Raw genomic sequence first — 57,671 nt, 5'->3', positions numbered from 1 at the left:
TCTTATTAGTATATCTTTGCTGTATTTCACCATCTCCAAAGCGAGTCCTTTATGAGCAATAATCAAGATAACCTCGAGAATAAGTTATCTGATGCCAAGGCGACGGCTAGTGGAATGCTGACTAAAAATAGCCATATTTCAGCGACCAATATGTCTGCTGTAGAAGTGGCTAAGACCAGCTCAGCAAAAGATGTGATGTTATGGCTACTGGCCATTGCAATTTTAATCGGTGCGACTTTAGTTAATCAATATTTACCAGGCTATTGGCAACCTGCCAATGATGTTTGGGTACGTATTGGAATTATTGTCGCCCTTTTTGTATTTGCGCTAGTATGTTTGGCACTGACCCATCAAGGCCGTGCCTTTAAAACGTTATTAAAAGATGCTGCCGTTGAATTACGCCGTGTCACTTGGCCAAGTAAAGATGAAACCTTTCAGTACACATGGCAAGTGATTGTCGTGATAGCCATTGCTGGATTATTTGTTTGGTTATTAGATAACTTTTTTAATTGGTTCGTCGGCTTATTCATTGGTTAAATATAGAGGATAGTGCAGAGCGTTAAAATCGTGTATTGCGAGTCGTTCTAGCTACTCATATTTAATCCAAAACTTATTTATAGCGATTAGGAGCGTGATATGCGTTGGTATATTGTCCAAGCGTTTTCAGGATATGAAAAACAAGTACAACGTTCATTAATCGAGCGCATTAATCGTAGTGACTTTGCTGAGTTTTTCGGCGATGTATTAGTACCTACTGAAGAAGTCGTCGAAATGAAAGACGGCAAAAAACGTAAAAGTGAGCGTAAGTTTTTTCCAGGATATGTATTGATCCAAATGGAAATGAACGATAATACTTGGCACATTGTTAAAGAATGTCCGCGTATTATGGGCTTTATTGGTGGTACACCAGAAACGCCTGCACCGATTACCCAAGTAGAAGCCGACCGCATTTTAAATCGCTTAAATCAAACTGAAGCGACGCCACGTCCGAAAACATTATTCGAGCCGGGTGAAGAGTTGTTAGTAATTGACGGTCCATTCACTGACTTTAAAGGGTTGGTTGAAAAAGTGGATTATGAGAAGTCCAAGTTACAGTTGACAGTAAATGTATTTAATCGACCCACTCAGGTTGAACTTGAGTTTAGTAAAGTTGAAAAACTAGACTAAACAATTATAACCCGGGCAGCTGTTATTACCTTAAAATTTATGATTGTAAGACATTAAGGTAACAGGCGTTATGACCCACTTAGGAGAGAATCATGGCTAAGAAGATTGATGGTTACATCAAACTGCAAGTCCCTGCAGGTAAAGCAAATCCTTCACCACCTATTGGTCCAGCATTGGGTCAAAAAGGCGTGAACATCATGGCATTCTGTAAAGAATTTAACGCTGCGACTTCAGGTCAAGAGCCAGGTCTACCGATCCCAACTGAGATCACGGTATACAGCGATAAATCTTTTACCTTTATCATGAAGTCTCCACCAGCGGCATACTTATTGCGTAAAGCTGCAGGCGTTGCTAAAGGTTCAGGCACACCAAATACCGCTAAAGTCGGTACGGTAAATCGTGCTCAACTTGAAGAAATTGTTAAGACTAAAGATGCAGACTTAACTGCAGCTGATCTTGATGCTGCTGTTCGTACCGTTGCTGGTACTGCCCGTTCAATGGGTATTACCGTGGAGGGTGTATAATAATGTCTAAGCTAACCAAACGTCAAAAAGAAATCAATAGCCGTATCGATAACGATAAGCTATACACGATTGAAGAAGCGGTTCAAATTTTAAATGATTTACCACCTCTTAAATTCAAAGAGTCTATCGATATCGCCGTAAACTTGGGTGTTGATCCACGTAAATCTGACCAAGTCGTTCGTGGCGCAACCAACCTACCTGCGGGTACTGGTAAAACCAAACGCGTTGCTGTATTTGCTCAAGGTGCTGCTGCTGAAGCCGCCAAAGAAGCGGGTGCTGACATCGTTGGTTTTGAAGACCTAGCTGAATCAATTAAAGCGGGCAACATGGACTTCGATGTCGTTATCGCTGCTCCTGATGCTATGCGTGTGGTTGGTCAATTAGGTACTATCCTAGGCCCACGTGGTCTAATGCCTAACCCTAAAGTCGGTACGGTTACGCCTAACGTTGCTGAAGCAGTTCTTAACGCTAAAGCTGGTCAAGCACAGTACCGTGTTGATAAAGCTGGTATTATCCATACTACAGTTGGTCAAGTTGGCTTTACTGCTGAACAAGTTGTGGAAAATGCCCAAGCTTTATTAGCTGATCTACGTCGTGCTAAGCCTGCTACGTCTAAGGGTGTTTACATCAAACGTATCACTTTATCTAGCACTATGGGTCCAGGTATTGCTATTGATGCCGTACCGCATCGCCTTAACAAATAAGACGAGCACTAAAAATTCTTGTTTATTATCATGTCCCTTTATTTAAGAGCAGATAATAAACAAACCCAATTTTAAATATTAGGTCAGCGTAGCACACGCTACGCTGTCTAAGACCGTAGGTAAAGAGCGGTTTATCAAGGTTACTAACAAGTATTAACTTATTAGTAACCTTAACAAGCTGCTGTTGTTAATCGACGACAGATGAAAATCTTAGTTGGCCTACGCAGACGGTGACCCACCCAGTTGTTGATAAAAGCCGATAGGGCAACCTATTACTTGATGTCATTCTGATAACGGTGCCGTAATCAGTCGTTATTAGTAGGCTTGAGTGTTATAAAGCTGCTAATAACGTGTCGTATCAAGTCAGTCTTAGCGAGTCGTTTAAGTTAATACTTAAGGTATTGTAGACTTAAACCATGAGCGGATTGGTAAGATTAAAGGAGTCAACTTATGGCATTAACGCTAGAGCAAAAACAACAAGTTGTGGCTGAAGTGTCTGAAGTTGCTGCTAATGCTTACTCAGCAGTAGCTGCCGAATATCATGGTATTGGTGTTGCAAAGCTTACTAAGCTGCGCGAACAAGCCCGTGAAAAAGGCGTCGTTTTGAAAGTGGTAAAAAATACCCTAGCAAAACGTGCGTTTGAAGGCACTAAGTTTGAGAGCATGTCAGACCGTATGACTGGTCCATTACTTTTGGCTTTCTCTATGGAAGATTTGGGATCTGCCGCTCGAGTCATTTTTGACTTCAGCAAAGATCACAAAGCCCTTGAGACCAAATTGGTATCAGTTGGTGGTGTTGTTTATGGTCCAGAAGATCTAGAGCGCGTATCGAAGCTTCCAACTCGCGACGAAGCAATCTCTATCTTGATGGCTACTATGAATGCACCAGTTACCAAGCTTGTTCAAACTATGAACGCTGTTCCTAGTAAGCTTGTTCGCACGGTAGCAGCAATCAAAGACGCAAAAGAAGCTGCTTAATTGCTTGTTTTAACGTAACTTTGACATCGCCGATTGTACTTTATTGCCAACACTATTTGAAAATTTGGCAAGCAATCCAGGCGATTTTAAAATCAATTAAATTTTATCAGATAACGGAGAGTTCTCATGGCACTATCTAAAGATGACGTGTTAAACGCAATCGCTGAAATGTCAGTAATGGATATCGTTGAATTAATCAGCGCTATGGAAGAAAAATTCGGCGTAACTGCTGCTGTTGCTGCTGCACCTGCTGCTGCTGGTCCTGCTGCTGCTGCTGCTGAAGAAAAAGACGAGTTTGACGTAATTCTTGCCAGCTTTGGCGAGAAGAAAGTTGGTGTAATTAAAGCCGTACGTGAAGCTACTGGTCTTGGCTTGAAAGAAGCGAAAGATTTGGTTGAGAGCGCTCCAGCTCCAATCAAAGAAGGCGCTAACAAAGCTGAAGCTGAAGAGTTGAAAAAGAAACTTGAAGAAGCTGGTGCAACTGTTGAATTAAAATAAGCTTTGCTTATCTTAATGTTGTACAAAAAAAGCTGGTGATGCATTGCATTGCTGGCTTTTTTTTGCTATAATTAATAGCTTGACCTTTTGTGTCTGCCAATATACGTAAGCATTAATACGGTGGATACCCATCAAAAGGACAGACAATATACATGCACGCAACTTGTCAGTTTTTAAGAGTAGTTTAATATAGGCTAAACGTCAGTAGATGTTTGGCATTTTTGCGTCTGCAAGCTTTTCTATTGTTAATAACGTTTATATTGCCTCCAATTTATTTTACTTTTAATATCTTACTTTTAAATAGTCTAGCATGGTTTGACTGTCAGTACCGGATTTGTAGGCAGTAGGTTTCAGCGACGATATTGTTTATCTCTCATATATTTACTATGATTTAAAAACAAAGTGCTTGAAGATAGACCGTTTAATACGGTTAATCATTGAAATTTTAAGTAAAAGTAATCATATCTTAGTATTAATTTTAGAAAGGTATTGGTTTTAGAAATTTAAAAATCTCATCCTAATTTGACAGTTCAGTTTCGACTCAATTAAGTATTGGTTTGTTAAGAAAGCTTATTAATCCTAGTTGTTGTAACAATCGTTTTTATTATTATCGTTTACGTTGCTAAGTTTGCATAGATTAATGCACGCTGGCCACGCTTCTCATTTGTTTTCACGTTTACTGTAAGGACTCTCGATGGCATATTCTTATACTGAAAAAAAGCGTATTCGCAAAAGTTTTGCTGAATTGCCCACTGTGATGGACATTCCCTATTTGTTGTCTATCCAAGTAGATTCCTACGAGCATTTTTTGCAAGAACACAAAAAGCCAAAAGCTCGTGAGAATACCGGTCTGCAAGCTGCGTATTCCTCTATTTTTCCGATCGAAAGTCACTCAGGTAATGCTGAGCTACAGTTCGTTGAATATTATTTAGGTACGCCTGAATTTGATGAGCGTGAATGTATCTTACGTGGTTCCACGTTTGCTGCACCAATGCGCGTTAAAATTCGTCTGATTATTAAAGATAAAGACAGCAAAGATAAAGACAGCAAAGCGGCGATTAAAGATATTCGTGAGCAAAGTGTTTATATGGGTGAAATCCCATTAATGACCAATAACGGTACTTTTATTATTAATGGTACGGAACGGGTTATCGTCTCTCAGCTACATCGTTCACCGGGTGTGTTCTTTGACCACGATAAAGGTAAGTCACATTCAAGTGGTAAAGTGCTGTATAACGCGCGTATTATTCCTTACCGTGGTTCTTGGTTAGACTTTGAGTTTGATGCTAAAGACTTGGTATTTGCTCGTATTGACCGTCGTCGTAAATTACTGGCGTCTATTATTTTGCGTGCGTTAGGTTTAAGTACTGGCGAGATTTTAGATTTGTTCTTTGAAAAAGTAGCCGTTTATAAAGGCGAAGAACAATTTGAGATTGATCTGGTTGCCGATCGTCTGCGTGGCGAAATGGCACAGTTTGACATCGTCACGCCTAATGGTGATGTGGTCGTTGAGCAAGGCAAACGTATTAATGCGCGCCGTATTCGTCAGTTAGAAGAAGCGGGTATGACGAAAATATCTGTACCTGATGAATATTTATACGAGCGTATTTTAGCTGAAGACATCATCGTTAATGGTGAAGTTATCGCTAAAGCGAACACGCTTATTGATCATGAATTATTGGTGAAGTTAAGCGCGTTTGAAGCCAGTGATTCTATCAAAGAAATCAGCATTCTATTTACCAATGATATTGATCAGGGCAGTTATATTGCCGACACGCTACGTGCTGATAGTACCTCAACTCGCGAAGAAGCGTTGGTTGAAATCTATAAAGTCATGCGTCCAGGTGAGCCACCAACGATTGAAACCGCTGAAAAATTATTCGACAGCATGTTCTTTAACGCTGATCGTTATGACTTATCCAATGTCGGTCGTATGAAATTCAACCGTCGTTTAGGGTTAGAATTTGATAATACGGATGATCCTGATATTCAGCGTGAACGTAGTGTGTTGACCAACGCCGATATCGTTAATGTGTTAAAAGAATTGATTGAGATTCGTAACGGTCGCGGCGAAGTCGATGATATTGACCATTTAGGTAACCGTCGTATTCGTTCGGTTGGTGAGATGGCTGAAAACCAATTCCGTGTTGGTCTAGTACGTGTTGAGCGTGCCGTTAAAGAGCGTTTAAGCTCAGCTGAATCTGATAACTTGTCACCACAAGATTTGATTAACTCCAAGCCTGTTGCGGCTGCGGTTAAAGAATTCTTTGGTTCAAGTCAGTTGTCACAGTTTATGGATCAGAACAATCCATTGTCTGAAGTGACGCATAAACGCCGTGTATCTGCGTTAGGACCCGGTGGTCTGACCCGTGAACGTGCAGGCTTTGAAGTACGTGACGTTCATGACACCCATTATGGTCGCGTATGTCCGATTGAAACTCCTGAAGGTCCAAACATTGGTCTGATTAACTCATTGGCTACCTTTGCTAAAACCAACAGCTTTGGCTTCTTAGAGACGCCTTATCGCCGTGTGGTTGATGGTAAAGTAACTGACGTTATTGAATATTTATCAGCGATTGAAGAAGTAGGTACGGTCATTGCACAGGCTGATTCACCAGTAACCGCCGATGGCGCGTTATCTGATGAGATGGTCAGTGTGCGTAGCTATGGTGAATTTGTCCGTATGCCGCCAGAAAAAGTGACGCATATGGATGTGTCGCCAAGTCAGGTAGTATCGGTCGCAGCAGGTCTAATTCCGTTCCTAGAGCATGACGATGCTAACCGTGCCTTGATGGGCTCGAACATGCAACGTCAGGCAGTTCCTACGCTACGTGCTGATAAGCCGTTAGTAGGTACAGGTATGGAACGTCACGTTGCTCGTGACTCTGGTGTTTGTGTCATCGCTAAGCGTGGCGGTGTAATTGAAGATGTTGATGCCTCACGTGTTGTTGTTCGTGTTAACGAAGATGAGATGATTGCTGGTGAAGCCGGTATTGATATCTATAACTTGGTTAAATATACACGCTCTAACCAGAACACTTGTATCAACCAACGTATTATTGTTAACCAAGGCGATGCTATTGCTGTAGGTGATATCTTGGCTGATGGTCCGTCAACGGATCTTGGTGAGTTGGCATTGGGTCAGAACATCCGCATCGCATTTATGCCGTGGAATGGTTACAACTTCGAAGATTCAATCTTGCTCTCTGAAAAAGTCGTGAAAGAAGATCGTTTCACCACTATTCACATCCAAGAATTGACTTGTGTGGCGCGTGATACGAAGCTTGGTACGGAAGAAATTACTGCCGATATTCCAAACGTTGGTGAAGCGGCTCTATCAAGCCTTGATGAAGCGGGTATCGTTTATATCGGTGCCGAAGTAGATGCTGGTGATATCTTAGTGGGTAAAGTGACGCCAAAAGGTGAAACGCAACTGACGCCAGAAGAGAAACTACTGCGGGCTATCTTTGGTGAAAAAGCGGCTGATGTTAAAGACACCTCACTGCGTGTTCCAACATCAAGCAAAGGCACTGTAATTGATGTACAAGTCTTTACCCGTGATGGTGTTGAAAAAGATGCGCGTGCAAGAGCGATTGAAAAATCACAGCTTGATAGCTATCGTAAAGATTTAAAAGAAGAGCTACGTATTTTTGAAGAAGCGGCTCGTGGTCGTATCGCAAGCTTGTTAGATGGTCAAAAAGTAAGCGGTGGTTCTGGTTTAAAAGCCGGTACGGTTATGGCTGCTGCTGACATGAAAGGCATGAGCCTTGAGACGTTACTTGATATTCAGCCTGTTGAAGAAGAGATCTCTGAACGCTTGACCCAAATTGCAGAATATTTGGTTGATAAGCAAAAAGACATCGATAGCAAGTTTGCTGAGAAAAAACGCAAATTGACTGCTGGCGATGACTTGCAACATGGCGTACAAAAAATTGTTAAAGTTTATTTAGCAGTTAAGCGTCGCATTCAGCCTGGTGATAAAATGGCGGGTCGTCATGGTAACAAAGGTGTGGTATCACGCATTATGCCGGTTGAAGATATGCCATATGATGAGCATGGTAACACGGTTGATATCGTCCTGAATCCACTGGGCGTACCATCGCGTATGAACATCGGTCAGGTACTCGAGACTCACTTAGGTATGGCTGCGAAAGGCTTGGGCGAGAAAATTGATGGTATGCTGAAGTCACAAGCAGCAATCAAAGATTTGCGTGATTTCTTAGACCAAATTTATAATAAAGTTGGTGGTGAGCAAGTCGATCTTGATAGCTTGACTGATGACGAGATCCTGGCATTATCAGACAATTTACGTGCAGGCGTACCTATGGGTACGGCAGTATTTGATGGTGCGCATGAGCATCAAGTTAAAGACTTGTTAGAGCTTGCTGGTCTATCAAGAGACGGTCAGCAAACCTTATATGACGGTCGTACCGGTCAGAAGTTTGACCGTAAAGTGACGGTTGGTTACATGTATATGCTCAAACTTAACCATTTGGTTGATGACAAGATGCATGCACGTTCAACCGGTTCTTATTCGCTAGTGACGCAGCAACCGCTTGGTGGTAAAGCGCAATTCGGTGGTCAGCGCTTCGGTGAGATGGAAGTATGGGCCCTAGAAGCTTATGGTGCGACGTACACCTTGCAAGAAATGCTAACGGTGAAATCGGATGACGTTGAAGGTCGTACCCGTATGTACAAAAACATCGTCGATGGTGAGCAATATATGGATCCAGGCATGCCTGAGTCATTTAACGTACTGACCAAAGAAATCAAATCATTGGGTATTAATATTGAGCTAAAACAAAGTAACTAAGTTTAATTAAATCCTATATTCGATTTTATTTTTAAACTTAGTTGTCAACTAAAAGCAGCAGCGATAAGGCATGCTGCTTTTAGTGACTTATCTCAACCCTATTCATTGCCTTCATTCATCTCATTAGCGTTATATTGCGCTGTCAGGTGATTATAAAGATAACGGAGAAGCAACTTGAAAGATTTACTCGATATCATGCAAAGCCCTACCGGCAACGGTAACCGTGAGTTTGATAGCATCCAAATTACCTTAGCCTCACCTGACGTCATTAAGTCATGGTCGCATGGTGAAGTGAAAAAGCCTGAAACCATTAACTATCGCACCTTTAAGCCTGAACGTGACGGTCTGTTCTGCGCCAAGATTTTTGGCCCTGTAAAAGATTTTGAATGTTTATGTGGTAAATACAAGCGTCGTAAGTTCCAAGGCGTTATCTGTGAAAAATGTGGCGTTGAAGTCACTACCGCTAAAGTGCGCCGTGACCGCATGGGTCATATTGACCTAGCCAGTCCTGTTGCGCATATTTGGTTCTTAAAATCATTACCAAGCCGCATCGGTCTGTTATTAGACATGACGCTTCGTGATATCGAACGCGTCCTATATTTTGAAAGCTATATCGTCACTGAGCCGGGTCTGACTTCTTTAGAGAAGTACCAATTGCTTGATGATGAAGATTATTTCAAAGCGTTGGAAGAGTTTGGTGATGAATTTGTCGCCAAGATGGGCGCAGAAGCGATTCAAGACCTATTAAAAGATATCGATTTAGACATCGAGATTGATGATTTGCGTGAAGCGATTCCACAAACAGGTTCTGAGACGAAGCTTAAGAAAATGTCTAAGCGTCTTAAATTATTAGAAGCGTTCCGCGATTCTAATAATAAACCTGAATGGATGGTCATGACCATCTTGCCAGTACTACCACCAGATTTGCGCCCGCTAGTACCACTAGAAGGTGGACGTTTTGCAACGTCAGATTTAAATGACTTGTATCGCCGTGTGATCAACCGTAACAACCGTCTTAAGCGTCTGCTTGAATTAAGCGCGCCTGATATCATCGTACGTAACGAAAAACGTATGTTGCAAGAGTCAGTAGATGCGTTGTTAGACAACGGTCGTCGCGGTCGTGCGATTACGGGTAGTAACAAGCGTCCATTGAAATCTTTGGCTGATATGATCAAAGGTAAGCAAGGTCGTTTCCGTCAGAATTTGCTTGGTAAACGTGTTGATTATTCTGGTCGTTCTGTAATCGTTGTTGGTCCAACGTTACGTTTGCATCAGTGTGGTTTGCCGAAGAAAATGGCACTTGAACTATTCAAGCCATTTACTTATAACAAGCTATTATCACATGGTTTAGCGACGACGATTAAAGCTGCCAAAAAGATGGTAGAGCGTGAAGAGCCACAAGTGTGGGATATGCTAGCGATGGTCATTCGTGAGCATCCAGTACTCTTGAACCGTGCGCCAACCCTTCACCGTTTGGGTCTACAGGCATTTGAGCCAGTACTGATTGAAGGTAAAGCGATTCAGCTACACCCATTGGTTTGTACTGCGTTTAACGCCGACTTTGACGGTGACCAAATGGCAGTTCACGTACCGTTGACCCTAGAAGCACAGCTTGAATCACGTGCCTTGATGATGTCCACCAACAACATCTTGTCACCTGCTAATGGTGAGCCAATTATCGTACCATCGCAAGACGTTGTATTGGGTCTGTATTATATCAGTCGCTCATCAGTGAATGCTAAAGGCGAGGGCATGATTTTTGCCACCGTTAATGAAGCTTTACGTGCGATTGGTTCTAACGACTTACACGTCAATGCCAAAATTAAAGTACGTGTGACTGAAACGCATATTGACGAAGAAGGCAATCATACTAAAGAGACGAGTATCAAAGATACCGTTGCAGGTCGTCTATTAATTTGGAACATCATGCCAGTTGGTATGGCGTTTGAAGAATGTAACCAAGAGATGACCAAGAAAAACATCTCACGTCTTATCAACTCTTGCTATCGTAAGATGGGTGTGAAAGACAGCGTTATGTTCGCTGACCAATTGATGTATCTTGGTTTTGCACAAGCGACGTTATCTGGTGTTTCAATTGGTCTGGATGACATGGTCATTCCGCCATTGAAAAAACAAATCATCGAAGTTGCCGAAGCTGAAGTGCGCGAAATTGAAGATCAATTCGAGCAAGGCTTTGTGACGGCTGGTGAGCGTTATAATAAAGTAGTTGATATCTGGTCACGTACCAATGACAAAGTCGCCAAAGCGATGATGGATAACTTGGCAACGGATAAAGTAATTAATGCGCAAGGCATCGAGGAAGAGCAAAAGTCATTTAACTCTATCTTCATCATGTCAGATTCTGGTGCTCGTGGTAGTGCGGCGCAGATTCGTCAGCTTGCTGGTATGCGTGGCTTGATGGCTAAACCGGATGGCTCAATTATTGAGACCCCGATTAAAGCCAACTTCCGCGAAGGTTTGACCGTACTTCAGTACTTTATCTCGACTCACGGTGCACGTAAAGGTCTTGCGGATACGGCATTGAAAACGGCTAACTCCGGTTATCTGACGCGTCGTTTGGTTGACGTGGCACAAGATTTGGTTATTACAACCGACGACTGTGGCACTGATGTGGGCTTGCTCATGACGCCGCATATTCAAGGTGGCGAGATCATTGAAAAGCTTGGCGATCTTGTATTGGGTCGTGTGACGGCACGTGATGTCACCTACAATGATGATGAATCAAAAATCTTAATTCCAGCGGGTACGTTAATTGACGAGCATTGGGTCGATGTACTTGACGACAATGCGATTGATGATATCTGGGTGCGCTCGGTCATTACTTGTAATGTGGCGCATGGTGTTTGTGCACAGTGTTATGGTCGTGACCTTGCCCGTGGTCATAAAGTCAATATCGGTGAATCTGTTGGTGTTATGGCAGCCCAGTCGATCGGTGAACCTGGTACTCAGTTAACCATGCGTACGTTCCACGTTGGTGGTGCCGCAAGTTCAGCATCAGTGGACAATAGCATTTCTGTACGTAGCGCGGGTCAAGCACATTTTGAGAATATGAAAACCGTTGAGCATATTGATGGTCACTTGGTTATCGTATCGCGCTCAGCTGAAATTGCCTTAACCGATGAGTTAGGTCGTGAGCGTGAACGTTATAAAGTACCTTACGGTTCAAGCGTACTTGTGAAAAATGAAGAACAAGTCGAAGGCGGTCAAACTATCGCTAAATGGGATCCGCACACGCATCCTATCATCACAGAATTCGCTGGTACCGCACGCTTTAGTGAAATCACTGATGGCTTGACGGCTACCGTAAAAGTTGATGATGCGACTGGTATGAGCTCGTTTGAGATTCTTGCGACGCGTGACCGTTCAAGCTCAGCAAAAGACTTACGTCCGGCGATTATCTTGAACACCGACGAAGGTAAAGAAGTGGTTTACTTCTTACCGGCTGAAACCATCATTCGTGTTGGCGATGGTGAAAAAGTAGCAGCAGGTTCGATTCTAGGTCGTGTACCGCAGGCCTCATCAGGTACCAAAGATATTACCGGTGGTCTACCACGCGTAGCCGACTTATTCGAAGCCCGTCGTCCAAAAGATCATGCGATTATGGCAGAGATGAGTGGCGTCGTCAGCTTCGGTAAAGAAACCAAAGGTAAAAACCGCTTTATTATTACTAATGAAGATGGTGAAATACATGAAGAGCTGATTCCGAAATGGCGTCAGATTAACGTCTATGAAAATGAGACCGTAGCACGCGGTGAAGTTATTGCTGATGGTCCACAAAACCCGCACGATATCTTACGCCTTAAAGGTCAAACCGCGCTTGCTGACTATATCGTTAACGAAGTACAAGACGTATACCGCTTGCAGGGTGTAAAAATCAACGACAAGCACATTGAAGTTATTATTCGTCAAATGTTGCGTAAAGTTGAGATCACAGATAGCGGCGACTCAAATCACTTTAAAGGTGACCAAGTTGAATATGTTGATATCAAAGCACTTAACGAAAAACTAACGGCGGAAGACAAATTCCCAGTTCAGTTTGAGCGTCAGCTGCTAGGTATCACCAAAGCCAGCTTGGCAACCGAAAGCTTTATCTCAGCCGCGTCTTTCCAAGAAACCACGCGTGTATTAACGGCAGCTGCAGTAATGGGCAAAGTCGATGAGCTACGTGGTCTGAAAGAAAACGTGGTGGTTGGTCGTTTGATTCCTGCTGGTACGGGGCTTGCTTACCATAAAGCTCGTAAAGAGAAAGCTGAGCAGAAGCTGCAGGATAAAGACATCAATGCTGCATTTGATATCACAACGGCAAATAGTGATACTAAAGACTTCACTAGCTTTGATGAAGCATTTGCACAAGAGCTGAGCCAAGGTAGTCAATCTTAATAGGTTTAAGCTAACTTAGTTGGTGCAGTATTCCACCGTAAGCATAATATAAAAAAGCCAGTCTTGTTACTGGCTTTTTTATGCGTTGACACAAATGAAAATGCTAAGCGTGTTATAGACAGGCGCTTGACAACTTAAATATAACTATATCTATCATGATAGTTAATTTAGAACTCAAGGCTGGAGTGGTAATATTATTCAGCTATTACTTTCATTATGGTTCTATGACGCTATGCGCCTGCAACAGGCGTTAAAGTCATATAGAGGTTAGGGTGCAGTTAGCGGTTAATAGGGGTAATGGCTATAATAATGAAAAACAAAGCGTGAAAAAAGCAAGCGTGAGCCAAGCGTTTGGATGATCTTCATTGGTTAGTGCCATACAAAGTATATTTGCATGAAATAGTTAATAAAAAATGCTCGCTCAATGATAACTGAGCGAGCATTTTTAATGACTGTTTTAGGTAGATGCTACATTGTCATCGTATGACAAGCTATTGGTGCGTAAGTTTATACTTAAGTAACTGCTTTATTCTGGCATTGGCGGCATACTGTCAGTGGGTGTAGCTTTCAATGGTTTTTGTGATACGCTATCCTTGTTGCGATCGGGTGCTGCTAAGCGTTTATTACCGATGCCGTCAGTATTCTGTTCTAATGTCAGATCAGGTTCGGGCTGCTTGCGCTGCTGTTTTTTTGGCGTAGTTGGTTTTGCCACCTCGCCAGTTTCATTTTCTAGTTCATCATCAGGAACAATGATGCCGTCATCGGTCATTTCTATAATTCGCTGTTTTTGTTTTATCGATTTTGCGCGATTATTAAGCGATACCCATTGATGAGGTGTGCCTTTAAGCTGGGCTCTCATAAAGTCTATCCATACGGGTAGCGCTGCGACACCGCCATATTCACGGCGACCTAGAGTTGCTGGCTGATCAAAACCCATCCATACTATTGTGGCGTTAGTTGGATGAAATCCTGCAAACCATGCATCTTTAGCTTCGTTGGTTGTACCTGTTTTGCCACCAATATCATTACGACCCAACGCTCTCGCTTTTGTTGCTGTACCGTGCTGTACCACCTCACGTAAGATACCTGCCATCTCATAAGCGACACGTGGTTTTAAAATTCGTGGTGCTTGAACTGCTGGAACGTATTGAACTAGAGGTGCTTTGAGACGATCTGCCGCTGGACTGGCATCGTAAGTGCTAAGATTAAGTGCTTTAATATAGTCTTCTTTATCTTGTGCTTCTTTTTTAATTTTATCAGCCGTAGATAGTTTAGTCTTTTTAACTTTTTCTAAATCTTTATCAGCGGTATCGATAGGTTTGTTATGCTCTTCAATCAGCTTTTTATTGACATCAACGAGTTGTTCGTTAAAACATAACGCGCAAGCCTGCTTTGGATTCGCTTGAAACAATAATTTATTATCATAATTATAAATTTGTTCAATAAAATAAGGCTGAACACGGTGCCCGCCATTAGCAAAGGTGGCATAAGCCGTTGCCATTTGTAGCGGTGTTGCCTGTCCTGCACCAAGCGCCAGTGATAAAGTCGTTGGCAGCTTTTCTTTATCCAAACCGAATTGATCCAGTAAACTTAAGGTATCTGAGATACCAATGGCTTGGAGCAGTCGTATCGATACTAGGTTACGAGACAAATATAAACCGCGACGTAAGGGAATATCACCTAAGAAACGCCCGTCTGAGTTTTTAGGTTTCCAGTCGCCCACTTGAATGGGACGGTCGGAGACAATACTGTCAGGACGATAGCCTTTTTCTAAAGCAGCGGTATAGACGAGTGGTTTGATAGTTGAGCCCGGCTGGCGCCAGCCTTGTAGCGCTCGGTTAAATTTACTGTGGTTAAAATCAAAACCACCAACCAATGCTCTGACTGCACCATTATCTGGGTTTAATGATACTAAGCTTCCTTGCACATCAGGAACTTGTGCCAATTTCCAATTACCATTATCAGTCTTAATTAAGCGAATGATGTCATTTTTACTGACAATCTGTGCGGCATTTCCGGGAGAGTTACCGATACGGTCGGCTGAAAAGTGCTTGCGCGCCCAGCTCATGCCTGACCATTCTACCGTGGCGTTTTCTCCAGAAGGTAGAGTGGCTTCAAAACTGCGTGAGCTGACTTTAGTGACTTTAGCAGGAATCATGCTACCGTAAGGTCGGAATTTTTCTAACGGTTCATCATTGGCTTCCGCACCGCGCCAACCGTGGCGATGATCATAAGATACCAAGCCTTTTAATACTGCCGATTCGGCATCAATTTGTGCTTGACTATCGACCGTGAGGCGAACGCGCCAGCCACCGTTAACGACTTGTTCACCGTAACGATTAACTAAAGCATAACGCGTCATTTCTGCCAAATACGGCATATTGACGTCGAGCTTTTCTTGATAAAGGTTCAGACCAATTGGAGCACTAACCGCGGTATCATGTTGAGCTTTAGTAATATAGCCAAGCTCATGCATACGCCCAATAATCCAGTTACGTCGTGTTAGAGCACGGCTGGGATTGGCAACAGGGTTGTATTTAGAAGGCGCTTTCGGCAAACCTGCCAACATCGCCATCTCAGCAATCGTAAGGTTTTCTAAAGACTTGCTATAATATTTTTTAGCAGCCGCACGAATGCCGTATGCCCCTTCGCCTAGATATATTTTATTGACATATAAGGTCAAAATCTCATTTTTGCTGAGCTCATCTTCCATTTTTCGGGCGACAAACAGCTCAGTAAGCTTACGGTTTAAGGTACGTTCAGAGCTTAAAAAATAGTTTTTGGCAACCTGCATCGTGATGGTAGAACCACCGGTTTGACCATCGTCTTCGGTGACGACTTCGGTGACTGCCCGACCAAGACCCTTAATACTAATGCCACTATGCTGGAAAAAGGAGGAGTCTTCCGCCGCCAAAAAGGCATGGGTTAGGTCTGTTGGTATCTGTTCAAAGGTAACAGGAAGCGATAAACGGTTGCCATATTGACCAATTAGCTTATTATCACTGCTATAAATTTGTAATGGCATCTCTAAACTTGCCGTTTTCATCTCTTGAATACTTGGCAAGGTAGGCGCTAAATACATCGCCATTCCATAAAAACCAATGGGTACGGCAAGGGCTAAAATCACTGCCAACGCCAAGCAGGCGATAAAAAGCCCCACAAAAAAGTGAATCAGACGAACGGTAGCAATGTTTTTGGTCATAGTTAGACTTATCGGTTAAAATTTGCAACAAATAGTATATTATACCTCGAACAAAAAGAGCAGGTCATACTAAAAGTGTAATTTCTCTACATAGTATCTTTAAGTACTTGAATCTCGCTACTAAGTAACGTATTGTAGTCATTTCTTACAAATAGCTACTACATTGTATAATTATAATTAATATAAAGGATAGAGGTTGTGAGACTATTTTCTCCCAGAGGTCGACATTTAGTTGGGGTAGATGTCTGCGCCACCTCAGTAAAGATCGTTGACATACAACGACAGCAAGGAATATTCCACCTGAAATCTTATGGTATCGAAAGATTACTGCCAGGTGCTGTGGTGGATAAGCTGATTATAGATACTGAGGCAGTTGGTGATGCGCTATCATTGTTAGCCAGACGTTGTCAGGTAAGTGGTAGCGATGCGGCTACTGCAGTTTCAGGCTCGTCAGTGATTACTAAAATCATTGATATGGATATGGCACTTAGTGATGTCGAGCGTGAGGCTCAAATTCGTTTAGATGCGGATCAGTACATTCCTTACCCATTAGAAGAGGTCAATCTTGACTTTGAGGTATTGGGTCCGTCGCTGATAGGTGACAATCTAGTACAAGTGTTGCTAGCCGCTTCGCGTTCAGAAAACGTCGAACAGCGTGTTGATGCGCTGACCTTTGGTGGGCTAAAAACTAAAATCATGGATATTGAGTCACACGCTATTGAGCGCGCCTATGGGCTGATGGTTGACTCTCTTAGTGATATGCCAGAATTAGTGGCTTTGGTCGATATTGGTCATAATCAAACCACTTTATATGTTGCCAAAAATGGTGAGTTTGTTTATAGCCGTGAACAACTTTTTGGTGGTGCACAGTTGACTGAGGCGATTCAAAATCGTTATGGCTTATCCTTTGAAGAGGCGACTGTTAATAAGCGTGAGCGTACGCTACCCGATGATTATTATCCAGAAATACTGACGCCTTTTATGGAAGGTGCTATCCAACAGATTACACGCTCTTTACAATTTTACTTTTCTTCCAGTCAATATAATAATATTGACCATGTGGTGTTAGCTGGTGGTAGTAGCTCTATTCCTGGTCTTGCAGGTATGGTGCAACAAAAGTTGGGTGTACCGGTCACTGTCGCCAACCCTTTTATTAATATGACAATTGATCCTTATATAGACAGTGAGCAGCTGGCAATTGATGCCCCAAGCTTAATGGCTGCGTGTGGTCTGGCATTAAGGAGCTTTGATTAATGGCTCGTATTAACCTATTACCTTGGCGACAAGAAGAACGCGCACGTCGTAATAAAGAGTTTATGACTTTAGTAGTTGCAGTTACCTTACTGGCGCTATTAGCGGCATTTGCGACGTGGAGCTATTTTAATAATGAGTTGGCTGAGCAGCGTGATGCTAATGCCCTTATTGAACAAGAAAATAGTCGCTTAGATACTGCCTTGAAAGAAATTGATAGCTTGGAGCAGCGCCGTGAAGATATCATTGCGCGCATGCAAGTGATTCAAGATTTGCAAGGACGTCGTCCGGTTCCTGTTCGCTTGTGGGATGATATTGCGAAAGCCATACCACCTGCGCTGTATTTAAATGGTCTGAAGCGGGAAGGTGATTTAATTACCTTAACGGGTCGTGCGGATAATCCCAATGTCGTGTCGAGCTTAATTCGTAACTTAGACAGTAGTAAGTGGATGGGTAATTCAGCCGTGCGTAATATTCAACAAAATATTACGGCTTATCAGCCTGCGCCTGAGATTACTCAAACAGTGACTACTGGCGAGCAGCCACGCCCCGTTTATCCTGAAGACAGTTATGTGCAATTTGAGATTACTACCCAAGTGCAAGTAGAGAGCGATAAGGAAGCCGTTGATGACGCTGTTGCTGCACCGGTGTCTGGAGGTGGATCGTGAAACTTGTCCGCAAAAAAATCTTACTGAAAAAGAAAAAAACAGCGGTGCGTACTAAGAAATCTTTTGATTTTAATGAGTTTCGTCGCAGTTTTGAGTCACTAGACAGTGAAAACTATGGCAGCTGGCCGCTACCGGTTAAGATAACGGTACTAGGATTTATCGTGGCATTGATCGCTGCATTGGCTTGGGCACTACCCATCAGCAGTAAAATAGACGAAATCACTGCGGCTGAAAGTGAACAGCAAACGCTTCTGACCAGTTACCGTGAAAAAGAATCCCGTGCTCGTCACTTAAACGCTTATAAAACACAAGTGATGCAAATGGAAGCGGAGTTTACTACCTTACTAGATCAGTTACCAAAAGATACGCGAGTATCAGAGTTGCTGGAAGGTATCAATATGACAGGTGTCGGTAGTAACATTCGTTTTCAGGATATCTCAGTTGAGCCTGAAATTGAGAATGAGTTTTTCATTGAGCAGCCGATTCGTATTGCAGCTTTGGGCGACTATCATGAGTTTGGTAGCTTTATTAGTGGGCTTGCTGCGCTACCGCGTATTTTTACCATGCATGACTTTGAAGTGGTGAATCCGCAGCCTTCTTTAGATGCTATACCGGAGCTAAATTTGGTGTTACAAACCAAAACCTATCGCTCAAAAGAGCCTTCGACTGAAGATAAAACAGTAGATGATGCCGCTTCTCCAGCAGCCGATGCTACAGCGGGAGGCAACTAATGGGTATTTTTCACTTTCCGTTCAAGCAATTGCCAGTACTTTTGACTGTGAGTGTCGTCGCTTTAGGGTTGACAGGCTGTACTGATCGCATTGGTGTGGCTGAACAAGCGATGAATGCGATTCGGAATGAGCCTGCACAGCCTATTACACCCCCGCCAAAAGCGGAGTTGATAGAAGATTTTGTCTATAGTGCCAATATGCTTCGCAGTCCATTTTTGCCACCCAGTTTGGTTAATGTGCAAGCGCCTGAGGCGTCTCTTGATGGGGTTCAACCTGATATTACGCGTCCAAAACAGCCGCTTGAGCAGTATGAACTCGCGCAGCTGACGTTTCGCGGTATGGTCATCTCGCCTGAGGGTCAGCAGTATGCGTTAGTACAGCGCCCTGATAGTTCGGTCGCAAGCGTCAAGGTGGGTGATTATCTTGGTTTAAATTATGGGCGTATTGTTGAAATCACGCCAACTCAGATTAATTTGATTGAAATTGTGCCAGACAGCCGCGCAGGGTTCGTTGAAAGACCCCAGTCGCTGGTTTCTCCTATTAGTTAAGTTGGCAGATTTTTTGAGGAATAAGTAATGACAGTACGCAACAATAAGGTAATACGCAACAACCATAATAAGAGAACGATAATGAGTAACTGCGTATCCGCCACCTTCGCCCTATCTGCCTCTAGCTTTGCTATGCCTGTATTGGTAGCCAGTATGGTTGCGATTAGCAGTAGCGCCTATGCTGCCGATCAGCGTATTAATAACGTTTCTGTGGTACAAACAGCGCCTGCTGTGACCCAATTACGTTTAGGATTTTCAGGTGCGCCAGTAGTACCGACTGCTTACCAGCTTGCCGATCCAAACCGTTTAGTATTAGATTTTGAAAAAGTACAAAATGGTCTTGCCAGTCGCTTTACTGACTATAATATCGGTATGGTTAATGATGTCACCACTTTGAGTAACGACAGCACCACCCGCCTGATAGTGGGGCTAAAACAAGAGGGTAGTTATTCTACGGCAATCAGTGGCAATGATTTATTATTGACGCTTACTGAGCCCAATCGTCCCGTTGTTAACAAAAGAGTCGTCCGTTCAGCAACCACTGTCGCCGTACCAGTCGTTACGCCTATTGTTACCACGCCTAATAGTGTGACTGTGCCTAATAGTGTGACTGTGCCTAATGTCGTCGTCACTAGTAATGACAGTTTGACCACGACGGCAGTCGTCACGCCGATTATCGAGACCAGTAGTGTCGCAGTTGCCCCTATTGTTACTGGCTCGACGACCATTAAAAATCAAGCGCCAGCGGATACTATGGTTGTACGCGTCAATCCTTTATTAGACCCAAGACTGGCTTCCTCACAAGTCAGTCAGCAATATAGCTATGATGGTCTATCGGCGCTGAACTTTGCAGCAGGTAGTAATGGTGGTGGTAACGTCAATATTGCGCTTGCTAATGAAGCCATTCCAGTAGACATACAGCGTCAAGGTAATAAGCTGGTCGTGCGTCTAACGGGTAGTACCGTCCCTAAAAATCTATTACGCCGATTAAATGTGAATAGTGGTTTGGTCGGCAGTATTGATACTAGAAATCAGGGACAAAATGGCGTCATTACTATCAATATGAACGCTGATTATGAGTATCAAGCCTTTCAGTCTGGCAATCAGCTAAATATTGGCATCAGCAAACCTGAATTGCTACGTGAGCCAACGATTGAAGAGAAAGTGTATAAAGGTGAAGCGTTATCAATGGAATTTCAAGATGTTGAGATTCGTAGCGTTCTTGATATCTTAGCGCAGTTTACCGACATGAATATCGTGGCGAGTGATTCGGTTGCTGGCAATATTACCTTGCGTCTGGTCAATGTGCCTTGGGATCAAGCATTAGATATTATTCTAAAAAGTAAGAGTTTGGGTAAGCGCGAAAATGGTAATGTCATTTTAGTTGCGCCTTCTGCGGAGCTGGCGACTCAAGAAGCGCAAGAGCTTGAGGCGCAGTTAGCAGTTGAGGCGTATGAGCCGTTACGTACGGAATATATTCGCTTAAGCTATGCTAAAGCTGCAGACGTATTGACACTGATTTCTCAAGGTAGTGGCGCATCAAATAATAATAGTGGCACAACCACCAACCGTGCCGATGAAAATAATACCTTGCTGTCGAATCGCGGTACGGTAACGGTTGATGATCGTACCAATACCTTGATCATCAAAGATGTGCCACGTAGTATCGAAAATATTCATAATCTCATTAGTAAAATCGATATTCCTGTGCGCCAAGTGATGATTGAGGCGCGTATTGTGAGTGCCTCTGATACCTTTAGTAAAGAGATTGGCGTACGTTGGGGTATCTTGTCTAATGGTGCTGCCAATAACCGTAACTTGCTGGTTGGCGGTAGTAATCAGACGTTATGGGATTTAAAAGATTTTGATATCCAAACTACCACGATCAATGGTCAGACCGTCTCTTATCCAAAATATGAGATCAGTCGTCCTGATAACTTAAACGTTGATTTAGGCGTTGCCAACCCAGCAGGACGTATTGCTTTTGGCTTGCTGAGTATGTCAGATGTCATGCTGGATCTTGAATTGTCAGCACTACAAGCGGACAATCGCGGTGAGGTTATCTCCACGCCGAAGATTTTGACCACCGACAAACAAACGGCAAAAGTGTCTTCAGGTACGCAGATTCCTTATCAAGAAGCGTCTGCCAGTGGCGCAACGGCTATCAGCTTTAAAGAAGCGGCATTGAGTCTGGAAGCCACACCAAATATCACACCAGATGGTAAAATTGGATTAAAGCTAAATATTACCAACGGTACGCCAACCATTATTAACGGTCAGGTGGCTATTGCAGAAGATGCTATTACCACTAATGTGATTGTCGAAGATGGTCAAACTATCGTACTTGGCGGTATCTTTAGAAACCGTACCAGTAATGGTGTAGAGAAAGTCCCATTCCTAGGTGACTTACCTTATATTGGGCAAGCGTTCCGCCGTACTATGCGTAATAACGATAAACAAGAGTTATTAATTTTTGTGACACCAAAGTTAATCAATGATGGCATCAGTCGTTTAAATTAAGCATTATTGGTAATAGTTTCGTGATAAAAAAGCAAGCTTCAAGGCTTGCTTTTTTATGGGCTAGCTTTTAATAATCATTAATGTGGTTAGTAACTGATTTTACTGTTAATAATCAGCGCACATTACTAGCCAGAATATCGATGACGTTGTATCATAGTGGAATTTATTTGAGTGAGTGTTATGTTGGAGGAATTGCCATCGGTATTCTTAGTCGGACCAATGGGTGCAGGGAAGACCACTATTGGACGCTTGCTTGCTAAGTATTTAGGACGCGAGTTTGTCGACAGTGATTGGTATGTGGAGTTGCAGACGGGTGCGGATATCCCGTGGATATTTGCGAAAGAAGGCGAAGCAGGTTTTCGTGAGCGTGAGACGCGTGCCATTGATGAGCTGACTCAGCATAAGCAAATTGTGCTAGCGACAGGTGGTGGCGCGGTGATGAGTGCTGAAAATCGGGAATTTTTGCATCAGCGTGGTATTGTCATTTATTTGAATGCGCCTGTTGACGTGCAGATGTCACGAACTGCTAAAGACAAGTCGCGTCCACTATTACAACAGCCCAATCCGAGAAAAATTCTACACGACCTATATCGGGTTCGAGACCCGCTCTATCGTCAAGTTGCGCATATTATTATGCCGACGGGTCATACTTATCCGCGGCATATGGTGCATCAATTATTGCAGCAGCTGGCGTCTTTTTCTACATCCCCTACGGTTATACCAGACCTAAAATTGTCTGAAGACGAATTGTAATCAACTTATTCAAGGCATTGAGTTAACATGTCTTCAGGAGTATTTTATGACAACGCCACTAATGACAACGCCACAGTTTCATGATGGCTTAACTGTACACACGCAAAGCCATGATTATCCAATTATCATTACTGAAACATGTAATATGGCGGCTGAAGTTGCTCCTTATATCAGTGGTCAGCAAGTACTGATTGTCACCAATGAGACGGTTGCGCCTTTATATTTACAATCGTTACAAGAACAGCTTGCCGCGCAATTTACAGTTGCCGTTTGTGTGCTAAAAGATGGCGAGCAGTATAAAAATCAAGCCAGTATTAATCAAATTTATGACGTCTTAATGACGCAGCACTTTAACCGTGATGTGACCTTAATCGCGCTCGGCGGTGGTGTGGTGGGTGATATGACAGGTTTTGCCGCGGCTAGCTTTATGCGTGGGGTAAATTTTATTCAAATACCAACCACGCTATTGTCGCAAGTAGACTCGAGTGTGGGCGGCAAAACAGGTATCAATCATCCGCAAGGCAAAAATATGATTGGTGCGTTTTGGCAGCCGCAAATGGTGTTGGCGGATATGAGCACTTTGCAAACCTTACCCGCGCGCGAATTATCTGCAGGTCTTGCTGAGGTGATTAAATACGCCTTGATTATGGATGTGGATTTTTTAACGTGGCTTGAGCAAAATCTCCTCGCAATGATGGCGCTTGATTTGGCGGTACTGGGCGAAGCCGTAAAACGCTGCTGTCAGTACAAAGCTGATATCGTCGCTCAAGATGAGCGGGAATCTGGTATTCGCGCCATACTGAATTTTGGTCATACGTTTGGTCATGTGATTGAAACCCATGAAGGCTATGGCAATTGGCTACATGGCGAAGCGGTTGCTGCGGGCATGATACAAGCGGCTGAGCTGTCACAAAAGCTTGGTTGGTTAAGTCTAGATGATGTGGCACGAACCAAGCGCGTTTTAGCATTGGCAAACCTACCGACCACGCCGCCACCTATCGCTGTCGATAACGCTTTAGACTTAATGGGTCATGATAAAAAAGTGAAACAGGGACAAATCCGTCTTATTTTGTTAAAATCACTGGGTGACGCTGTATTAACGGCTGACTTTGATGAGCAAATGCTGATTGAGGTTTTGTCACAACACGCCTGATAAAGTGGCAATAAACGTACGAGTTGTATTAACCGTACATTTCGTTTGAACCATTTTATCGGCACGTTTAATTATATTTTACCAAGGATACACTCATGGCAGCACCGAGCACGACGACTCGTCCCGCGAGCAAGTCATATCGCCGCCAAGCAATCATTTGGCTGTTGATGACCTTGCTGCTCGGGGTCGCTACTGCACTGGTTTGGATGTTCAGTCAGACCCCAGCAGTCGGTGCTAGAATAGAGAACGCACCCATCTCAGCGCCGCAAGCTTTGATTACCGAGCTTGAACAACCAATGTCAATCGCTGCGCTACACGAGCTGGATACGGATGTACAGCCGATTAATTTTGAAGAGACCGTGCGCGATTTACGTAACTATCCTGACGAATTCAAAGATAAGCGCTATCTGCTTGCCAATAAAGGCAAATGGACCGTACAAGTAATGAATGTTGGCGAAAATGATGTCATCGTCAGCTATCTAGAAGGTCGCGAAGATCGGGAGAAATTCTCCTATTTCCGCTATCGTGATGAGGACAAGCAGCTGCGTTATATGCTGACTTACGGCATTATGGGCAGTCCACAAGAGGCGGTTGGCGCAGCCAAGCTGATCGATTTTGGTCTGCCTGCTGATGTGCGGGTAATACCTGAAGAAATTAATCGTTATGTCGGAATTATTGACAATTATGAACGTCCTGAACCGATTAAAGATTTAGGTACCAAACGTTCACGTGCGGTTAAATTAAAACCAACGCAGCGTGAAGTACCTGTGCGTCAAAAACCGCAAGCGCCCAAAAAGAATGAGAACGTTGACAGCGCTGATAGTGGCAATCAATCTAAGAACAAAAATTTTGATAGCATTCAAAAGTCCGCAGATACCTCAGATACGATTAATGTTAATGAAGAGCGTATCGTGTCCTCTGACGCAGATAATACTTCGAATGCTAAAAATGATGATAAATCGCGTAAATCTGAGCAAGAGAGTAAAAAGTCGAGCGGCTCTGACAATAAAGACTCGAAAAAACTGCCTACTGTCGCCACGCCTAAACCACCCAGTTCTGGCAGTAATAAAGGAAATGCGAGTGCCGATAAAGGCAGTAATGACAGTATGAAAGAGTTAATACAGGAAAAATCTAACTAAAGAATAAATGATGTGAATGGTTAATACACGTCACTATTCATAAAAATCCGTCAAATGAAAAATTTGGCGGATTTTTTATTGTTGATGATGATGCTTTTATTTTTAATAGCTGTTATTTTTTATAACCATTGGGTTTTAGCCGTCACAAAATGCTATATTTTATGTGTTGTTCTTCGTGAATAGCTCATCACTATTGAGTATTATTTATTGAACGTTAATTATTAAATATAAGTTATTGAATGTTGGTTATCAAACCTATGAAACGGTTTATTTAATAAGAGTATCTCTACGTGAAACGAACGCTTTGGCGACGATTGACCGCTCCAATTATTGAGCCTTATGCACGCTATCAGCATGCGGATGTTTTGCACGCCATACGTTTAGGGGTGGCAGTATTGACGGCATTGTTGCTGAATAGAATCACGCATTTGCCACATGGGGAATGGACGACCATTACCGTTTTTGTGATATTAGGTTTATTGCAATATCAAGGGGCTATTTATACCAAGGCGAAAGAGCGGATATTGGGTACAGTGTTTGGTGTGGCGGTTGGCTTAGCATTTTTATGGTTAAGCCAAGATATCGATACCTGGTTGTGGTTATATTATGTGTTGATTGGTGTGATTAGCGGTTTTATTGGTTATGTGGCGGTCAAGCAGCTGGGCTATATTGGGCTATTAACCGGTATCACTATGCTAATGATAGTGTCCAGCCCAAATCACGATAATATTGCTCAAGATGGGCTGTATCGGGCGTTTAATATTTTGCTTGGGGCTGGTATTGCTGTTGCAGCGACGTTGATTTTACCGCTCAAATCAACCTTGATGTGGCGATTTTTATTGGCAAGTAATCTTGATGCCTGTAGTAATCTCTATGCAGGTGTTGGTCATCATATCGATGCAGAAACTCTAATAGACAAGCCTTTTCAGTATGTCGAAGTGGACACGGTATCGAGTGTCATTTATCCTACCAGTCATGCTGTTCCTGATGTACCAGTGGATAAAGCTTTATCAAAAGCGCTACAGGACATTAATAAGCGTCTGCTTGCGGTGCGTCCACATATTGCCGCGACAGCAAGCGAGACAGGGCTAGATAAAGACACCATCGAGACCATTCAGCGTGCGCATCGCAATATTATTGGCACCATTGATTTATTATTAACCGCAGCACCGCGCTTGGCGACTATCGAGATTGATGCGGATAATCGTATTTTACTCATTCATTACCAGCATGAGCTGACCCAAGCGATGCAGCATATGGCAGCCGTGCTGCGCAGTCCTAGCGATGAGGTGTTTCGCCCGATTACCCGTATTGCCGTCTCAGATTATCCAAGCGTGCAACATTTAGCGTTTGAATGGCAGGGTTATTTTTGGCTAACAAAAACTCTACAAGCACAATTACAGCAACTGAGTGATTTATTACAAATGACCAAGCCGCGCTGGTTTTCCGCCTCTGGTGTTCGTTACCAGCGCCGTGAACAGCGCCGCATCGTAGAGCATGGCGGTGAGACCGATTTAGATTTATAGGTATTAAAAAAACGCTGACGGTTTAAGGTCAACGTTTTTTTAATGCACCCATCGCTATATTAACGACTGGTTTTTAATTTATCCCAATACTGCTGATAAATCTGTAGCGCATCATCGCCAACATCTTCTTGAAACTCTGCTTTTGCCAATATCGCTTTGCTTGGATAAATAGTAGGGTTATTTTGCACCTCTAGTGGCATAAGCTTACGTGCCGCAAGGTTTGGCGAGGCATAACCAATCTCTTCGCTGACAATCTTAGAATTCTCTGGACGTAATAGATAATTAATAAATTTATGTGCCGCGTCCACTTGTTTGGCATTTTTTGGAATGACAAAGTTGTCCATCCATAATATCGCGCCCTCGGTTGGGTACTTATAGACCAAGCTGGTCAAACCTTCATTATTGGCGATAACTGCTTCACCATTCCACGTCATACCAATCGTCGTTTCCCCTTCCATGTAGGGCATACGGGAGGCATCGGAATTAAAGGTTTTAACGTTAGGCATCAACGTTGTGAGCTTATCATAAGCGGCTTTAATCTCTTCAGGATTGCGGCTATTACCTGAGTAACCAAGGGTCAGCAGCGCCATGCCAAACACTTCGCGCATATCATTCATCAGCATTACTTGACCTTTATATTCAGGTCGCCATAAGTCATTCCAACTGTTGACCGTTGCAGGGTCAATGACATCGCCATTGATCGCCAGTCCAGTACTGCCCCACATATAGGGAATAGAATATTTATTCTCAGGATCTACTTTGGTATTGGTAAATGAGGTATCCAGATTTTTAAAGTTGCTCAGTTTGGATTTATCCAGCTCTTGCAGCAAGCCTTCCTTTGCCATTTTTTCAACATAATAAGTCGATGGAATAGCTAAGTCATATTGACTAGAGTCATCGAGCAGTTTTAGCTTGGCATACATGGCTTCATTAGAGTCAAAGGTGGTGTAATTCACCGCAATCCCAGTCTCTTTAGTAAAGCTATCAAGAATCTCTTGCGGCATATATTCTGACCAGTTGTACAGATTTAGCGTTTGTTTATTGGTTGGTGCGCTATCAGTAGCGGTATTTTCAGATTTGCTACAGCTGGCAAGTGACAATCCAATGGTGCCAATAGCCGCACATAATAGTGCTTTTGGTAGCATTTTAATAAAGGCTTGAGTCGACACGCTGGCGGGGGATAAATGGGACAAAATGTCTCTCCTCAATAAAGTAAAAAGGTGACAACGCAGACATAACAGCGTTATAGCGTCATCTATTATACGGTCATGGTAAGTCGAAATGTAAACGGTTTGCGAGCAATCGCTAGCGGATAGTACGGGTGCTAGAGCGTATTTCCTCTGAGTAAAGTGGCATCACAATCATGCTATCATTGGCGCTGATTTGTTTACTGGGTTTTAAAAGTGCGCTGTTGAGTCGCATTATATTATTGATAACAAGGATAAAATAAGATGAATAAAACAGCATTAGCTATCCCTGCTTTACTGACAGATAAAGTGGCGATTGTGACTGGTGCCAGTCGCGGTTTGGGTGCCCAAATTGCCACACAAATGGCAGCAGCAGGCGCAAGTGTTTGCGTCAATTATCTTAATAGTAAAGATGCCGCTGAAACAGTGGTTGCTGACATCATAGCAGCAGGTGGGCAAGCATTTGCTTATCAAGGTGATGTGACGCGCCTTGAGCAAATGCAAGGCATGGCAGCGGAAGTGGTTGAGCGTTTTGGAGGTATTGATATCTTGGTCAATAATGCCTTACCGAATTATCAGTTCAATCCGAGCGCCGCTTACACCAGTATTGAAACCGTTAAATGGGCGCATTTTTCGCAGCAGATTGACGGTATTGTGCAAGGCGCAGTCAATACCGTGCAAGCGGTATTGCCACAGATGAAAACGCAGCAAATGGGTAAAATCATCAATATCTCAACCAACCTGATTTATAATCCAGTGGTTACCTATTATGACTATACCACCGCCAAATCTGCCCTTATTGGACTGACACGTAACTTAGCAGTGGAGCTTGGGCAATATGGTATTCGGGTTAATTTACTGGCAGGCGGACTGTTAAAAACGACGGATGCGAGTAGCTTGACCACGGAAGAAGTCTTCGATTATATCGCTAACACCACACCCTTACGCCAAGCCACATCGGTGACTGATTTTGCCAATTCAGTATTATTAATGGCGTCTGATTTAAGTGCAGCGATTACGGGACAATCTATCGCCGTTGATGGCGGTTTGACGATGCCATAGATGCCATAACTAAATTTGAATTAGCTATCTAAGAGAGAGAAGATGGATAACCGTAAAATTGCTGGCATTACCACTGCTGTTATTGCGATAGCGGGCTTAATCACGATGCTTAATATGGGTATGGATACGCCAATATTAAGCTGGCCGTTAGAAGCCTATTTGGGCGTCGCGTTTACTATTGGCTGGTTGACCAGTGTGCCGACAGCATTGGCTTATGTGCTTGGTGCACTAGTATTTATGCTCATTGCTTTTGTCTTTTATAAGCTTGGCAGTTGGGTCTATGGATTGGCTACAAGACGACATTGATAGGATATATTAAGGCGTAAACATGGTCACTGTTTTCCTTTATATTCCTACTAGGCTTATATTTTTATAAGCCTATTTTTTTATCTATATTTTGGCTTTTCAATCATTCATTACTAATAGTTTCTACAACCCATCAAGAATGTTTGTTTTTATTGCTCAAGTATGTTTAAATCCAAGAACTTTTGCCTACCCATATTCGGGTTTGTTACCAAAAGTTCATCGTGATTAGAAAATAAATATACTGTAAAAATTAAAGGGAATGTTGAGTTATGCAAGGAAGTAATCCACCAGAGGGAGAGGGCAGTCCGCCAAATAATGATTTTGAGGTAGAAGCTAAAAGTTCGCGTATGCAGGGTTTTTTAAAAGGCGTTGAGTGGCTTGGTAATTTACTGCCGCATCCGGTAATTTTGTTCGTTTGGATGTCGGTGTTTTTATTAGTGCTGTCTGCTGTACTGTCATTTTTTGGCGTATCAGCACTCGATCCGCGCCCAGTAGGGACAACCGGACGCAGCGAAGACGGCATTATTCATGTCGTTAATTTACTAAACGGCGAAGGCTTAGCGCGCATCGTTGAAAACTTAGTCACCAACTTTACCGGTTTTGTGCCATTAGGTACAGTATTGGTCGCGCTCTTAGGTGTGGGTATTGCTGAACGCTCAGGCATGATATCTGCTGCATTGCGCGGTTTGGTCATGAACGCCCCCAAAAAGCTGGTCACTTTGACCATTGTCTTTGCCGGTATTATGTCGAATACCGCAGCGGAGCTTGGTTATGTGGTATTGATACCGCTTGCTGCGGTGATTTTCCACTCGCTTGGACGTCATCCTTTGGCAGGATTGGCAGCAGCTTTTGCTGGCGTGTCTGGTGGTTATAGTGCCAATTTACTGTTGGGTACAGTTGATCCATTGTTGTCTGGTATCACCCAAGAAGCAGCGCGTATTATTGACCCAGCGTACACCGTTGGCGCAGAGGCAAACTGGTACTTTATGGCAGTGAGTACCTTTTTAATTAGTGGCTTGGGTTACTTCGTTACCGAAAAAATCGTTGAGCCAAGCTTGGGTGAATACAACCCGAAAGATGCAGATGACCCTTCGGTGCTGGACAATCAAATCGAGAGTTTGTCGTCCATTGAGAAAAAAGGGCTTATCTGGTCAGGTCTGAGCATGTTGGTGTTTTGCTTATTGCTGGCATGGACGATTGTACCGGCTGACGGCATATTGCGTCATGCGGAGACAGGATTGGTATCGGGTTCGCCATTTTTACATGGCATCGTGGTGTTCATCTTTGTATTCTTTGCGATACCCGGTTATATTTACGGCAAGATTACTGGCAGCATGAAAAACAACCAAGATGTGGTTGATGCGATGAGCCATGCGATGAGCTCGCTCAGTATTTATATTGTATTGGTATTCTTTGCTGCGCAATTTACCGCCTTTTTTAACTGGTCAAATTTGGGTTCAATCATGGCGGTATCAGGAGCAACATTCCTCACGGATATTGGCTTAACTGGACCGTTTTTATTGGTTGGTTTCATCTTGATTTGTGCGGTCGTTAACCTGATGCTGGGTTCAGCATCTGCGCAGTGGGCAATTACTGCGCCTATTTTTGTACCGATGCTCATGCTGACTGGCTATGCGCCAGAGATGATTCAAGCGGCGTACCGTATCGGCGATTCTACCACCAATATCATCACGCCGATGATGAGCTATTTTGGTTTGATTATGGCAGTGGCGATTCGCTATAAAAAAGACACGGGCGTTGGCACGTTGATGGCAATGATGCTACCGTATTCAATGGCGTTTTTGGTCGGTTGGGTGTTCTTATTTTGGATTTGGGTATTTGTCTTGGGTCTGCCAGTAGGTCCGGGTTCAGAGACGTTTTATCCGGCAAGATAATTGTATAACAATGAGTAAATGCTAAATAATAAAAAACCCTTGCTAGATATTGGCAAGGGTTTTTTAATGTAAAAAGTAAGTGGTTAACAATTACTAATCGATATGGAAATGATTCAACACCGCTTGGATTCCGTGTTCTTCAATCGTGCCCGTGACAAAATCCGCTCGCGCTTTTAACTCATCTTTCGCATCACCCATTGCCACCGCATAGCCGACCAAATCAAACATTTCTAAATCATTCAGCCCGTCACCAAATGCCATACACTCGGTCGCCTCAACGCCAAAATGCGCACACACATCTAATATACCGCGTGCTTTTGAGGCATCAATCGGCAGGATATCACCGACAATCTCATGCCAATGTACGAGCTTTAACTTATGTTTGACGAAGTCAACATCTTGCATTTTTTGGTCTTGTTCATCAAAAAATACGGAACATTGATATACGGTATTAAAATGACAATAATCAGGGTCAATCATACTACAGCTTTTGATTCGATCATGATACGTGGTCTGCCAATCGTGCTCATCTGACCACACCACGTGGGTTGCGGAGTCAAATTTATAGACCAAATCGCTGCTTCTGCACAGCTCAGAAATTGTGGCGGCTTGCTCACTCGATAAGGGGTAGTCGCTAATCACGCGCTCATTATCAAAACTATATTGCCCATTCATACAGATAATGGCATCTAAAACGTCCGCTTCAAGCAATGCTAGAATATCGAGGGGCAATATCGGCTTTGAGCGTCCAGTTGAAATCACCAGTTTGATATCCGTCTTCGCCAGTGCTTCAAGAGTAGCCTTATTCTGCGGTGCAATTTCACCGTTTCGGCTTAACGTGTCGTCAATGTCAAAAAAGATGATTTTTGGGGTAGGTGTTTTATTATTCATAGTGGCTTTGACAGTCCTATTTATTATAGTAAATATTAGAATCTTACCATCTCTAATGATTGAAAGCGTATTAACTATAAAAGAGTAGCGTAGGTATCATAAAATGAAACTGTTTTGAATTAGTCAATGTTATGAATGCTAGGGTGTGTCAGAAGCACCAATTATTAAAAGTCAAAAAGTATTAACGATTAATTGAATAACATGAAAGATACTTTAGACGCACTCTACTTTTGGTTGATTTAATGATGAGACTATATATCTTTCATTTTATCATATAGCAACTGATATTTTTTTATAGACTGTTCTTGAGTATGCCTCAATTCAACACTCATTATTTCCATTTTTCTTATGATCAACTTTCCTTCTTCCTCGGTTATGTCATCAAATCCTTCTTCGAGTTTTTTTCTCATTTCGACAATATGTTCAAGACTTGGTTTTAAAAGTCCTGACTCAAGATCATCTAGCATTTCTCTAATTTCTAAATTTATATTATTTCCAATATTTTTTATTCGATCTTTCTCGTGATAAAGGTCATTAATCGCTTTTTGCCACGTCATTTCTACTTCTTTGGTTGCTTTTAAAGCATTTAGTCGCAATTCATACAGGTATTTATCTTGTGATTGTTTGAGATTTTCCTTAGTGTTCTTGACTGCTTCTCTCGAATTCATATAAATAAGACTAGCTATGCAAACACTTAGCACTGAAATAAGCGTAGGTATTACTGAGATTGTTTCCATAAAATTTACTTTTTAATCAGTTATTACTTCAAGTAGTAAAGTGCGCATCACGCACTCTACTAATCAATTAAGCTAAATCTACCCAACCACCTCAACACTTGTCACATTCTGAAAGCCTCTTGGCAACTGACTGCCGCGACTACCGCGTTTAGACGTATAGTTGGCTAAATCCATCGGTTTTAAGGTCACATGACGTTTGCCTGCGGTGATGATAAGGCTGTCTTGCTGAGTTAATGGCGTGATGGCAAGCACTTCTTCATTGTCTTTTAGAGTAATCATTTTATTACCCTTACCGCGCGCTTGTTCTGGCAAGTCGTCCAAGCCAAAGATAAGTAAATAGCCTGCGTTGGTCACCACGGCGATATGGTCAGGCGTTTGGCTACTGCCGTCGTTCTCTGGGCTGCTACTATCTCTGGACGTATCGATACACGCGACGGGTAACAATCGGCTATCGGCAGTCAAGGTTATAATGTTTTTTCCCGCCTTTTGATTGCTGTCCAAATTGCCCAAGGTATTGATAAAGCCGTAACCTTGTGAGCTGGCTAGAATAATACGCTGGTCATTATCGCCAGCAAGTAACTGCTCAAAGTGTGCGCCTGAGGGCGGTTTCAAGACACTGGTGAGCGGATCTCCTTGCCCACGTGCCGATGCTAAGTTGTGCGCCTCGATACTATAGCTGCGACCCGTACTGTCGAATACGTAGATTTTCTCGTTCGATTTGCCACGTGCGTGGGCTTGGTAGCTGTCGCCTGAACGGTAGCTCATGCCTTGCGCGTCTACATCGTGACCTTTTGCGGCGCGTATCCAACCTGCTTTAGATAATACGGCAGTGATAGGCTCGCTTGGGACAAGGTCGGATTCTTTCAACGCTTGTGCATCTTCACGTTCCGCCAGTGGCGACATACGATTGTCACCGTGCGCTTTCATGTCTTCAGTCAGCTCATCAATGATTAAGCCGGTCAAACTTTCTGGATTATCAAGGTATTCTTGGATAATGGCGCGCTCATTCGCCAGTTCATCTTGTTCGCGTTTTAATTCAAATTCTTCTAGCTTTGCCAGTTGGCGCAGACGAATATCTAAGATGGCATTGGCTTGAATGTCTGACAAATCATAGCCTTGCATCAAGGCGATCTTTGGCTCGTCTTCTTCACGAATAATACGAATGACCTCGTCAATATGTAAATAAGCAATCAATAATCCAGCAAGGATGTGCAAGCGTTTATCAATTTTATCAAGGCGATATTCTAGGCGGCGCGTGACCACGGAACGACGGCAAATGAGCCATTCTTCTAAGATGTCTTTCAGGTTTTTAACTTTTGGCTTACCGTTTAGCCCGATCATATTCATATTGACACGGTAATTGCTTTCAAGGTCGGTGGTGGCAAATAAATGACTCATGACGCGCTCAACATCAACGCGCGTTGAGCGTAATTCTAAGACGATACGGCAAGCGTTTTCGTGATCCGATTCATCGTGAATATCAACAATCCACGGCAGTTTTTTATCGGTCATGAGCCTGGCAATTTGCTCTTGGATTTTATTACCAGACACTTGATAGGGTAGCGCGTCGATGATGACGAGGTTCTTTTCTTTATCATCGATATGATAAGTGGCACGCATTTTATAGCTGCCGCGACCGCTTTCATACAGCGCTTGCAAGTCTTTTTTACTGGTAATGATTTCTGCTTTGGTAGGCAAATCTGGTGCGGGAATCGATTGGGTTAATTGTTTGACCGATAGCTCAGGATTTTTGAGCAAACGAATGGCGGCACGTACTACTTCATTTAGATTGTGCGGTGGAATGTCGGTTGCCATACCGACGGCAATACCGGTCGTGCCATTGAGTAAAATATTAGGCAAGCGTGCGGGCAAGGTGGTTGGCTCTTGCATTGTACCGTCGAAGTTATCTTGCCAATCGACCGTGCCTTGACCGAGTTCTGCCAGTAAGGTATTGGCATAAGCAGACATTTTAGCTTCGGTATAACGCATGGCGGCAAAAGATTTTGGGTCATCCGGGCTGCCCCAGTTACCTTGTCCGAAGATGAGCGGATAGCGATAGCTGAACGGCTGCGCCATGAGTACCATAGCTTCATAACAAGCGCTGTCACCATGTGGATGGTATTTACCGAGCACGTCACCAACCGTACGCGCGGACTTTTTAGGCTTAGCGGTAGACTTAAGCCCCAGCTCACTCATGGCATAAATAATGCGCCGTTGCACCGGTTTTAGACCATCGGCAATATTTGGCAACGCCCGATCCATAATGACGTACATGGCATAATTTAAATAAGCTTGCTCAGTAAATTCGGCTACAGAACGGGTATCCATCGCGTCATTAGAGACGGTAACGGCAGTCGTATTATCAATAACATCAGACATAAAAGTGATTTCGCTTATTAATTATAAATATAGTTGAACAATAAAGAATTCAGATAGCGCTATCGTAAAGGAAATCGCGTTAATTAAAAAGGTGTCTCCTATAATAGACGACAAGTCGTGACGCGGCGAATCGCCGTTTTATGTATAGATATTACATAGTAAGTTAAGTATAGTTAATTTTATTATGATAATAATGTGGTTGGCTGCTAGGTGAATAAATTGCCGCTGATCTGACTGCAATAACAAGGATGCTGCTTATGTTATCGATTTCCTTATCTCGTCTATATACTCATAAAGCGGCGGGTAGCGCATTATTAATAAGTACCATTACTGGTATAGGACTGAGTGCTTGTAGCACCCAACAGATGAGTAAACCTATGGCTGAACCAACTCGTGATATGGTGAACCAAGAGTCTACAAATGCGGTCGTCTCAAAGGTCGCCCCTATGATTGAGATGGCAGCGCCTACAGTCGTTAGCAGCGCCGATATGCTGACACGCTCCACCAGTTATATCCCACAAGGTATGCCATTACCAAAAATGCCAATACCAGAGATGCGCGATAATTATCAAAAAAACGTCGCAAACCCCATTCATCGTACCGCTGATATGCCGGTTGCCACGTTATCTATTGATACGGATACGGGTAGTTATGCTAATGTGCGTCGCTATCTAAATGAGGGACAATTGCCACCAAAAAATGCGGTGCGGGTTGAGGAGGTGATTAATTATTTTCCATATCAATTCTCAAATGCGCAGCGTCTAAATCGTGCGCCCTTTATCGTTGAAACGGAAGTGGTCGAGTCACCTTGGGATAAAGTCGGACAAAATAATCAAATATTAAAAGTAGGTATCAAAGCCATCGATACGGCACAATTTGGGCAAAAAAATACGTCGTTGCCGCCCGCTAATTTGGTATTTTTAGTTGATACTTCAGGCTCAATGCAATCACAAGACAAATTGCCATTGGCGCAGGCAACATTAAACTTATTAGCCAAGCAGTTACGCGCTGAAGATACGATTAGCATTGTCAGCTATTCGGGCAGTACCGAGGTTGTATTGCCTGCAACGCGCGGTGATAAAACGGCAACCATTCAAGCCGCTATTAATGGCTTGCGTGCTGAAGGCAGTACCAATGGCGAAGATGCGCTGAAACTTGCTTATAATGAGGCCAGCAAGTCCTTAAAAAAAGGCAGTATCAATCGTATCTTAATGTTGACCGATGGCGATTTTAACGTTGGTATTAGTGACGTTGATGACATGCTCGACTTGGTAAAAGCCAATCGTAATCGCGGTATTTCCTTATCGACCATTGGCTTTGGGCGTGGTAATCTCAACGATTATATGATGGAGCAAATGGCAGACAGCGGTAATGGTAATTACAGTTATATTGACAGCCTAGCTGAAGCCAAAAAAGTATTAAGCGATGAGCTGGCAGCAACCTTTAATACCGTCGCGCATGATGTGAAAGTGCAGATTGAATTTAATCCGGCACAAGTGGAAGAGTGGCGCTTGATTGGTTATGAAAATCGCGTGCTTGCCGAAGAAGATTTTAATAATGATAAAGTCGATGCCGGTGAGCTGGGTGCGGGCAAGGCGGTCGTGGCATTGTTTGAGATTACCCCAACAGGGCAGGTGGGTAGTTTTAACCCGCGCCGTTATCCAGACAATGCCCCTAATAAAAGCAACTCCATGCTCGCAAAAAATATTAATAATCAAGAGTTAGGTTTCTTAAAAATACGCTATAAAGCCACGCAAAACGCCAACTCACAGTTGGTCGATTTGCCCATCAATGCGTTGAACAAAGCAACGCCACTAAGCAATGCTTATCCTGATACGCAATTTGCCATAGCCGTCGCAGGGTTTGGGCAACGCTTGCAGCAGAGCCCTTATATTAATAACTGGCAATATAAAGACAGCCGCGCTCTTGCTACCCAAAGCCTTAAGCAAAAAGCCGTTACTGACCCTAATGGCTTACGGCGCAGTTTTATTGGCTTGACTGAACTTGCCGATGCCTTGCAGCCTTGAATAGACACAGTATGAGCGTTGCGATTTATTTACGAACGCTCATAGCAATCTTTTGTATTGAGTCCGCTTAGTAAAGTGTGTATGTTAAAGAACAAATGTATATTTACTGCCCATTGCAGCATTTTTGAGGAGAAACAAGATTATGGACAATCAAGACCATTTAATTCGACATAACGATAAAGTTTGGCTAAAAACTTATGAGGCGCTTGGGCTGACATATGATATCAAGCTGCCTGCGGATAATACCTCGCTGATTGATATTTTTGAACAAAGCTTTGCGAAAAATGGCAATAAAACTGCTTTTGTGTGTATGGGTTCTGAGTTGACCTTTCAGGAAGTAGATTTATACAGCCAGCAAGTGGCAGCATACCTGCAGTCATTAGGCTTGGTTAAAGGCGATAAAGTCGCGGTCATGATGCCCAATGTTTTACAATTACCAGTTACCATTATTGGTGTGCTGCGCGCTGGCTTGACCTTAGTGAATGTGAATCCGTTATACACCACCAAAGAGCTTGAGCATCAGTTGATAGACTCTGAGGCAAAAGCACTTATTTTAGTGGAAAACTTTGCCAAAACTTATCAAGATATTGGTCGTAATATCGTGGATCATGTGGTGATCACGGGTATGGGCGATTTGATGGGTACGCTGAAAGGCTTCATGGTTAATACGGTTGTTCGCTATGTCAAAAAACTGGTGCCTAAATATAAAATAGCGGGTAGTGTTAGCTTTAACAGCATGATTAAGCAAGTAACGATAAGCCAATATAAGCGTCCAACCAATATCACCCTTGATGATGTTGCTGTATTGCAATATACCGGCGGCACGACAGGCGTCGCTAAAGGGGCAATGCTGACCCATAAAAACTTGGTAGCTAACCTCATTCAGTGCAATACCTTTTTAGGTAGTGCCTTTGATGAGTTTGACAAAAGTGGCGAGCAGGCAGTGATTATGACAGCTTTACCGCTGTATCATATTTTCTCATTTACCCTTTGTGGGATGTTTGGTCTATATCGTGGCTGTGTCGGCTTATTGATTCCTAATCCGCGTGATATTGACAGCTTATTAAAAGCGTATAAAGAACATCCACCTGCACTTTTCCCTGCTGTTAATACGCTATTTAATGCCCTTGCTAATAATGAAGAGTTTAAGGCGTTGGATCATAGTAAGTTGCGCGTAACGATGGGCGGAGGCATGGCAGTAGTGAGCTCGACTGCAGAAAAATGGCGTCAAATAACGGGCAATATTATCGTCCAAGGCTACGGATTATCGGAAACATCTCCAGTAGCCACCGCCAATCCTATTAATAGCGCGACTTTTAGTGGCACTATTGGCGTACCGATGCCAGCGACTGATGTTGCTATTTTAGATGATGTGGGTAACGAAGTGGCATTGGGCGAACGTGGTGAAATTGGCGTGCGTGGTCCGCAAGTCATGAAAGGTTATTGGAAGCGTGATGATGCAACAGCAGAATCAATGACCAGTGATGGGTTTTTCCGTACCGGTGATATCGGTATTATGGATGAAAATGGTTATATCAGCATCGTTGATCGTAAAAAGAACATGATTTTGGTATCCGGTTTTAATGTCTATCCCAATGAAGTCGAAGAGGTCATGGCGGGTTGTCATAAGATTCTAGAGTGCGGTGTCATCGGTGTTGAAGACGATAAAAGTGGCGAAGTGCCTAAGATTTTTGTGGTACGTCGAGATGCGAGCTTGACGGAAGAAGAAGTACACGCCTATGCGAAAGAGCATCTAACGGGCTATAAGCGTCCACGTTATGTTGAGTTTATCGATGAGCTGCCAAAGTCGAACGTCGGTAAAATCTTACATAAAGATTTGCGTAAACTTGAAGCAGACCGTCACGCTAAGCAATAGTTAGCGGTTAAAAAACAAGCGCTTATTTGCTCATGGAAAAAGGATAAAGTCGCCACTGTGTGACCTTATCCTTTTTTATTATTAGCGTTACGGCGTATATTTACGTTATCTATAGTTGAGTGCCGCACTGACACTCAATTATCCTCGTTTTAAGAAGCGCTTTTCTAGCGTAGAATACGGTGAATAATGACGTTCGGTTCACAAATAATCACTAACCAGCACTGTATTTGCTCCCTCATTAGATTATTCTATGTCTTTAAATGTACCATTTAGGAAAAGTTATGACTGATACTGCCAATAACCAAAGTTCTCATAAAAAAAATAGCACCAATCAAGAAACGACTGCCCGCCAGCCAAACAAAGGCAACGCAGCAAAAGTGCATCGCGCTCAGTCATTGGCAGAGACAAATGCTTTTCCGACCATGCCCGATATTCCAAGCGATCGTCCATGGCTTGCCGCTTATGAGCGATATGGCATCAGCGCCACTATTGATATGCCTGAAGACAATACCTCACTACTAGAAGTCTTTGAGCGTAACTTTCGTCGTTATGGACAAAAACCCGCTTATATTTGTATGGGTGCCTCAATTAGTTTTAAGCAATTGGATTTATACAGTCGCCAGATTGCCAGCTATTTGCAGTCATTAGGCTTAGCAAAAGGCGATAAAGTGGGCGTGATGATGCCCAATATTTTGCAGTATCCTATCGTTGCACTGGGTATTTTGCGTGCGGGCATGATTTTAGTGAATGTCAATCCGCTATATACCAGTCGTGAATTGTCGCATCAGCTTGACGATAGCGGCGTGAAAGCCTTATTTATTGTCGAAAATTTTGCCAAGACTTATCAAGAAGCCACTAATAAAAGTAAAGTTAAAAACGTTATTGTCTGCAAGCTTGGTGATATGTTAGGACTGCTCAAAGGCACCGTCGTTAACCTCGTCGCCCGTCATGTTAAAAAAATGATTCCGTCTTATAACTTGCCAGAGAGCAACAGCTTTAAAGAAGCCCTAAATAGCGTATCAGCTAGTAAATACAAACGCCCAGATTTGAATTTAAGTGATGTGGCATTATTGCAATATACTGGCGGCACAACGGGCGTGGCAAAAGGCGCCATGCTGTCACACGGTAACTTGGTTGCCAATATGCTACAGATTAGCGCCTTGATGGACAGCGCTTTTGACGACGATGCCAATGCTAATGATGTGATTTTGACCGCGCTGCCGCTGTATCATGTGTTCTCCTTTATGGTTTGCGGTATGTATGGTATGTATCAAGGTTATGCCGGATTATTGATTCCTAATCCGCGCGATTTGGACGGTTTGATTAAAGAAATGGCGAAATATAAACCCTCCTTTATTCCTGCCGTTAATACGTTATTTAATGGCTTGGTCAATAAAGAAAGCTTTGCTGCCTTAGATTTCTCTAACTTAAAAGCCGCGATTGGTGGTGGCACGTCCGTATTGCCTAGTGTCGCAAAAGAGTGGCATAAAATCACCGGTTTACCGATTGTTGAAGGTTATGGCTTGTCTGAAACCTCGCCAGTAGTGGCATTTAATCCGATGACCATTGCAGAATTTACTGGCAAAATTGGTATTCCAGCCTCTAGCACTGACATCATATTAATCGACGACGATGAAAATGAAGTGGCTATCGGTGAGCGCGGTGAGATTTGTGTCAAAGGTCCGCAAGTGATGATTGGCTATCAAAATCGCCCTGATGAAACCGCGGAAACGTTCACAGCGACTGGTTACCTAAAAACGGGCGACATCGGTATTATGGATGACAAAGGCTTTACTAAAATTGTCGATCGCAAAAAAGACATGATTTTGGTATCGGGCTTTAATGTCTATCCGAATGAGATTGAAGAAATCATGAGCGAGCATCCGGCGGTAAAAGAGTGCGGCGCGATTGGTATTCCAAGTGCAGAGCGCGGTGAAGATCCGAAGATTTTTGTGGTCAAAAAAGGCGAAGTCACTGAACAAGAACTACTCGATTTTGGCAAAAAGAATTTGACCGGCTATAAGCGTCCGCGTCACGTACAATTCGTTGACGAGTTACCCAAATCAAATGTGGGTAAAATCTTGCGTAAAGAATTACGCAAAATGGAAGGCTTGGATTAATCTGCTAGCCTAATCTTGCTAATTATTCACATAAAATTCAAAAGATAAAGGCGAAATCGTCTTTGTCTTTTTTAGTTTTAACGATAACTTTTGCCAAAAATACCGTGTAATCGTAAGCACTTATCTTGCTATTATGCCGTTGTCACGTTAGGATACCTCAATATTTAAGTCTGCTATATTGTCTGATAATGTTTTATTATTGAATGATTTAATGGCTAGACTGTTTGTTTTTACCACACTGCTTTTACAACATCGTACTAGGAATTTTTATGCGTATTGATAACCGTGAGCTTGACCAACTTCGCTCGATTACCTTTGAGCGCCACTATACCAAGCATGCCGAAGGCTCAGTGTTGGTCAGCTTTGGCGATACCAAAGTATTGTGTACTGCCAGTGTTGAGTCGGGCGTTCCACGCTGGTTAAAAGGCAAAGGTAAAGGCTGGATTACCGCTGAATACGGTATGTTGCCACGCGCAACCAATACCCGTAACCAACGCGAAGCGGCTCGTGGTAAGCAGTCTGGTCGTACCCAAGAAATTCAGCGCTTAATTGGTCGTAGCTTACGCGCGATGATTGATTTGAGTAAACTTGGTGAAAATACTATTTATCTCGATTGTGATGTGTTACAAGCTGATGGTGGTACGCGCACCGCCAGTGTAACAGGCGCGGCTATTGCTTTAATTGATGCGTTAGAAAGCCTTCAAAAAACCAAAAAATTAAAAGCTGATCCTTTAATTGGTTTGGTTGCTGCGGTATCTGTCGGTATGAAAGATGGCAAAGCTTATCTGGATTTAAACTACGAAGAAGATGCCAGCTGTGATACCGATTTAAACGTGGTGATGACTCAAAAGGGTGAGTTTATTGAGCTGCAAGGTACGGCTGAAGAAAAGCCGTTCACTCGTGCGCAAGCCGATGACATGCTCATTCTTGCGGAAAAAGGCATTGCTGAGCTTGTCCAAATGCAAAAAACAGCGTTAGGCTGGTAGTCACGTATGCTGAAACTGACTGATGACGGTGCAAAGATTACCTTACAAGGGCAACCCCAAGCATTAGACAATGGGTTGTTCTGGTTTGGTGCAGCGTTATTGGTAGGCGCGGTGGCTGTGGCGCTGGCAATGAGTTTATTGCCCGTTCGCTGGTCTATTGGTGCGCTTGCTCTGCTAATTATTGGTAGTTTTATTTTTAATCGGCAACGGCAAAACCATAAAAAAGCCATGAGTGGTCAGATTAGCAGTGGCATATTATGGGTACGTTGTAACGAGCTGGTACATGATAATCAAGGCAAGCGTGCTCATATTCATCTCGCTGATGGCGACACCATCACGCTAGAGGGCGAACAGCTACAGATTATGGATGTTCATCATATCCATAAATATCGTATCAGCGGTTTTGATAATGAGAAAGAAGCGCAAGCGACCAAAGCTATCCTACAAGGACAAACGCTGAATAAACGTCATGTCACGATTAAAATGAGTAACGATTAAATTAAAATGAGTCACGACTCACCCTGCTTTTTACGCAATATTCCTTTTTATTTGTAATCCTCTGTATTTCTCTTCCTACCCTTTATCTCCTTCTGCCTACTTTTTAGCGCCTGCCACTCATGAATAGCGCTTGCAGTCTCCTGCCGAAATGGTTTATAACTAGAGGCGATTGATTTTATAGTTTTGGCTTATAGTTGCTGCCATTGTTGCTGTCCTAAAAGGAGCGTGTCATGTCTTGTTTGTCGGTTACCGCCTCACATAAACTGGCGTTTGTTCATCATTTATGCTCAGCCCCATCTCGTTATTTGCAAGCACAACCTAGCTTAAAAAAAATACCAACCACGGCGCTGTTCGTAGTATTGGCAACGACCAGTGTTCAGGTATATGCTGACAGTATGAGCACGCTTATCACACAAAAATCTGCCCAACCCGAGCTTGCCGTACCTGCTGCTCGCGTCAGCACCCGCTCAACCATTCAGCGTGTACGCATGAATGCGCCAACGACTACGGCTACTAATAATATCAATGCTGCGTCTAGTAATAAGGCAACGGTCTATAAACCACAAGCTTATAAACAACAGGCGTATAAGCAACAAGTTATACCTACACCCGTTATCAATACCGCCGCTCGTTATCCGGAAGTAAAACGCCAAGCGCCAAGCGTATTGCCGGCATTTTTGTCAGGTGGTTCTATAACTGGCAGTTATGATAATGTTGATAGCGCCCATTTGCCATTATTAAGCCGCGCTGAAAAGCAGAGCAGTAGGGCGGCGCGTGAGGTCATCAGTATGGCGCGCACCATGTCGCTTAATGAGCGCACCGTTATTAAAGGCGGCTGCTGGGATTATCTCAATGCGGTCTTTAATCGCGCTGGCGTGAACCGTAGTACCGTACATAAAGGCGCTTATGCCGAAGGTCCTTATGTCAATAGTGGCGAGATTCAGGTTGGTGATTGGCTGTATTATATCAATCATGGCTATAACGATATTGAGCACAGTGGCTTATTTGTCGGTTGGGTAGATCAATCGGCGAAGCAAGCGCTCATATTAAGCTACGCTGGTGAGAGTCGAAAAGAACCGGCACGCTATCGAGTGTATGATTTGAGCCATGTTTACCAAATTATACGTCCCACTTAATTAATAGCTATCCTGAATAAAGCGCATAAAAAATCCTGCATCGCCATAAGTGGTCATGCAGGATTTTTGCTTTTAAAGTGTTTAACCAAATTTAAAATAGAGCTTAAAAAGGTTTCACTACGACTAAAATGACGATAGCGACCAACGCAAAAACTGGCACTTCATTAAACCATCGCCAAAACACATGTGATTTATATTGCGGATTACCCACCAGCTTTTTACGATAAAAACCGCACGCGCCATGATATCCCGACAATAGCACCACTAAGACAAGCTTTAGGTGTAGCCAACCTTGGGTTTTATACGTATCCCAACCCAAAAATACCATCCATAATCCAAACGCCCAAGTGGCTATCATAGATGGCGTCATAATACCGCGATACAGTTTACGCTCCATGATAATAAAGCGCTCGTGACTGATTTTATCATCACTCATGGCATGATACACATATAAGCGCGGCAAGTAGAAAATCGCCGCAAACCAAGTGACCACTGAGATAATATGTGCCGCTTTAATCCAGTTAAAATAATCTACCATGTGAATCTCTTGTGCTCGCGATAATCTGTATGGGATGAAAATTAAGGTAAGGAAACGCAGCAAGTTTAGCAATCATTATTGTTTGAACTTAGAAACTATTGTTCGAAATCAAAACATTGCTAAGCTTAAACGTGATTTATCATTAATCTGCCAATACCATTTGTGATTCATGACCACTAACGGCATCAAGAACGGGTAATAATTTTGGTGCTCTTGGCGCGGCAAATTGCTTGGTCAGCCCAAGTTCGCGCATCAATCTATCATCGCCTGATTGGCTAGCGTTACCTGTCGTTAGCAGCTTATCACCGTAAAAGAACGAATTAGCACCTGCCATAAAGGCGAGCGATTGCTCAGCATCGGATAAACTTTCGCGTCCAGCGGACAGACGCACATAGCTGCTTGGACAACAAATACGCGTGACTGCAATGGTACGAATCCATTCAAGAACGGACAAGCCGCCTTCTGCCAATACTTTATCACCAATAGGCGTACCGGCAATAGGCACGAGCAGATTCACAGGAATCGACTCAGGTGCTTTTGGCATTTTGAGCAGCTCATGTACCCAGTCGATACGGTCGTCACGACTTTCACCCATACCAACGATATTACCACTACACACATTAATGCCAGAATTACGCACATTATCAAGCGTATTTAGTCGGTCATCGTAGCTGCGCGTGCTGACCACTTGCTCATAGTAGCGTCTTGAAGTGTCCAAATTATGATTGTAATAATCCAATCCCGCATCCGCCAATTGCGTGGCTTGATCCGCATCGAGCATACCCAAGGTCATGCAGGTTTCTAAGCCTAAATCTTTGACTTCTTTAATCAGCTCAACCACATACGGCATATCTTTAGCGCTTGGATGCTTCCACGCTGCGCCCATACAAAAGCGTGATGAACCAGTGGCTTTAGCGCGTTTTGCGGCAGCAATGACCTTATCAACGTCGATACGTTTTTCAGCTTCTAATTTGGTTTTATCACGGTGATGACCGGACTGTGAGCAATAACCACAATCTTCAGGGCAATTTCCCGTTTTAATCGATAATAAGGTACTGATTTGTACCTCATTGGCGTTGAAATGCTGACGATGAATGGTTTGCGCTTGGAGTAATAAATCCATCAATGGCAACTCAAACAATTCGGCAATTTGTTCACGGCTGCGTTGAATAGGCGTAGTAGTTTCTGTTACGGCAGGAGCGTTTGCAAAAAAATCAGCTGCGGGCGTGGTGGTGGCATTGGTATCATTAGCGGTAGGTTCTGTGATTGAAAGCAATCCTGCCATGAGTAAAATCCTTTTATAATAAGTATGAGGAAAAATGGGAATATTAAATCAATGATAAAGGGGTGAAACGAAATCAGCGCCCGCTTAAACCACCAAACATGACATAAATTGGCAATATAAAGCGCATAAAAAAAGCTGCGATAACCGTAGTATACCGCAACCTTAATATAAAAAGCAGAGCTGCATTACAGGTTGCTAATGGACATTAAGCTAATGAGCATTAATAATAAAAAATCTATTTACCCAATTTATATTTAGCAACACCAATCCAATGTTCCGCACATTGCTGGGCTTTATACGCATAAGGCTTTACACGTTCGATATGCGGTTTTAGCTCTTCAGGTATGGCGGGCACGATATGTTTTGCCAATTTATTGAACCACATCAGTAGGGTGTATTCGCCCTCGATACTCAATTCTTTGTCTTGAACTGCGGTCATAAATGCCGACAGATCGCCTTTGGTGAGTAGCTTAACGCCAGTCATAGAATCTTTAAAGGTAATGGTCAGTGTGGGTTCATCGGCATGTCCACGGTGTTGGCTGAACTGACCGTTGTCAAAGCTAAAATAACGCGCCACATCAGATTCGTTACTGGCAAATTCAATCACTGCTTTTTTGTCTGTGAGTAATTTTTTGAACGCTTCATTGTCGCTACTGGCAAGCATCGATAAACGGTAGCCAATGGCAGCAAGCAAGACGTCTAATGGATCAGATTTAACATCTAGAACAGGAATAGTAAACATAGCCAAACTCCTAAAAAATAAGGGATAAAATCAGATGTACTTTATAACAATTATTACTGAAACTATGTAGTCATATCATTAAATTATAAACTATTTTTTACTATAGATTCATTAGAAATGACGTAGATACCATTAAGCATCGTGTAACAATAAGAATAAGTCTATGATAAAAAAATGTACCATTTATCTTATTATAGATAATGGCTGACTAAAAATTCTTACAGATTATTCGCTACTGCTTTGATGACCCCACCACGACAGCGCGGATACTAAAATTGCGCCTAATACCATTAAGCCCAACGTCATGCCCCAATGTGAGCCCGTAGGGTAGTGCCACGGTGCGACATTATGAATGGCGTCGCTGGTAAGCGTACCTAAGACATCGGTTTTCCACGGCCATACTTTGACCAAAGAGCCGGCAATAAAGCCTGTTAATAGTGCCAAGGTGGCGTGGTAATAGCGTGACAACAGCCACTTCAGTATACGAGTAAACAGTAGTAGTCCTGTGACCATACCTGCCATTAAGGTAAAAATAATCGTGAAATTAAAAGTATGAACAGCTTCTAACACCGTGTCATAAGCGCCCAATAATAGTAAGATAAATGACCCCGAAATACCGGGCAATATCATCGCACAAATGGCAATAGCCCCTGCAAAAAATAAATACAGCAAGCTTGGCGTGGTGCTAAACATCGGCAGACTACTAATAATAATGGCGGCAACCATACCAACGATAAATAAACCCACCCTTGCCAGCGTCCAACGCTTAATCTCCGTTAATAAAAGAACCACCGTCGTCGCCACTAATCCAAAGAAAAATGACCAAATCAATAATGGTTCATTATCCAACAGATATTTTATTGACCCTGCTAAAGTCACTAAACTGGTCGCGATACCGGCGACCAAACACAATAAAAAGGTGGCATCGACCTGTCGCCAAACAGCCAATAAGCCTTTAAAGCCACCGTCTTTACGAAAAGTATGCCACAGGCTAGGACCAATACTACTCAGCGCATTAATCAAGCGCTCATAGATACCTGCAATCAGGGCAATCGTGCCACCTGAGACACCGGGTACAATGTCGGCTGCGCCCATGGTCATACCTTTAATATAAATCCCTAGCAACTCTTTGGGGCTATCATGGTGCACGTGAACTTTATGTGCAGGAGTAGGCTCTACCTGCGGATTCGGCGACGGCGAATCTGGGCGTGGTGATGATGCCGTCATGGACATTCCTTTTTAAAAATAAGCAAAAATAATAAGGGAAAGAGGATAAAAATGAATAAGCTGAATCAGCGATAAAGTCGCTCACTCAGCTTATTGCTATGCAAAGTTATGCTATACGAAGTACTGCTATGCAAAATGGCGATATCTGAGATATTTTAAACAAGTAAGAGTAATTAAATAAGATTAATAAAATAAGCGTTATTAAACCGCTTTATTTTGTAGGAATAAGTGCAGGATAGCCAAGCGCATACAGTACACCTTCGAGACCCGTGACGTTGACCGCTGCATCCGCACGTGCTTGTACGATAGGCTTGGCATTATACGCCACGCCTAAATCCGCAAGTGCCATCATCGGTAAGTCATTAGCACCATCGCCCACGCAAACCACTTCGGACATATCAAAACCCAACCGTTCGGCAGTATGCGTGGCGATAGCCGCCTTTTTATTGCCATTAAGAATCGGCAACTGTACATGACCGGTGACTTCACCATCTTCAATATCCAAATGATTGGCATGCACTTCATCGATCCCTAATTGCTCCGCGATATAACGTGCAAAATAGGTAAAGCCACCCGACACTAAAACGGTATGATAGCCTAAAGCTTTAAAGGCGCTGATAGTGGTACGCGCACCTGTAGATAGCGTTAAGCGCACGCAAATCTCATCAAGCACCGTCGTCGGCACCCCTTTTAACAGCGCCACACGTTGAGCAAAAGAATCATCAAAATCAATTTCGCCGCGCATCGCCGCTTCGGTAATGCTTTCGACTTGCTCACCAACGCCGACGACTTTTGCCAGCTCAACGATGACTTCTTGTTCAATCAAAGTAGAATCCATATCAAAACAAATCAGCTTATGGGTACGTAGCATATGCCCGACAGATAAAATATGGCAATCGACTAGACTTAAGCTATCTAATGCGACATTTTGAGCATCAGGATGATTGTTATTATAATCTTCTGCTAAATCACGACGCAAACTACTGGTAAGTTGCTCGTCAATAATGTGCGCGGCAGCCGTCTTTTTAGCAGGATGCATCAGCGTTGCGGTGACGGGTACGAGCAAATAACGGAACACTTGTGCAGGAACAAACGGCTGTGTAGGCGCAGTATCAGAGATAGTGCCCAAACCAGAGATACGGTCTACTGCGGCAGTATCAATAGTAATGTCAACAAAGTTTGCCTCTTTATCTTCGGCTACTGTCACCAAATGCCAATTGGGCTGCTTATCGACCCACGATTGCACATACTGATGAATATCAAGCGCCGAGACATGCGCAGGCAAAACCACGATGAGTGCAAAAATGGGTAGGGACTGCAATGCGTCAAAATCTCGTACATTAATATCCTCAGGTAACAAAGAAGCGACAGAATCGACGGCTTGTTGCCAAGCTTTGCTGTCTTTTGGTAACGAGTAAGGCGTATTTTTTGGCATGGCTCAATTGTCCCTTGTGTGCTCAAATAAGATTAGGAATAATAACAGTTTTACCGTGCCTCGCCTATAGATGACCCATGAAGTATTTTTTAGTCTCCTTCAACGGCTAATATCAGCATTAATTAAGACATTAATGCTGATTAAGGTAAAAAATAGATGATAAAAGCGTTATCATGACGGAATCTATAACGGCATCTCTAACCGGCATTATGATGCTATAGTAGGCAAAATCAGTAGAACCCGCTAAAGAGATTTAGCTGAAGCTTATTGGTAGTATATTTTTCCAGAAAATGAGCGAGCGTCTCGTTTTTTAACTTTCCTTATTCAAAAAAAGTTTACGATATCATGACGTATTTAGCGCCGCGGCAAGGGCTGTTTGCCATTATCATTTTGGTCAGTTTTTGTTTGCAAACTCTGCTGCTGGTGATTAGCACCGACCAACAATTGACCAAAAGTCGTGAGCAAAAAGGCGAACAAATGATTGCCCAGCTCATCGACGAGGCGCGTTTGTCTTTAGAAAATAAAGATCGGGTGAGCCTCAGTGTGATTGCCAATCGTTATACCAGCGAGCAGGATATCGCCCGTTTGGTCATTAAGGACAGTAAAGGCGATATTTTAGTACCAGTAGGCAATGCGCCTATGCAACAAGGCATTACCATCAGTCAGATTGCCACCGAAGGCGATGCCGTAATTGGCAGCGTGGCATTGACGCTAAAAGACATTAGCAAAGGTGAAATTATTGCCATGCAGTGGCCATTTGTCATTGGTTCGCTGATTTTGCATCTATTGCTTTGGGTGGCTTATGGTTATATTGCCCGCCCAACCAAAGAGCAAATCAATGCTCTCAGTCGTGATATTGATAATCTGCACCGTAAGCAATCGGCGCGTGGCAGCGATAATGACAATATCAGCAATGGACGCCTGAGTACGACCAAGCCTAACACTGGGATTGATACCGCAGCCGTTCATGGTGGCGTCAATGCTTACCTCAAGTCACAGCAAAATACTGATAATAATGATAATGATAATAATGCCGACGCTCAAGCAGACGATGCTCATGGTCAAGTAGACAGTGGCAATAAATTTATCGCTAACACCGCTAAATTATCTGCTAACCGTGCTTTTGATAGCGTTAGCGTGCAGATTATGTTTCATGATGAATATCGGATGCTTGAGCGTCTGACGCCTGAAATGCGTCTGCCTTATTTGGCGCTGTGTACCCAACTACTGCATCAAGCGCTTATTGAATTGCTTAAGCAGCCGTTATTGGCGGGCGTGAGTATCGTCAATCAGCCACATTTTGATGATAATGGCGCTGTTGTCGTCCTTAAAGCCGAGAATAATCAGGCTAAAGTGGCGCTTGCCGGCGTCATGCTTGGCAAACTGTACTTAATGCTGAATAAAATTATTCATACGAAGCACATTGAGCTATCACGCTTTGCGCTACCGGCTAAAGCTGGGGTCAGTGATGAAGCCCAAGCCCCTGCCATGAAACAGTTGCTCAAAAGTATCGGTAGAAAGGAGCAAATGCTGATCTTATTACCAAATGCTGGACTTAAACAAATTGGTAACCACGTTCAAGTACATAATCTCAAGCGCCCAACGACGGTGTATGAGCGTGAATGTGCCGTTTTCGATGGTGGCAACGCAGCCATTATGGAACGCCTCACTGATGTCCGTAATGCGGTCTTGATAAGCGGTAATGAAGCGGAATAAATAACGCTTGTGGTTGCCCGCAAAGTCTCTTTAAATTTAAAATCAAATTTAACATAGATATAAAAATGATTGACAACGTTGAACAGAGACTTTATAAGGCATGTATGTATCTAATTATTTTAATTTTTTGTTCAGGTTTAGGAGTTTGTCATGAGTGATACTGATATCGATGATGATTTTGACGGTGAGTTTTCTGATGACGATGATGCCAAGATGGTTGAAGAGGCAGAAACCAGCGTACGCACACGATTAAGCAGTTTAGAGAAACGCCGATTGATTGATAATCTGCTAGAAGAAAAACGGTTGGCTAAAGAATTAAAAGACCAGCTAGACGATATCGATGATTTTGATGAAGACGGCGATGATGATTGGGATGATGATATGTAGTCGTCATTATCAGGGCTGCCGTACAAGATAGTCTTCTCATTATCTAAGTGCTAAGCTGAGTTAATTTTTTAAATCGTAAATCCTGCATTAAAATTAATAAATTTTTAAAGCTTTATTTTTACTCATTATTTTTTTACTCGCCATATTTAGTAACTAATAATCTATCGAACCAAGGATAAGTAACCCATGAGCAACCCAATAAGCTTAGATGAATTAGCCTATTTTTTGGACAATTCTGAAGAAGAATATGTACTAGATTATATTGCTGCCCATGGTTTTTTGACCGCTACCGTTATTGGACCTGCACTGCCTAATTGGATAGATGCGATGTTTGAAGGTCATGTTAAAGACGTGCCAGAAAACGTGATCGACTGTATCCATCGCTGGCGCAATGATATTATGAATGACCTTAAAAATGAGATGCCAATTACCCTGCCGTTTAATGAAGGGGCGGGCGATGAAGACGAGGCAGTCGATTTTTCAGATGAGTCAGATATTGTGGCATGGTCGATTGGCTTTGTTGATGCTATGTATGGTGATGAAGCGAGCGAGTGGTTTGAAGACGAAACCGAAGAAGACGTTGCCGTATTGACCTTACCCATGATCGTGCTCAGCGGCATTGATAATGAAGATCCTGAAATTGCGCAGATGCATGAGGATCAAGATAAATTGGCACAAATGGCGAACAGTATCGAAGGCAACTTAACTGAGCTGTTCTTATTGTTTCATACTAACGATTAATCCATATCAATGATTACTCTATACGTATGATCCATAAATTACGCCTGCTATCAGCAATTTTAGACGTCATTAATAAGGTAATACCATGACCGTGCAACTATCTAACCTTGAGCACTTGCCTAATTATCAAATCACGGAGCGTTTAGACGTGGTTTACGGTAGTACGGTGCGCTCAAAGCATGTTGGTAAGGACTTATTTGCGGGTATCAAAAACCTTGTTGGTGGCGAGCTGACTGCTTATACCGAGTTGTTAGAAGAATCACGGCAAGAAGCAGTGGCGCGTATGGTGGTAAAGGCGGAAGCATTGGGCGCAGATGCGGTGGTCGGGATGCGCTTTTCGACTTCTAGCATTGCCCAAGGTGCCGCTGAGTTATTTGTATATGGCACAGCGGTCAAGGCGGTACGTTTGCCAAATCTATCAGCGCAAAATCAAGCACCGCACGTGGCTTCTGACCAGCCGTTACAAGACCAGCAAACGCAAAGATTTAATCCTTTTGGCTAAGCTTTTAGATTCTTTTATGATAAGAAGTATGCCATGAACAACTCTGTCACTCAGATACTTATTAACTATGCACCGTTGGTGATATTATTTGTGGTCGGTTGGTTTTTTGGGTCGCGTCATGAGCGTCAGCATTTAGCTCAGCTGCTTATAGATGAAAAAGCTTTAAGACATATTATCGTCTCAACTGAGCGTTTTTATCAGCCAACCCTTACGGAGAATAGTCAAGGTGAGCTGGTAATTGGTAGTGTCGTCATTGCCCAAGATTATTTTAAAATGGTGATTGCTAAAGTGTTGAGTTTTTTTGGTAAGAATCTTACTACTTATGAGACATTATTAGAGCGTGCCCGCCGTGAAGCCGTCGTACGTATGCGTGCCCAAGCCCATGCCAAAGGCTGCAATCATATTTATGGCCTGCGTTTTGAAGTCAGTAATATTAACCAATTAGGCAGTATGGTCGAAGCCATTGCTTACGGCACAGCGGTCATTATCCCTAAAGTTATCCCTCACAAACCCCTCAGCTAAAACCCTCTCATTAAGTAATTTCTAACTCATCACCTTCTAAATAACCCCTTCTAACTAAATTCTTTCTAACTAAATCCTTTCTATAAGCACCTTTTATAAAATTGACAGTTTTGCTTTGCTGTATCCAGCGCTTGCTCAATATTCTTTGCTCAACATCCTCACAACATAGCTAAATTGCCTTAGCATCTAACAAAATCCTGCTATCTGCGTTAAAATCATCCTACTAATTATTTTATCTATTTTTAACGTATTTATTTGACCACATTCATTATTAATAAAAGACCATTCTATTATGAGCAATCCCAATAACAATGAAAGCAGCAAAACCAATCTAACCACTTCTATCCAAGCGGCACTTAGCCAACTTGAAAACGCCTACAACCCTGCGGAAGTCGAAGCAGGTATGTATCAAGGTTGGGAGGAAAGTGGTTATTTTCAGCCAACTTTTGATAAAGAAGAATCGTTTTCTATTGCCTTGCCACCACCGAACGTCACTGGTTCGCTACATATGGGGCATGGCTTTAATAATGCTATTATGGATGCTCTAACCCGTTATCACCGTATGGATGGTGACAATACGCTGTGGCAACCGGGTACCGATCATGCGGGTATTGCCACGCAAATGGTGGTTGAGCGTCGTCTGGAAGCTGAAGGTATCAAGCGCCGTGATATGAGCCGCGAAGATTTTATTGATAAAGTCTGGGAATGGAAAGAAGAGTCGGGCGGTAATATTACCCGTCAGATTCGTCGTTTGGGCAGCTCGGTCGATTGGTCGCGTGAGCGCTTTACCATGGATGATGGCTTGTCTAATGCGGTGAAAGAAGTGTTTGTGCGCCTGTTTGATGATGGTTTAATTTATCGCGGTAAGCGTTTGGTGAATTGGGATCCTAAGTTCCAAACTGCATTATCAGATTTAGAAGTAGAAAACCATGATGAAAAAGGAAGCTTGTGGCATTTCCGCTATCATTTCACTGATAATGATATCACTACTAAAGATGGCAAAAACTATTTAGTCGTCGCAACCACGCGTCCTGAAACCTTGCTTGGTGATACTGCCGTTGCGGTCAATCCAAAAGACGAGCGTTATGCGCATTTGGTCGGTAAAACCATTACCTTACCGATTACCGGTCGTATCGTACCTATCCTTGCTGATGACTATGTTGATATCGATTTTGGTACGGGCTGTGTAAAAATCACCCCAGCGCATGACTTTAATGACTATGAGCTTGGTCGTCGTCATGAATTACCGCTGATTAATATCTTAGATGCTCATGCGCATATTTTGCCTGCGATGGAAGTTTATCCTGACTTGCAAACCCGTGAGCCAAATCTTGAGACCACGCCAAGTGAGTACGCAGGACTTGAGCGTTTCGCGGCGCGTAAATTCCTCGTTGAGCAAGCTGGCGAGCAAGGTTGGTTAGAAGAAGTCGAAGATTATGCGCTAAAAGCGCCTCGTGCTGAGCGTGGCGGTGCAATCGTTGAGCCGTGGTTAACCGATCAGTGGTATGTAGCGGTTAAAGAGCTTGCTCAGCCTGCGATTGCCGCCGTAGAAGACGGTCAAATTGAATTCGTCCCAGCGCAATATAAAAATATGTATATGGCATGGATGAATGGCATTCAAGACTGGTGCATCAGCCGTCAGCTGTGGTGGGGACATCGTATTCCTGCTTGGTATGACGAGGAAGGTAACATCTATGTCGCCCGTGATGAAGCGGAAGTGCGCAGCAAATATAATCTCGCTGCTGACGTGAAACTGCGCCAAGATGATGACGTCCTTGATACGTGGTTTAGCTCTGGTCTATGGACATTTAGTACCCTTGATTGGGCGGATGTGAATGCCGATCCACGTGTGATGGAAACGTTCCATCCAACCAGTGTATTGGTTACTGGCTTTGACATTATTTTCTTTTGGGTCGCGCGCATGATTATGATGACCATGCACTTTGTCAAAAATGAAGATGGCACGCCGCAAGTACCATTTAAGACCGTTTATGTACACGGTCTGGTGCGTGATGGCAATGGTCAAAAAATGTCTAAGTCAAAGGGCAATGTTCTTGATCCTATCGATATCATCGACGGTATCGAGTTAGAAGCGTTGGTAGAAAAACGCACCAGTAACATGATGAACCCGAAAGACGCGGCAAAAATTGAAAAGCAAACGCGTAAAGAATTTCCAGAAGGTATTCCGGCATTTGGTACGGATGCGCTGCGCTTTACCTTTACATCCTTAGCAAGTACCGGTCGCGATATCAACTTTGATCTAAAACGTGTCGAAGGCTACCGTAACTTCTGTAATAAAATCTGGAACGCCAGTCGCTTTGTGCTCATGAACTGTGTTGATAAAGAAGGCAATGCCCAAGCTATTGACCAAACTGCCAATGCTGAGGTGTGGGAATTACCAGAAAAATGGATTATGAGTCGTTTGAACTCAACGATTGCCAATATCCATCAGCATTTTGCCCAGTATCGCCTTGATATGGTCAGTCATGATATTTATGAATTTATCTGGAATGAATACTGTGATTGGTATGTTGAGCTTGCCAAGGCGAGCCTGAATGATGACTCGGTATCAAGCGAGCGTAAAGCGCAAATCCGCTACGTGCTGCTGCATGTGCTTGAGACCGCGCTACGCTTTAGCCATCCGATCATGCCATATCTGACTGAGCAGATTTGGCAGACCATCGCACCGCTATTGGGTCGTAAAGACACCGATAGCATCGTGATTGCCGCCTATCCACAGACCGATACTGCGCAAATCAGTGAGCAAACCGAAGCCGATATGGCATGGCTACAAGAGCTGATCGCCAGCGTACGTAATATCCGTGGTGAGATGAAATTGGGCAACGCCGTACGTCTGCCAGTATTGCTACAAAATATCTCAGCAGCGGAAGACACGCGTCTATCGCGTATCGCCAATCAGTTTAAGGCGCTAGCTAAAGTAGAGAGCTTAACCATCCTAAAAGAAGGCGATGACGTGCCATTATCATCATCAAGTATGGTCGGTCAGCTGCGCGTCCTTGTACCGATGAAAGGGCTGATTGACCCAACGGCTGAGCTGGCTCGTTTGGGTAAGTCATATGATAAGTTGAAAGGTCAAGCCGAAGGTATCGCCCGTAAGCTGGGTAATGAAGGCTTTGTCAGTAAAGCGCCTGTGGAAGTAGTCGAAAGCGAGAAAGCAAAATTGGCTGAGCTAGAAGGGCAGTTGACGGCGATGACAGCGCAGATGGAAGAGTTAAAGGCGTTGTAACTCACACTTAGATAACTGTAATAGCAAAGAGCGCTGTCACAATTGTGATAGCGCTTTTTTATCTCTGAACCATTGCTTGATTTTTCTGATTTTATGATATAACTGATGGCTAGCGAAATTAGAATGGTTTACTAACCTATTAGCAGTAAATAACGAGAGATTTTTGAGACATGACATGTACTTTCCAAGGTTGTACAAACAATAAGTTTGCACCTCATGAAGAATGTGCTCTTCATTGTGTAAAAAGCAATTATCAAGATGATAAGTTGAAAGGTGTTTTATCTGAGTTTTATGACTTATTAAAGATTTATATAGCAGACTTTCTTGCTACAACATCAGCTTCAACCTCTAGTACTATTCATAGCTTATTTAGTTCTTCACCTAGCTCATACAAGAGAGACTTGGGTATAGACTTTCCTCAGATGATTCGAGACAGTGATTTAAATGATGAAGAAACTAGAAACTTGATTCGTAGAACAAATACCTATGATTTAATCATTTTATCTAATATTCATTTTCCTGATAGAAAGAGTAGAGACAGTTTCGATTATTTTAAATTATTAAAATTATTCAGCGGAATTCACTTAATTGATTGCCATTTATATATAGGTGATTGGCAAGTTGAAGATGTAAGTTTTTTCTTTGAAGAATGCGTATTTTATAACTGGTTTGATATAACTCCCATTACAATGTTGAGTAATGATACGAATTGCTTATTTTCTGAATGTGAGTTTAAGACTAAAGTGAGAGTATCGCGCATAGAAACAAATAATATCTTCGAGGATAGTTTATTCTCAGGTTGTAGTTTCAAAAATTTACTCAGATTAGAAAACTCAGTTTTTAAGAAAGAACCTTTTCTAGAATTAAATGAGCAGTCATTTGTTAACACAACACTGGAAATCTTTAATTGTACATTTGAAGGGGTTGTTAAACTTAATAAAATTGCTGTAAGATCTCTTCAGATTAATGACACAAATTTCCTTTCTAGCTTCGAAATAACAAACATGAAGGTTGAAAGTTTTCTATGTATTAATACAGAAATGCAAGGTGTCTTTAATGCTTTTGAAAGTCATTTTAGTTATGCAAAATTTGAAAGAGTAAAGTTTTATGATGTTGCGGATTTTGAAAATGCTGAATTTGGCGAAGCGGATAAAATTGTTATAGCATCTTATCCTGTGACAGCGATATTTAGATTTGTGACATTTATGACCGCCTCAAACTTCAAGAAAGTAAATTTTTACTATGGTTTAGATTTCGAGAATGTGGACTTAAGAGAACAACCCAATTTCTTAAAGTCAAATATTAATCCTTACAATACTAATCGAGAAACATTTAGAATCATAAAGTATTCATTCGATTCTAGAGGGAATACTCTTGAAGCAAATAGGTTTTTTGTTCAAGAGATGAAAGCTTTTAAGAGCGAGCTGAAGGCATACGGCAGTAAGCGAGATGTAGTAGTATATTATATGAATGATTTAATGTCAGAATTTGGCGGAAACTATGTAAGACCAATTGTCTGGCTAATCATTAGCCTGATTTTATATACGATGTTACTATCTTTTCATGACTGTTATTTCGATAATTATAATTACTTTCTTCATCCTTATTTTAATACTCTTTCAGTTTACGCTAATAGTGCTGCGAGAAATTTTT

General features: G+C 42.9%; 43 protein-coding genes (1 of these 43 cut by a window edge). 33 read left to right on the top strand and 10 right to left on the bottom strand.

Annotated features, from left to right (window positions below):
• The first annotated feature begins 51 nt into the window (after window positions 1–51).
• The 8 genes from secE (at window position 52) to rpoC (ending at window position 13,085) form a co-directional block, all read left to right on the top strand.
• Complete coding sequence (gene secE / locus AOC03_RS04990) at window positions 52–537, top strand: preprotein translocase subunit SecE (protein WP_062533882.1); 486 nt, start codon at window positions 52–54, stop codon at window positions 535–537.
• Window positions 538–636: 99 nt separating this feature from the next.
• Complete coding sequence (gene nusG / locus AOC03_RS04985; RefSeq protein ID WP_062533880.1) at window positions 637–1,167, top strand: transcription termination/antitermination protein NusG; 531 nt, start codon at window positions 637–639, stop codon at window positions 1,165–1,167.
• Between the two features lie 92 nt (window positions 1,168–1,259).
• Complete coding sequence (gene rplK, locus AOC03_RS04980) at window positions 1,260–1,691, top strand: 50S ribosomal protein L11 (RefSeq protein WP_062533878.1); 432 nt, start codon at window positions 1,260–1,262, stop codon at window positions 1,689–1,691.
• A 2-nt stretch (window positions 1,692–1,693) separates the two neighbouring features.
• The gene (gene rplA, locus AOC03_RS04975) at window positions 1,694–2,395 is read left to right on the top strand and encodes a 50S ribosomal protein L1 (RefSeq protein ID WP_062533876.1); all 702 of its coding nucleotides are present in this window, start codon (window positions 1,694–1,696) and stop codon (window positions 2,393–2,395) included.
• Between the two features lie 450 nt (window positions 2,396–2,845).
• Window positions 2,846–3,373, top strand: coding sequence for a 50S ribosomal protein L10 (gene rplJ / locus AOC03_RS04970; RefSeq protein ID WP_062533874.1), 528 nt, complete (start codon window positions 2,846–2,848; stop codon window positions 3,371–3,373).
• A 126-nt stretch (window positions 3,374–3,499) separates the two neighbouring features.
• Window positions 3,500–3,871, top strand: coding sequence for a 50S ribosomal protein L7/L12 (gene rplL / locus AOC03_RS04965; RefSeq protein WP_062533873.1), 372 nt, complete (start codon window positions 3,500–3,502; stop codon window positions 3,869–3,871).
• 694 nt (window positions 3,872–4,565) lie between these two features.
• On the top strand, window positions 4,566–8,684 hold the full coding sequence (gene rpoB / locus AOC03_RS04960; RefSeq protein WP_062533872.1) for a DNA-directed RNA polymerase subunit beta: 4,119 nt from the start codon (window positions 4,566–4,568) through the stop codon (window positions 8,682–8,684).
• A gap of 174 nt (window positions 8,685–8,858) precedes the next feature.
• The gene (gene rpoC / locus AOC03_RS04955; protein WP_062533871.1) at window positions 8,859–13,085 is read left to right on the top strand and encodes a DNA-directed RNA polymerase subunit beta'; all 4,227 of its coding nucleotides are present in this window, start codon (window positions 8,859–8,861) and stop codon (window positions 13,083–13,085) included.
• 526 nt (window positions 13,086–13,611) lie between these two features.
• Here rpoC and AOC03_RS04950 read toward each other — a convergent pair.
• A complete protein-coding gene (locus AOC03_RS04950; RefSeq protein WP_062533870.1) occupies window positions 13,612–16,287 on the bottom strand; it encodes a penicillin-binding protein 1A in 2,676 nt (891 codons plus the stop codon).
• A gap of 198 nt (window positions 16,288–16,485) precedes the next feature.
• Between AOC03_RS04950 and AOC03_RS04945 the strand changes: the two genes are divergently transcribed.
• The 9 genes from AOC03_RS04945 (at window position 16,486) to AOC03_RS04905 (ending at window position 26,576) form a co-directional block, all read left to right on the top strand.
• Window positions 16,486–17,541, top strand: a complete 1,056-nt coding sequence (locus AOC03_RS04945; RefSeq protein WP_062533869.1) for a pilus assembly protein PilM — start codon at window positions 16,486–16,488, stop codon at window positions 17,539–17,541.
• Window positions 17,541–18,206, top strand: coding sequence for a PilN domain-containing protein (locus tag AOC03_RS04940; protein WP_062533867.1), 666 nt, complete (start codon window positions 17,541–17,543; stop codon window positions 18,204–18,206). The genes AOC03_RS04945 and AOC03_RS04940 overlap by 1 nt, the downstream gene beginning before the upstream one ends.
• Window positions 18,203–18,937, top strand: coding sequence for a type 4a pilus biogenesis protein PilO (locus AOC03_RS04935; RefSeq protein WP_062533865.1), 735 nt, complete (start codon window positions 18,203–18,205; stop codon window positions 18,935–18,937). The genes AOC03_RS04940 and AOC03_RS04935 overlap by 4 nt, the downstream gene beginning before the upstream one ends.
• The gene (locus AOC03_RS04930; RefSeq protein WP_062533864.1) at window positions 18,937–19,485 is read left to right on the top strand and encodes a pilus assembly protein PilP; all 549 of its coding nucleotides are present in this window, start codon (window positions 18,937–18,939) and stop codon (window positions 19,483–19,485) included. The genes AOC03_RS04935 and AOC03_RS04930 overlap by 1 nt, the downstream gene beginning before the upstream one ends.
• Window positions 19,486–19,512: 27 nt before the next feature.
• Window positions 19,513–22,005 (top strand): type IV pilus secretin PilQ, encoded by a 2,493-nt coding sequence (gene pilQ, locus AOC03_RS04925; protein WP_062533863.1) that lies wholly within the window; start codon window positions 19,513–19,515, stop codon window positions 22,003–22,005.
• Window positions 22,006–22,185: 180 nt separating this feature from the next.
• Entirely contained in the window at window positions 22,186–22,758 is a 573-nt protein-coding gene (aroK, locus tag AOC03_RS04920; protein WP_062533862.1) for a shikimate kinase AroK, read from the top strand.
• 61 nt (window positions 22,759–22,819) lie between these two features.
• Window positions 22,820–23,911, top strand: a complete 1,092-nt coding sequence (gene aroB / locus AOC03_RS04915; RefSeq protein WP_062536498.1) for a 3-dehydroquinate synthase — start codon at window positions 22,820–22,822, stop codon at window positions 23,909–23,911.
• 95 nt (window positions 23,912–24,006) lie between these two features.
• Window positions 24,007–25,050, top strand: coding sequence for a hypothetical protein (locus AOC03_RS04910; RefSeq protein WP_062533861.1), 1,044 nt, complete (start codon window positions 24,007–24,009; stop codon window positions 25,048–25,050).
• A 290-nt stretch (window positions 25,051–25,340) separates the two neighbouring features.
• Entirely contained in the window at window positions 25,341–26,576 is a 1,236-nt protein-coding gene (locus AOC03_RS04905; RefSeq protein WP_062533860.1) for an FUSC family protein, read from the top strand.
• Window positions 26,577–26,635: 59 nt separating this feature from the next.
• On the opposite strand, the gene AOC03_RS04900 is transcribed toward AOC03_RS04905, so the two are convergent.
• Window positions 26,636–27,769 (bottom strand): extracellular solute-binding protein, encoded by a 1,134-nt coding sequence (locus AOC03_RS04900; protein WP_062533859.1) that lies wholly within the window; start codon window positions 27,767–27,769, stop codon window positions 26,636–26,638.
• Between the two features lie 258 nt (window positions 27,770–28,027).
• Here AOC03_RS04900 and AOC03_RS04895 point away from each other — a divergent pair, with 258 nt between their 5' ends.
• The 3 genes from AOC03_RS04895 to AOC03_RS04885 all read left to right on the top strand — a co-directional run bounded on the left by AOC03_RS04895 (window position 28,028) and on the right by AOC03_RS04885 (window position 31,026).
• Window positions 28,028–28,825 (top strand): 3-oxoacyl-ACP reductase, encoded by a 798-nt coding sequence (locus tag AOC03_RS04895; RefSeq protein ID WP_062533858.1) that lies wholly within the window; start codon window positions 28,028–28,030, stop codon window positions 28,823–28,825.
• Between the two features lie 42 nt (window positions 28,826–28,867).
• Window positions 28,868–29,131 carry a hypothetical protein gene (locus AOC03_RS04890; protein WP_062533857.1) on the top strand — a complete coding sequence of 88 codons (264 nt, stop codon included), beginning with the start codon at window positions 28,868–28,870 and terminating at the stop codon, window positions 29,129–29,131.
• A 269-nt stretch (window positions 29,132–29,400) separates the two neighbouring features.
• Entirely contained in the window at window positions 29,401–31,026 is a 1,626-nt protein-coding gene (locus AOC03_RS04885; protein ID WP_084785772.1) for an AbgT family transporter, read from the top strand.
• A gap of 93 nt (window positions 31,027–31,119) precedes the next feature.
• Here the strand turns inward: AOC03_RS04885 and AOC03_RS04880 are convergent, their stop codons facing one another.
• The 3 genes from AOC03_RS04880 to parC all read right to left on the bottom strand — a co-directional run bounded on the left by AOC03_RS04880 (window position 31,120) and on the right by parC (window position 35,033).
• Window positions 31,120–31,917: an HAD family hydrolase gene (locus AOC03_RS04880; protein ID WP_062533856.1), complete on the bottom strand. Its 798-nt coding sequence runs from the start codon at window positions 31,915–31,917 to the stop codon at window positions 31,120–31,122.
• A gap of 251 nt (window positions 31,918–32,168) precedes the next feature.
• The gene (locus AOC03_RS04875; RefSeq protein ID WP_062533855.1) at window positions 32,169–32,654 is read right to left on the bottom strand and encodes a hypothetical protein; all 486 of its coding nucleotides are present in this window, start codon (window positions 32,652–32,654) and stop codon (window positions 32,169–32,171) included.
• A gap of 78 nt (window positions 32,655–32,732) precedes the next feature.
• Window positions 32,733–35,033 (bottom strand): DNA topoisomerase IV subunit A, encoded by a 2,301-nt coding sequence (parC, locus tag AOC03_RS04870; RefSeq protein WP_062533854.1) that lies wholly within the window; start codon window positions 35,031–35,033, stop codon window positions 32,733–32,735.
• A 257-nt stretch (window positions 35,034–35,290) separates the two neighbouring features.
• Between parC and AOC03_RS04865 the strand changes: the two genes are divergently transcribed.
• The 6 genes from AOC03_RS04865 (at window position 35,291) to AOC03_RS04840 (ending at window position 43,676) form a co-directional block, all read left to right on the top strand.
• Window positions 35,291–37,060, top strand: a complete 1,770-nt coding sequence (locus AOC03_RS04865; protein ID WP_062533853.1) for a vWA domain-containing protein — start codon at window positions 35,291–35,293, stop codon at window positions 37,058–37,060.
• A 142-nt stretch (window positions 37,061–37,202) separates the two neighbouring features.
• Complete coding sequence (locus AOC03_RS04860) at window positions 37,203–38,936, top strand: AMP-binding protein (RefSeq protein ID WP_062533852.1); 1,734 nt, start codon at window positions 37,203–37,205, stop codon at window positions 38,934–38,936.
• A 422-nt stretch (window positions 38,937–39,358) separates the two neighbouring features.
• Window positions 39,359–41,056, top strand: coding sequence for an AMP-binding protein (locus tag AOC03_RS04855; protein WP_062536494.1), 1,698 nt, complete (start codon window positions 39,359–39,361; stop codon window positions 41,054–41,056).
• A gap of 269 nt (window positions 41,057–41,325) precedes the next feature.
• Window positions 41,326–42,042 (top strand): ribonuclease PH, encoded by a 717-nt coding sequence (gene rph, locus AOC03_RS04850; RefSeq protein ID WP_062533851.1) that lies wholly within the window; start codon window positions 41,326–41,328, stop codon window positions 42,040–42,042.
• Between the two features lie 6 nt (window positions 42,043–42,048).
• On the top strand, window positions 42,049–42,540 hold the full coding sequence (locus AOC03_RS04845; RefSeq protein WP_062533850.1) for a hypothetical protein: 492 nt from the start codon (window positions 42,049–42,051) through the stop codon (window positions 42,538–42,540).
• Between the two features lie 230 nt (window positions 42,541–42,770).
• The gene (locus AOC03_RS04840) at window positions 42,771–43,676 is read left to right on the top strand and encodes a hypothetical protein (protein WP_227514289.1); all 906 of its coding nucleotides are present in this window, start codon (window positions 42,771–42,773) and stop codon (window positions 43,674–43,676) included.
• 103 nt (window positions 43,677–43,779) lie between these two features.
• Here AOC03_RS04840 and hemJ read toward each other — a convergent pair whose 3' ends face one another.
• The 5 genes from hemJ to serB all read right to left on the bottom strand — a co-directional run bounded on the left by hemJ (window position 43,780) and on the right by serB (window position 48,903).
• Window positions 43,780–44,214 carry a protoporphyrinogen oxidase HemJ gene (hemJ, locus tag AOC03_RS04835; protein ID WP_062533849.1) on the bottom strand — a complete coding sequence of 145 codons (435 nt, stop codon included), beginning with the start codon at window positions 44,212–44,214 and terminating at the stop codon, window positions 43,780–43,782.
• 142 nt (window positions 44,215–44,356) lie between these two features.
• Entirely contained in the window at window positions 44,357–45,337 is a 981-nt protein-coding gene (gene bioB / locus AOC03_RS04830; protein WP_237182081.1) for a biotin synthase BioB, read from the bottom strand.
• Between the two features lie 397 nt (window positions 45,338–45,734).
• Complete coding sequence (locus tag AOC03_RS04825; protein ID WP_062533847.1) at window positions 45,735–46,241, bottom strand: hypothetical protein; 507 nt, start codon at window positions 46,239–46,241, stop codon at window positions 45,735–45,737.
• Between the two features lie 225 nt (window positions 46,242–46,466).
• A complete protein-coding gene (locus AOC03_RS04820) occupies window positions 46,467–47,468 on the bottom strand; it encodes a DUF368 domain-containing protein (RefSeq protein WP_062533846.1) in 1,002 nt (333 codons plus the stop codon).
• 211 nt (window positions 47,469–47,679) lie between these two features.
• Window positions 47,680–48,903: a phosphoserine phosphatase SerB gene (gene serB, locus AOC03_RS04815; protein WP_062533845.1), complete on the bottom strand. Its 1,224-nt coding sequence runs from the start codon at window positions 48,901–48,903 to the stop codon at window positions 47,680–47,682.
• A 345-nt stretch (window positions 48,904–49,248) separates the two neighbouring features.
• Here serB and AOC03_RS04810 point away from each other — a divergent pair, with 345 nt between their 5' ends.
• The 7 genes from AOC03_RS04810 to AOC03_RS04780 form a co-directional block, all read left to right on the top strand.
• Window positions 49,249–50,619 carry a hypothetical protein gene (locus AOC03_RS04810; RefSeq protein ID WP_062533844.1) on the top strand — a complete coding sequence of 457 codons (1,371 nt, stop codon included), beginning with the start codon at window positions 49,249–49,251 and terminating at the stop codon, window positions 50,617–50,619.
• 150 nt (window positions 50,620–50,769) lie between these two features.
• Entirely contained in the window at window positions 50,770–51,006 is a 237-nt protein-coding gene (locus tag AOC03_RS04805) for a hypothetical protein (RefSeq protein WP_062533843.1), read from the top strand.
• A gap of 186 nt (window positions 51,007–51,192) precedes the next feature.
• Window positions 51,193–51,747, top strand: a complete 555-nt coding sequence (locus tag AOC03_RS04800) for a YecA family protein (protein WP_062533842.1) — start codon at window positions 51,193–51,195, stop codon at window positions 51,745–51,747.
• A gap of 91 nt (window positions 51,748–51,838) precedes the next feature.
• On the top strand, window positions 51,839–52,249 hold the full coding sequence (locus AOC03_RS04795) for a YbjQ family protein (protein WP_420480453.1): 411 nt from the start codon (window positions 51,839–51,841) through the stop codon (window positions 52,247–52,249).
• A gap of 33 nt (window positions 52,250–52,282) precedes the next feature.
• On the top strand, window positions 52,283–52,771 hold the full coding sequence (locus AOC03_RS04790) for a YbjQ family protein (protein ID WP_062533840.1): 489 nt from the start codon (window positions 52,283–52,285) through the stop codon (window positions 52,769–52,771).
• Window positions 52,772–53,063: 292 nt separating this feature from the next.
• Window positions 53,064–56,018, top strand: a complete 2,955-nt coding sequence (locus AOC03_RS04785) for a valine--tRNA ligase (protein ID WP_062533839.1) — start codon at window positions 53,064–53,066, stop codon at window positions 56,016–56,018.
• Between the two features lie 170 nt (window positions 56,019–56,188).
• Window positions 56,189–57,671 carry the 5' portion of a hypothetical protein gene (locus AOC03_RS04780; RefSeq protein WP_062533838.1) on the top strand. 125 nt of this gene lie beyond the right edge of the window, so 1,483 of the gene's 1,608 nt are visible here — the first part of the coding sequence; the start codon lies at window positions 56,189–56,191; its stop codon lies off the right edge, out of view.

The organism is Psychrobacter urativorans (genome assembly GCF_001298525.1).
GTDB classification, from domain to species: domain Bacteria; phylum Pseudomonadota; class Gammaproteobacteria; order Pseudomonadales; family Moraxellaceae; genus Psychrobacter; species Psychrobacter urativorans_A.
This window is presented reverse-complemented; position numbering and strand designations above follow the sequence as displayed.

What these genes read in the sequence shown, in the direction of transcription:
- AOC03_RS04800 (WP_062533842.1), top strand. Translation starts at nt 51,193, where the DNA reads ATGAGCAACCCAATAAGCTTAGATGAATTAGCCTATTTTTTGGACAAT.
- nusG (WP_062533880.1), top strand. Translation starts at nt 637, where the DNA reads ATGCGTTGGTATATTGTCCAAGCGTTTTCAGGATATGAAAAACAAGTA.
- AOC03_RS04940 (WP_062533867.1), top strand. Translation starts at nt 17,541, where the DNA reads ATGGCTCGTATTAACCTATTACCTTGGCGACAAGAAGAACGCGCACGT.
- AOC03_RS04825 (WP_062533847.1), bottom strand. Translation starts at nt 46,241, where the DNA reads ATGTTTACTATTCCTGTTCTAGATGTTAAATCTGATCCATTAGACGTC.
- hemJ (WP_062533849.1), bottom strand. Translation starts at nt 44,214, where the DNA reads ATGGTAGATTATTTTAACTGGATTAAAGCGGCACATATTATCTCAGTG.
- AOC03_RS04820 (WP_062533846.1), bottom strand. Translation starts at nt 47,468, where the DNA reads ATGACGGCATCATCACCACGCCCAGATTCGCCGTCGCCGAATCCGCAG.
- serB (WP_062533845.1), bottom strand. Translation starts at nt 48,903, where the DNA reads ATGCCAAAAAATACGCCTTACTCGTTACCAAAAGACAGCAAAGCTTGG.
- parC (WP_062533854.1), bottom strand. Translation starts at nt 35,033, where the DNA reads ATGTCTGATGTTATTGATAATACGACTGCCGTTACCGTCTCTAATGAC.
- AOC03_RS04785 (WP_062533839.1), top strand. Translation starts at nt 53,064, where the DNA reads ATGAGCAATCCCAATAACAATGAAAGCAGCAAAACCAATCTAACCACT.
- AOC03_RS04930 (WP_062533864.1), top strand. Translation starts at nt 18,937, where the DNA reads ATGGGTATTTTTCACTTTCCGTTCAAGCAATTGCCAGTACTTTTGACT.
- AOC03_RS04855 (WP_062536494.1), top strand. Translation starts at nt 39,359, where the DNA reads ATGCCCGATATTCCAAGCGATCGTCCATGGCTTGCCGCTTATGAGCGA.
- secE (WP_062533882.1), top strand. Translation starts at nt 52, where the DNA reads ATGAGCAATAATCAAGATAACCTCGAGAATAAGTTATCTGATGCCAAG.
- AOC03_RS04885 (WP_084785772.1), top strand. Translation starts at nt 29,401, where the DNA reads ATGCAAGGAAGTAATCCACCAGAGGGAGAGGGCAGTCCGCCAAATAAT.
- aroK (WP_062533862.1), top strand. Translation starts at nt 22,186, where the DNA reads ATGTTGGAGGAATTGCCATCGGTATTCTTAGTCGGACCAATGGGTGCA.
- AOC03_RS04880 (WP_062533856.1), bottom strand. Translation starts at nt 31,917, where the DNA reads ATGAATAATAAAACACCTACCCCAAAAATCATCTTTTTTGACATTGAC.
- AOC03_RS04895 (WP_062533858.1), top strand. Translation starts at nt 28,028, where the DNA reads ATGAATAAAACAGCATTAGCTATCCCTGCTTTACTGACAGATAAAGTG.
- AOC03_RS04890 (WP_062533857.1), top strand. Translation starts at nt 28,868, where the DNA reads ATGGATAACCGTAAAATTGCTGGCATTACCACTGCTGTTATTGCGATA.
- AOC03_RS04865 (WP_062533853.1), top strand. Translation starts at nt 35,291, where the DNA reads ATGTTATCGATTTCCTTATCTCGTCTATATACTCATAAAGCGGCGGGT.
- AOC03_RS04860 (WP_062533852.1), top strand. Translation starts at nt 37,203, where the DNA reads ATGGACAATCAAGACCATTTAATTCGACATAACGATAAAGTTTGGCTA.
- pilQ (WP_062533863.1), top strand. Translation starts at nt 19,513, where the DNA reads ATGACAGTACGCAACAATAAGGTAATACGCAACAACCATAATAAGAGA.
- AOC03_RS04950 (WP_062533870.1), bottom strand. Translation starts at nt 16,287, where the DNA reads ATGACCAAAAACATTGCTACCGTTCGTCTGATTCACTTTTTTGTGGGG.
- rpoB (WP_062533872.1), top strand. Translation starts at nt 4,566, where the DNA reads ATGGCATATTCTTATACTGAAAAAAAGCGTATTCGCAAAAGTTTTGCT.
- AOC03_RS04910 (WP_062533861.1), top strand. Translation starts at nt 24,007, where the DNA reads ATGGCAGCACCGAGCACGACGACTCGTCCCGCGAGCAAGTCATATCGC.
- AOC03_RS04840 (WP_227514289.1), top strand. Translation starts at nt 42,771, where the DNA reads ATGTCTTGTTTGTCGGTTACCGCCTCACATAAACTGGCGTTTGTTCAT.
- bioB (WP_237182081.1), bottom strand. Translation starts at nt 45,337, where the DNA reads ATGGATTTATTACTCCAAGCGCAAACCATTCATCGTCAGCATTTCAAC.
- AOC03_RS04810 (WP_062533844.1), top strand. Translation starts at nt 49,249, where the DNA reads ATGACGTATTTAGCGCCGCGGCAAGGGCTGTTTGCCATTATCATTTTG.
- AOC03_RS04875 (WP_062533855.1), bottom strand. Translation starts at nt 32,654, where the DNA reads ATGGAAACAATCTCAGTAATACCTACGCTTATTTCAGTGCTAAGTGTT.
- rplL (WP_062533873.1), top strand. Translation starts at nt 3,500, where the DNA reads ATGGCACTATCTAAAGATGACGTGTTAAACGCAATCGCTGAAATGTCA.
- AOC03_RS04790 (WP_062533840.1), top strand. Translation starts at nt 52,283, where the DNA reads ATGAACAACTCTGTCACTCAGATACTTATTAACTATGCACCGTTGGTG.
- rplK (WP_062533878.1), top strand. Translation starts at nt 1,260, where the DNA reads ATGGCTAAGAAGATTGATGGTTACATCAAACTGCAAGTCCCTGCAGGT.
- AOC03_RS04845 (WP_062533850.1), top strand. Translation starts at nt 42,049, where the DNA reads ATGCTGAAACTGACTGATGACGGTGCAAAGATTACCTTACAAGGGCAA.
- rplJ (WP_062533874.1), top strand. Translation starts at nt 2,846, where the DNA reads ATGGCATTAACGCTAGAGCAAAAACAACAAGTTGTGGCTGAAGTGTCT.
- AOC03_RS04805 (WP_062533843.1), top strand. Translation starts at nt 50,770, where the DNA reads ATGAGTGATACTGATATCGATGATGATTTTGACGGTGAGTTTTCTGAT.
- aroB (WP_062536498.1), top strand. Translation starts at nt 22,820, where the DNA reads ATGACAACGCCACAGTTTCATGATGGCTTAACTGTACACACGCAAAGC.
- rplA (WP_062533876.1), top strand. Translation starts at nt 1,694, where the DNA reads ATGTCTAAGCTAACCAAACGTCAAAAAGAAATCAATAGCCGTATCGAT.
- rph (WP_062533851.1), top strand. Translation starts at nt 41,326, where the DNA reads ATGCGTATTGATAACCGTGAGCTTGACCAACTTCGCTCGATTACCTTT.